This is a genomic window from Alteromonas pelagimontana (genome assembly GCF_002499975.2).
Lineage (GTDB): Bacteria > Pseudomonadota > Gammaproteobacteria > Enterobacterales > Alteromonadaceae > Alteromonas > Alteromonas pelagimontana.
This window is the reverse complement of the sequence record NZ_CP052766.1, coordinates 1,326,444-1,384,114: the sequence shown is the minus strand read 5'-3', so window position 1 is coordinate 1,384,114 and position 57,671 is coordinate 1,326,444. Positions and strand designations below refer to the sequence as shown.

Annotated in this window: 48 protein-coding genes (2 of these 48 cut by a window edge); 30 read left to right on the top strand and 18 right to left on the bottom strand. The window is 46.7% G+C overall.

The annotated features are described in order from the left end of the window. Window positions 1-370: the 3' end of a bifunctional proline dehydrogenase/L-glutamate gamma-semialdehyde dehydrogenase PutA gene (gene putA / locus CA267_RS06250; protein WP_075608282.1), read on the top strand. Its footprint begins 3,434 nt before the window's first position; 370 of the gene's 3,804 nt are visible here — the last part of the coding sequence; its start codon lies off the left edge, out of view; its stop codon occupies window positions 368-370. Between the two features lie 101 nt (window positions 371-471). Here putA and CA267_RS06245 read toward each other — a convergent pair whose 3' ends face one another. Continuing rightward, window positions 472-1,077, bottom strand: coding sequence for a TIGR04211 family SH3 domain-containing protein (locus CA267_RS06245; RefSeq protein WP_075608283.1), 606 nt, complete (start codon window positions 1,075-1,077; stop codon window positions 472-474). A 225-nt stretch (window positions 1,078-1,302) separates the two neighbouring features. On the opposite strand from CA267_RS06245, the gene CA267_RS06240 reads away from it, so the two are divergent. Further along, on the top strand, window positions 1,303-2,808 hold the full coding sequence (locus CA267_RS06240) for a CYTH domain-containing protein (RefSeq protein WP_075608284.1): 1,506 nt from the start codon (window positions 1,303-1,305) through the stop codon (window positions 2,806-2,808). Between the two features lie 69 nt (window positions 2,809-2,877). Here the strand turns inward: CA267_RS06240 and mutH are convergent, their stop codons facing one another. Continuing rightward, window positions 2,878-3,552: a DNA mismatch repair endonuclease MutH gene (gene mutH / locus CA267_RS06235; protein ID WP_075608285.1), complete on the bottom strand. Its 675-nt coding sequence runs from the start codon at window positions 3,550-3,552 to the stop codon at window positions 2,878-2,880. A gap of 106 nt (window positions 3,553-3,658) precedes the next feature. Here mutH and rppH point away from each other — a divergent pair, with 106 nt between their 5' ends. The 7 genes from rppH (at window position 3,659) to CA267_RS06200 (ending at window position 11,177) form a co-directional block, all read left to right on the top strand. Continuing rightward, window positions 3,659-4,192: an RNA pyrophosphohydrolase gene (rppH, locus tag CA267_RS06230; protein WP_075608286.1), complete on the top strand. Its 534-nt coding sequence runs from the start codon at window positions 3,659-3,661 to the stop codon at window positions 4,190-4,192. A gap of 33 nt (window positions 4,193-4,225) precedes the next feature. Then, window positions 4,226-6,517, top strand: a complete 2,292-nt coding sequence (gene ptsP, locus CA267_RS06225) for a phosphoenolpyruvate--protein phosphotransferase (protein ID WP_075609972.1) — start codon at window positions 4,226-4,228, stop codon at window positions 6,515-6,517. A 181-nt stretch (window positions 6,518-6,698) separates the two neighbouring features. Then, the gene (locus CA267_RS06220; RefSeq protein WP_075608287.1) at window positions 6,699-7,505 is read left to right on the top strand and encodes a sulfite exporter TauE/SafE family protein; all 807 of its coding nucleotides are present in this window, start codon (window positions 6,699-6,701) and stop codon (window positions 7,503-7,505) included. A gap of 3 nt (window positions 7,506-7,508) precedes the next feature. Next, complete coding sequence (gene lgt / locus CA267_RS06215; RefSeq protein WP_075608288.1) at window positions 7,509-8,315, top strand: prolipoprotein diacylglyceryl transferase; 807 nt, start codon at window positions 7,509-7,511, stop codon at window positions 8,313-8,315. A 13-nt stretch (window positions 8,316-8,328) separates the two neighbouring features. Further along, window positions 8,329-9,162 (top strand): thymidylate synthase, encoded by an 834-nt coding sequence (locus tag CA267_RS06210; protein ID WP_075608289.1) that lies wholly within the window; start codon window positions 8,329-8,331, stop codon window positions 9,160-9,162. An 18-nt stretch (window positions 9,163-9,180) separates the two neighbouring features. Beyond that, a complete protein-coding gene (locus CA267_RS06205; RefSeq protein ID WP_075608290.1) occupies window positions 9,181-10,200 on the top strand; it encodes a response regulator in 1,020 nt (339 codons plus the stop codon). Beyond that, entirely contained in the window at window positions 10,200-11,177 is a 978-nt protein-coding gene (locus CA267_RS06200; RefSeq protein WP_075608291.1) for a sensor domain-containing diguanylate cyclase, read from the top strand. The genes CA267_RS06205 and CA267_RS06200 overlap by 1 nt, the downstream gene beginning before the upstream one ends. A gap of 30 nt (window positions 11,178-11,207) precedes the next feature. Here the strand turns inward: CA267_RS06200 and CA267_RS06195 are convergent, their stop codons facing one another. The 5 genes from CA267_RS06195 to rapA form a co-directional block, all read right to left on the bottom strand. Continuing rightward, a complete protein-coding gene (locus tag CA267_RS06195) occupies window positions 11,208-12,551 on the bottom strand; it encodes an AmpG family muropeptide MFS transporter (protein WP_097349125.1) in 1,344 nt (447 codons plus the stop codon). Window positions 12,552-12,637: 86 nt separating this feature from the next. Then, entirely contained in the window at window positions 12,638-12,958 is a 321-nt protein-coding gene (locus CA267_RS06190) for a hypothetical protein (RefSeq protein WP_408609409.1), read from the bottom strand. A gap of 233 nt (window positions 12,959-13,191) precedes the next feature. Further along, the gene (locus CA267_RS06185; RefSeq protein WP_170669024.1) at window positions 13,192-14,049 is read right to left on the bottom strand and encodes a DUF3530 family protein; all 858 of its coding nucleotides are present in this window, start codon (window positions 14,047-14,049) and stop codon (window positions 13,192-13,194) included. Between the two features lie 123 nt (window positions 14,050-14,172). Then, entirely contained in the window at window positions 14,173-14,880 is a 708-nt protein-coding gene (locus CA267_RS06180) for a pseudouridine synthase (protein ID WP_075608295.1), read from the bottom strand. Beyond that, complete coding sequence (gene rapA / locus CA267_RS06175) at window positions 14,880-17,705, bottom strand: RNA polymerase-associated protein RapA (RefSeq protein WP_075608296.1); 2,826 nt, start codon at window positions 17,703-17,705, stop codon at window positions 14,880-14,882. The genes CA267_RS06180 and rapA overlap by 1 nt, the downstream gene beginning before the upstream one ends. A gap of 585 nt (window positions 17,706-18,290) precedes the next feature. On the opposite strand from rapA, the gene CA267_RS06170 reads away from it, so the two are divergent. Both CA267_RS06170 and tnpC read left to right on the top strand, forming a co-directional pair. Continuing rightward, window positions 18,291-19,604, top strand: coding sequence for a methyl-accepting chemotaxis protein (locus CA267_RS06170; RefSeq protein ID WP_075608297.1), 1,314 nt, complete (start codon window positions 18,291-18,293; stop codon window positions 19,602-19,604). 345 nt (window positions 19,605-19,949) lie between these two features. Next, window positions 19,950-21,353, top strand: coding sequence for an IS66 family transposase (tnpC, locus tag CA267_RS06165; protein ID WP_075608298.1), 1,404 nt, complete (start codon window positions 19,950-19,952; stop codon window positions 21,351-21,353). A 125-nt stretch (window positions 21,354-21,478) separates the two neighbouring features. On the opposite strand, the gene CA267_RS06160 is transcribed toward tnpC, so the two are convergent. Further along, the gene (locus CA267_RS06160) at window positions 21,479-22,006 is read right to left on the bottom strand and encodes a DUF6942 family protein (protein WP_075608299.1); all 528 of its coding nucleotides are present in this window, start codon (window positions 22,004-22,006) and stop codon (window positions 21,479-21,481) included. 735 nt (window positions 22,007-22,741) lie between these two features. Here CA267_RS06160 and CA267_RS06155 point away from each other — a divergent pair. After that, window positions 22,742-24,139 (top strand): PhoH family protein, encoded by a 1,398-nt coding sequence (locus CA267_RS06155; protein ID WP_075608300.1) that lies wholly within the window; start codon window positions 22,742-22,744, stop codon window positions 24,137-24,139. Window positions 24,140-24,217: 78 nt separating this feature from the next. Here the strand turns inward: CA267_RS06155 and CA267_RS06150 are convergent, their stop codons facing one another. The 3 genes from CA267_RS06150 to CA267_RS06140 form a co-directional block, all read right to left on the bottom strand. Continuing rightward, a complete protein-coding gene (locus CA267_RS06150) occupies window positions 24,218-25,165 on the bottom strand; it encodes a hypothetical protein (RefSeq protein ID WP_075608301.1) in 948 nt (315 codons plus the stop codon). A gap of 65 nt (window positions 25,166-25,230) precedes the next feature. Then, window positions 25,231-26,646, bottom strand: coding sequence for a siroheme synthase CysG (gene cysG / locus CA267_RS06145; protein WP_075608302.1), 1,416 nt, complete (start codon window positions 26,644-26,646; stop codon window positions 25,231-25,233). A gap of 114 nt (window positions 26,647-26,760) precedes the next feature. Continuing rightward, window positions 26,761-28,476: a DEAD/DEAH box helicase gene (locus CA267_RS06140; RefSeq protein ID WP_075608303.1), complete on the bottom strand. Its 1,716-nt coding sequence runs from the start codon at window positions 28,474-28,476 to the stop codon at window positions 26,761-26,763. Window positions 28,477-28,772: 296 nt separating this feature from the next. On the opposite strand from CA267_RS06140, the gene prsT reads away from it, so the two are divergent. Continuing rightward, complete coding sequence (gene prsT, locus CA267_RS06135; protein WP_075608304.1) at window positions 28,773-31,535, top strand: XrtA/PEP-CTERM system TPR-repeat protein PrsT; 2,763 nt, start codon at window positions 28,773-28,775, stop codon at window positions 31,533-31,535. Window positions 31,536-31,643: 108 nt separating this feature from the next. Here the strand turns inward: prsT and CA267_RS06130 are convergent, their stop codons facing one another. Continuing rightward, the gene (locus CA267_RS06130; protein WP_075608305.1) at window positions 31,644-32,453 is read right to left on the bottom strand and encodes an ion transporter; all 810 of its coding nucleotides are present in this window, start codon (window positions 32,451-32,453) and stop codon (window positions 31,644-31,646) included. A 115-nt stretch (window positions 32,454-32,568) separates the two neighbouring features. On the opposite strand from CA267_RS06130, the gene CA267_RS06125 reads away from it, so the two are divergent. Further along, entirely contained in the window at window positions 32,569-32,730 is a 162-nt protein-coding gene (locus CA267_RS06125; RefSeq protein ID WP_170669023.1) for a hypothetical protein, read from the top strand. A 337-nt stretch (window positions 32,731-33,067) separates the two neighbouring features. Here the strand turns inward: CA267_RS06125 and tolC are convergent, their stop codons facing one another. Beyond that, window positions 33,068-34,441: an outer membrane channel protein TolC gene (gene tolC, locus CA267_RS06120; protein WP_075608306.1), complete on the bottom strand. Its 1,374-nt coding sequence runs from the start codon at window positions 34,439-34,441 to the stop codon at window positions 33,068-33,070. A 264-nt stretch (window positions 34,442-34,705) separates the two neighbouring features. On the opposite strand from tolC, the gene nudF reads away from it, so the two are divergent. From nudF to CA267_RS06075, 9 genes are all read left to right on the top strand, one after another. Beyond that, window positions 34,706-35,335 (top strand): ADP-ribose diphosphatase, encoded by a 630-nt coding sequence (gene nudF, locus CA267_RS06115; protein WP_075608307.1) that lies wholly within the window; start codon window positions 34,706-34,708, stop codon window positions 35,333-35,335. A gap of 34 nt (window positions 35,336-35,369) precedes the next feature. Then, on the top strand, window positions 35,370-35,765 hold the full coding sequence (locus CA267_RS06110; RefSeq protein WP_075608308.1) for a DUF1249 domain-containing protein: 396 nt from the start codon (window positions 35,370-35,372) through the stop codon (window positions 35,763-35,765). Then, complete coding sequence (locus tag CA267_RS06105; RefSeq protein ID WP_075608309.1) at window positions 35,765-36,502, top strand: metallophosphoesterase family protein; 738 nt, start codon at window positions 35,765-35,767, stop codon at window positions 36,500-36,502. The genes CA267_RS06110 and CA267_RS06105 overlap by 1 nt, the downstream gene beginning before the upstream one ends. Next, window positions 36,499-37,101: a YqiA/YcfP family alpha/beta fold hydrolase gene (locus tag CA267_RS06100; protein WP_075608310.1), complete on the top strand. Its 603-nt coding sequence runs from the start codon at window positions 36,499-36,501 to the stop codon at window positions 37,099-37,101. The genes CA267_RS06105 and CA267_RS06100 overlap by 4 nt, the downstream gene beginning before the upstream one ends. 162 nt (window positions 37,102-37,263) lie before the next feature. Further along, a complete protein-coding gene (parE, locus tag CA267_RS06095; protein ID WP_075608311.1) occupies window positions 37,264-39,159 on the top strand; it encodes a DNA topoisomerase IV subunit B in 1,896 nt (631 codons plus the stop codon). A gap of 276 nt (window positions 39,160-39,435) precedes the next feature. Then, window positions 39,436-43,965 carry an EAL domain-containing protein gene (locus tag CA267_RS06090; protein ID WP_075608312.1) on the top strand — a complete coding sequence of 1,510 codons (4,530 nt, stop codon included), beginning with the start codon at window positions 39,436-39,438 and terminating at the stop codon, window positions 43,963-43,965. Window positions 43,966-43,992: 27 nt separating this feature from the next. Beyond that, complete coding sequence (locus CA267_RS06085) at window positions 43,993-45,480, top strand: GAF domain-containing protein (protein ID WP_075608313.1); 1,488 nt, start codon at window positions 43,993-43,995, stop codon at window positions 45,478-45,480. Window positions 45,481-45,720: 240 nt separating this feature from the next. After that, window positions 45,721-46,398: an HAD family hydrolase gene (locus CA267_RS06080; protein WP_075608314.1), complete on the top strand. Its 678-nt coding sequence runs from the start codon at window positions 45,721-45,723 to the stop codon at window positions 46,396-46,398. Between the two features lie 113 nt (window positions 46,399-46,511). Beyond that, window positions 46,512-47,792 (top strand): hypothetical protein, encoded by a 1,281-nt coding sequence (locus tag CA267_RS06075; protein WP_075608315.1) that lies wholly within the window; start codon window positions 46,512-46,514, stop codon window positions 47,790-47,792. Window positions 47,793-47,842: 50 nt separating this feature from the next. Here the strand turns inward: CA267_RS06075 and CA267_RS06070 are convergent, their stop codons facing one another. Continuing rightward, a complete protein-coding gene (locus tag CA267_RS06070) occupies window positions 47,843-48,157 on the bottom strand; it encodes a hypothetical protein (RefSeq protein WP_075608316.1) in 315 nt (104 codons plus the stop codon). Window positions 48,158-48,264: 107 nt separating this feature from the next. Here CA267_RS06070 and CA267_RS06065 point away from each other — a divergent pair, with 107 nt between their 5' ends. Continuing rightward, window positions 48,265-48,459, top strand: coding sequence for a hypothetical protein (locus tag CA267_RS06065; protein WP_075608317.1), 195 nt, complete (start codon window positions 48,265-48,267; stop codon window positions 48,457-48,459). On the opposite strand, the gene epmB is transcribed toward CA267_RS06065, so the two are convergent. Beyond that, a complete protein-coding gene (epmB, locus tag CA267_RS06060; RefSeq protein ID WP_075609973.1) occupies window positions 48,460-49,485 on the bottom strand; it encodes an EF-P beta-lysylation protein EpmB in 1,026 nt (341 codons plus the stop codon). It lies immediately after the preceding gene. 36 nt (window positions 49,486-49,521) lie between these two features. Here epmB and efp point away from each other — a divergent pair, with 36 nt between their 5' ends. From efp to CA267_RS06040, 4 genes are all read left to right on the top strand, one after another. Next, window positions 49,522-50,091 carry an elongation factor P gene (efp, locus tag CA267_RS06055; RefSeq protein WP_075608318.1) on the top strand — a complete coding sequence of 190 codons (570 nt, stop codon included), beginning with the start codon at window positions 49,522-49,524 and terminating at the stop codon, window positions 50,089-50,091. 275 nt (window positions 50,092-50,366) lie between these two features. After that, entirely contained in the window at window positions 50,367-51,338 is a 972-nt protein-coding gene (gene epmA, locus CA267_RS06050; RefSeq protein WP_075608319.1) for an elongation factor P--(R)-beta-lysine ligase, read from the top strand. Window positions 51,339-51,494: 156 nt separating this feature from the next. Then, window positions 51,495-53,858 (top strand): TonB-dependent receptor, encoded by a 2,364-nt coding sequence (locus CA267_RS06045; RefSeq protein ID WP_075608320.1) that lies wholly within the window; start codon window positions 51,495-51,497, stop codon window positions 53,856-53,858. A 325-nt stretch (window positions 53,859-54,183) separates the two neighbouring features. Further along, window positions 54,184-54,702 carry a GNAT family N-acetyltransferase gene (locus CA267_RS06040; protein ID WP_075608321.1) on the top strand — a complete coding sequence of 173 codons (519 nt, stop codon included), beginning with the start codon at window positions 54,184-54,186 and terminating at the stop codon, window positions 54,700-54,702. Between the two features lie 44 nt (window positions 54,703-54,746). On the opposite strand, the gene CA267_RS06035 is transcribed toward CA267_RS06040, so the two are convergent. Both CA267_RS06035 and CA267_RS06030 read right to left on the bottom strand, forming a co-directional pair. Then, window positions 54,747-55,343: a peptidylprolyl isomerase gene (locus tag CA267_RS06035; protein WP_075608322.1), complete on the bottom strand. Its 597-nt coding sequence runs from the start codon at window positions 55,341-55,343 to the stop codon at window positions 54,747-54,749. Window positions 55,344-55,353: 10 nt separating this feature from the next. Continuing rightward, on the bottom strand, window positions 55,354-56,520 hold the full coding sequence (locus CA267_RS06030; protein ID WP_075608323.1) for a methyltransferase: 1,167 nt from the start codon (window positions 56,518-56,520) through the stop codon (window positions 55,354-55,356). A gap of 30 nt (window positions 56,521-56,550) precedes the next feature. Between CA267_RS06030 and CA267_RS06025 the strand changes: the two genes are divergently transcribed. Both CA267_RS06025 and CA267_RS06020 read left to right on the top strand, forming a co-directional pair. Next, entirely contained in the window at window positions 56,551-57,189 is a 639-nt protein-coding gene (locus CA267_RS06025; protein WP_075608324.1) for an alpha-ketoglutarate-dependent dioxygenase AlkB family protein, read from the top strand. Window position 57,190: 1 nt separating this feature from the next. Further along, window positions 57,191-57,511 (top strand): BolA family protein, encoded by a 321-nt coding sequence (locus CA267_RS06020; RefSeq protein ID WP_075608325.1) that lies wholly within the window; start codon window positions 57,191-57,193, stop codon window positions 57,509-57,511. Window positions 57,512-57,548: 37 nt separating this feature from the next. Here CA267_RS06020 and CA267_RS06015 read toward each other — a convergent pair whose 3' ends face one another. After that, window positions 57,549-57,671 carry the 3' portion of an AEC family transporter gene (locus tag CA267_RS06015; protein WP_075608326.1) on the bottom strand. The gene runs 810 nt beyond the window's last position, so the window shows 123 of its 933 coding nt (coding positions 811-933); its start codon lies off the right edge, out of view — the gene reads right to left on this strand; it ends in the stop codon at window positions 57,549-57,551.

Sequence of the window (57,671 nt, the reverse complement as noted above, 5' to 3'; positions counted from 1 at the left end):
GGCAACAGGTAACGTTGTGGTATCAGTAGTCTCAGAAGAGTTCTTCGAAGAAGCGCTGGAGTTTCAGAAGAAATTTGAATCTACTGGGGCGCCAAAAGGGGTGTTTCAGGTAGCGCGGTTGCAACACCTGGACTCGTTATTAATGGATAAAAATCTGGCGGGGGTAGTGGTGGATTCCAGCACTGAACGTACCGCGCAAATCGCTGCGATGTTGTCATCCCGTGAAGGTGGGTCTATTTTGCCGGTAATTACCGCAGAATATAATGACAACCTAATCCAACGATTAATGACCGAGAAGACCATTAGCATCGATACCACTGCATCGGGCGGAAACACATCATTAATGACGCTTGTCGAAGAAGACGAATAAGGGGTTTTGCTGCAATAAAAAAGGGCGTGATAATTACGCCCTTTTTTTATTCCTACTAATACTCTATGTTTGAACTGAGCAAAGATTACTGCGGAACAGTCTTACATCCACGTATCTTCGCGGCGTCTCTTCTTCGGTAGGAAGGTTAAAATAACACCTAACAGAACGCCTCCGCCAGCGACAATACCGCCCCACGTAAACCATTTTATCATTTCGTCTTTACTTTCTGCTTCCAACTGCGCCGTCAACGTGTTGACTTCCTTTGTCTGGTTCTCCGTTTGCGTAGTAAGCTTCGCCAACTGCTGACGCGCGTCGTTTAGCTGTTGTTTGATTTTACTGTTTTCCGACTGTAAACCCTGCAAGCTGGCCTGGCTGTCTGCAAGTTGTTGGCTAATAATGGGTAATTGCTCAGCACGGGAAATCTGGTTGCTGACAAATTTGGTTTCCACCCACCCGGTGCGTCCTTCAACTTTTTCTCTTATCTCGCTAAATTCTGTTTCGCGGTTGTGCTGTATAATGGTGATGGGGGTGCCGGCTTCGACCGACCCCAGGATCCGATAGTTTCTACCGGGGCCCGCATGCAGGAAAACAAACAGATCATCTCTAATATAATGAGATGAAGAGGCTTGAAGTTCGACAGAATCCTGCAAGCCAAAAACCTGTGAAGAAAACGCGATCAGGGCGATCGAGAACCACTTACGAAGCATAAAATATCCGTTTACTAAATTAGAACCACCACCGATGGTAGGGGCTGACTACGTTAAAGGCAAGTCTATGACTTGTCTACATATCTGGGTTATACGACCACTCTACCGCAAAATCAGTTCAGTGGTTATCTGTATTTTCTCTCTCAAGCCAAGGGACAGATTGCCAATCTCTTCTGACAGAGGTAAGGTGACGCTCATCTTTTGCAAGGCCAGCACTCTCTTAATATGGCAGAAATAGAAATAAAGTTTGTCACTCGTCACAATGCGCTGGCGCTTTTCCTCGACACTGTGGTACCTGTACTTAGCGACATGGGCATGGATGTTTCCAAAGCTCACGAAAAACAGCTACAGAACGATTACTACGATACCTCCAATCATGATTTTCAGCACCAAAAAATGGGATTCCGGGTTCGAGGCAATAACGGACGCTTCGAGCAAACGCTGAAAACCCACGGAAGAGTCAGTGGTGGACTGCATGAGCGGGCAGAATACAACATTCCGCTTAAAGATGCTCAACCTGATTTGCGACTTTTTGATAAAGACGTCTGGCCGCCAGAATGGGACGCAGATGTAATAAATACAAAATTAGCGCGCCAGTTTTCTACCCATTTTACCCGCACCGCGTTTGAGGTAGGTTGTCATGGTTCTGTAATTGAACTGGTGTTTGACGAGGGCGAAGTTAAAACCGGCAAGGCTCGAGCACCGATTCAAGAAATTGAACTTGAATTACTGGAAGGGCAGGTTAGTGAGCTCTTTCTGCTGGCAACGGTACTTAACGAGAAGCTGGAGCTTCGTTTAAGCGATGTTTCAAAAGCCGCGCAAGGATATCAGTTATTACATGGTGTGAACCCGCAGGTGAAGCCGCTGCCTGCCTTTTTACAGTTACATGAAGAGGAAACAACAGAAAACGCATTTGCGAAATCTGCGCAATGCGCGCTTGCGCACTGGCAACATCATGAGCATTTGTATCTTGAAACTGGCTCTGTAAAATTGTTGTCTGAAGTAGCAGATAGTCTTCGTCTGTTGCTGCAAAGCGTGTCGTTATACCTACCTGTTTTACAGTGTCCGGAAATGCTTGAACTGCATAAGCAGGTGATGAAATTCATGCAAGTGTGGTTATGGCAGGAAGACTTGCAAAGTTTAAGGTATCTGTTATCCAAGAAAAGCTTGTTCAATAAATGCTTAAGTAAATATCCGTCGTTGCTTAGTTACCTGCAGGGAAGAAAAGCCGGATTAATTCACGCCCACGCTCCAGATGCTCTTTTTTATGATAAAGCGTCTACGCAAATAAAAATTATGGTATCTGAGATACTGTATTCCCGGCCCTGGCGTGAGCACGCGAAAGGTTATGACATGCCAGTTACTGAGCATGCAAAAGGATGGCTGTCGCAAGATTGGCAAGCGGTGCAACAAAGTCTGCCTCGCGCCCAGGCGATGGGACCTGCAAATTACATTGCCATTGAAAATATGTTGCGCCAGACAATGTGGAACGGCTTTTTATTGGCGGATTTGTTTCCGGCGGAGCGTGATCAATTTCGGGCGCCATGGCTGGATATTCTCACGGGAATCGAAGAGCTAAAAGCGCTGTTAGTCCTTAAGCAAACCCTTCGGGAGTCAGAACTGGAGAGCCAGGAAGAGCTAATGCAGTGGGTGGAGGACAAAACCAACAACCTGCTAAATGTAATGGAACGAACCCGACAGGTGGGTATGCAAAGCGATGTTTACTGGTAATCGACCGCTCAATAAGGATAGCTTCAGCGAGCATGGCTTGCGATGCACGTGAAATGGACATTTACCGGATTAATCAAAAGCATTTAGCAGAATATTATGGGTGAAGGCTTTACGTAAATAAAAGCCGCGAGGGCGCGTACGAATACGTTGCCCTTCCGGCCCCAGAGCATCTGTAAGTACACTGCCATTGGCTGCTTTCGGCCGCATCTGCAGCATGTCGCCATGTTTTGCCGTGATATTTTCCACCTTTCCCAGCAGTACCATTTCTGTCAGTTCTTCCCAATCTTCCCGCAGTTGCGCATCCTCCTGAGCAGAGGGTTGCCATAATACTGCTGTGGCAACACGACGCTCTGCCAGCGGAATACGCCGGTCTCCTTCTAAAGGAACCCATAATACCTGCTGTAGCTTGTTGCGAACGCTAGATGTTTCCCAGGTGATCCCCGGAGACATTAACAAGGGTGCGTAGCAAACGTATGTGGTTTCAAGCGGCTTTCCGCAAGCGTCTATGGGTACAGTTTTTAGCTCAATTGCCAGTTCAGGAAAGTCCTGCTGCGGTTTAGAACCTGCACTTGCACCCAGCCAAAGTTCAAGTAACTGCCCCGGCCAGCCCTTGTGCCGCTGTAAATTAGCCGGAATATTTATGTTCGCCATTTTGGCCAGCTCACCTAGTGAAAGCCCTGCTATGGCGTGGCTTCTAGCGAGTAAATCATCAGTATTTATAGGCGGTGAAGCAGGTACTTTCACGGCGTTCCTCAGGCAATCAGCAGCTAATAATGATTAATACTTTGAAAGGGCTATAGTTTATGGAAGAATGCAAGAATAGAAAAGTTTATCGTGCCCAGGAGTCTAAGTGATAGATGCCGATGGATTCCGTGCGAATGTGGGCATAGTGATTTGCAACAAAATGGGTCAGATATTTTGGGCAAGGCGTTATGGCCAACATTCATGGCAGTTTCCACAAGGCGGAATTGATGAGGGGGAAACTGCAGAACAAGCTATGTACCGGGAGCTGCACGAAGAGGTAGGGTTAAGTCCTAAAGACGTGACATTGTTAAGCGTCACCCGTAACTGGATGCGCTACAAACTGCCTAAACGGCTGATTCGTCAAGGCAGTAATCCGGTATGTATAGGACAAAAACAGAAATGGTTTTTGTTGCAACTTGATTGCCAGGAAAAAGATGTAGATGTACTGAAAACTGGTCATCCCGAATTTGACGACTGGCGCTGGGTGAGTTATTGGTATCCTGTGCGTAATGTGGTGTCTTTTAAGCGTGATGTATATCGCAAAGTGATGAAAGAATTTAGTGGAGTTGTGATGCCTGCTGTGTCAAAAAATACACAAAGCCCGCCTCATAAACGCCACCGTAAACGTCGTAAGGGTTAAAACAGGGGAAGTCAATTGTCCAATAAGGGAAATATACTCACTACGCTTAAGCGTATAGTGCAGGAAATGAATCAAATCCCGGAACTGGACAAAGCCCTGTTACGCCTGGCCTCCCGCGTAAAGCAAACCATGCAGGTAGATTCCTGCTCCATTTATCTTGCTGACTATGAGCAGCAGGAGTTTGTTCTAAAAGCCACCGATGGTTTGCATCCAGATGCTGTTGAACGGGTGCGCATCGGTTTTTCCGAAGGCCTTATCGGCCTGGTAGGTCAGCGAGAAGAACCGCTGAATATAGAAAACGCCCATCAACATCCTCGCTTCAAGCATTATCCTGAAGTGCAGGAAGAAAACTATAATGCCTTCCTTGGCACACCAATAATCCATCAGCGCAAAGTGCTTGGTGTTATCACCATGCAACAAAGTGAGATGCGCCGCTTCAGTGAAGACGAAGAAGCCTTCCTGGTTACGTTAGCCGCGCAGATGGCGCTGGAAATTACCAATGCTGAAATGCGCGGCGCGCTGAGTAATGCCACTGCCATTCGCGCTCTGCCCCGGCAAAAAAATGTCAGGGGGATTGCCGGCTCCCCCGGTTTGGCAATTGGAAAAGGGTTTGCCACTGATGCCAAAATTGATCTGCGCAGCTGGGTGGTCAATCGCTGCGATGATGTATCCCTTGAGGTTCAAAGTTATCGTAAAGGCGTAGAAGTTACCCGTACTCAGGTTGATGATTTATCACAACGCCTGGATGATGAAATTCCTGACGACGTGAAATCTATTTTTCAGCTTTACCACCAGTTGCTTGATGCAAACAGCCTGGGGCGAGAAGTGGAAGGAAAGATAAAAGAGGGTTGGGACGCCGCCTCCTCATTGAAGATGGTGGTTGAAGACTATGCCGCTCGATTTCTGAGTATGGAAGACCCATACATGCAGGAACGGGCAATAGACATCATTGATTTGTCTAACCGAATTCTTACCAATATTTTAATTGAAGCGAAAGGCCACACAATTAAGGCCAAAATGGCCACGCAGGACAGTATTCTGGTTGCCGAAGAAGTGTCGGCAACTATGCTCGCCGAGTTCCCTCGTCAGTATCTGAAAGGCATTATTTCGATTCGAGGCTCGAATAATTCCCATGCGGCCATTCTTGCCAGAGCTATGGGTGTACCGGCAGTAATGGGTTGCCAAAATATCTCTCCGGCCTTGCTGGAAGGGAAGAACCTGCTGTTAGACGGCTACTCTGGTGAAGTTATTATTGCGCCGGAGCCGAACATACTCAGTGAGTTTACCCAGTTAATTGAAGAAGAAGCGACGCTGTCGAAGCGGATCGAAGCCCAGGCTGGTCAACCCTGCAAGACAGAAGATGGATGCCGAATCCAGCTTTACATCAATGCTGGCTTATCGGCTGAAGTGGAGCTGAATGCCAACATTCATAACGCGGGGATAGGGCTGTACCGAACTGAAATTCCATTTATGCTGCGGGAACGTTTTCCCTCCGAACAGGAGCAAGTGCAACTTTATCGGCAGATTCTTGAATCATCGCCCGAACAGCCTATCACCATGCGTACTTTGGATGTGGGTGGCGATAAGCCATTGCCCTATTTTCCGATAAATGAAGAAAATCCTTTTCTCGGCTGGCGAGGGATTCGTTTAACACTGGATCATCCGGAAATTTTTCTGGTACAAGTGCGGGCAATGCTGCGGGCAAGTCTCGGGATGAACAATCTGCAGATTATGTTGCCCATGATTTCTTCTGTTAGCGAAGTGCAGGAAGCGAAGCGGCTTATCGAGCAGGCTTTTTACGAGATCAGCGACGAAATCAAATCTCAGAATATCCAATTGCATCGACCAAAACTGGGAATCATGCTTGAAGTCCCTTCGGTGTTATATCAGCTGCCTCAGCTAGCCAGGCACGTGGACTTTTTCTCCGTAGGAAGTAATGATCTAACCCAGTACCTGCTGGCTGTCGACCGCAACAACACACGAGTTGCCAGCTTGTACAATAGCTATCATCCTGCCGTGCTAAGTGCACTTTATGATATCGTCAGGCAATCGGATCATAATCAAGTACCCGTCACTATATGCGGTGAAATAGCCGGAGAACCTGGCGGCGCAATCCTGCTGATGGGAATGGGATATCGCCGACTCAGTATGAACGCCTACAATCTGCGAAAAATTAACTGGGTGATTCGTAATGTAAGCCTGGAAGAAAGTAAGGAACTGTTATCCTGCGCACTCACCGCCAATACGCATGAAGATGTTTATATTCTTATCAATAATTACCTGGAACAAAAAGGGCTTGGCGGCCTTATTCGGGCTGGCTCTTAACCGCTACGAATAACTTTTCACACAAAAATGCAGGCAAGACTGCAATTCCTGTGATAGTTGATCAAAGAATTCTGCGATATTTTTTGTTAACCTACGTCCGCGGTTTTAAGGTAGCAAGTGAAGCGGAAATACTCGTGGGTAGGATGCTTAACCTAACGCAGTAAAACTTTATGAGCATTATATGGATCCCGTATACATTATTATTGTCTGCTGTGCGGCTATCGGCCTTGTTGCTGGTCTCTTGGCGGGTATGCTGGGAATCGGGGGCGGCCTGATTATCGTTCCTGCACTGTCTTTTTTGATGGTGCATTTCCTTAACTTAAGTACAAACTTAGTAATGCCTATGGCAGTGGCAACATCGCTTTCGACAATTGTTCTCACAAGTCTTTCCTCTGCCCGCGCGCATCATGCGCTTGGAAACATTAATCGGCATATTGTAGTGTGGTGCGGAGTTGGCGTTGCTGTAGGAGCAACATTAGGAGCGCAGATAGCCAGCACAATCTCTGGCCATACGTTGAAAAATATTTTTTCCGTGTTGGTAATAGTCATTGCTGCACAGATGGTATTGGGAAAACGCCAACCCTCAGCGCACAAGGCGACCCGTGGTATATTGGTAACCGTTGCAAGCCTGACGGGTGCGATCAGTGCATTGATGGGAATCGGCGGTGGTGCGCTGCTGGTACCTGCTTTAGTCTGGTTTCAAGTAAACATCAGACAAGCGATTGGCTGCGCTGCTTTAAGTGGTTTGGTCATTGCTTTGTTTGGAACAGCCAGCTTTGTGTATGCCGGACGAGTAGCGCCCGGTTTGCCAGTGGGTGCGGTAGGTTATGTTTATTTACCTGCAACCTTTGGTATTGTTGCTACTTCAATATTTACCGCGAACCTCGGCGCCAAGTTGGGTCAGAGGATGAATACAGACATATTAAAGAAGATACTGGCTGGCCTATTAGTGTTAGTCAGTATTCGAATGATTTTAGGAATAGAGTAAACCATGGCAGAAAGCAGTTTTCTGGTTTTTCCAAATATTGATCCCATTATTTTTAGTGTGGGGCCGCTAAGTGTACGTTGGTACGGCATGATGTACCTCGTAGGCTTTGTAGCTGCATATTTGTTAGCGCACAAGCGACTGGAACAAACCGATTGGACCAAAGAACAACTTAGCGATCTTCTTTTCTGGGGGTTCGTAGGCGTTATTCTAGGCGGGCGCATCGGTTATGTTTTGTTCTACCAGTTTGAAATGTTTCTTGAGAACCCTCTCTATCTCTTTAAGATTTGGGCTGGTGGTATGTCATTTCACGGTGGACTGCTGGGGGTACTGGCGGCGTTATTCTGGCAATCTCGAAGAATGAAAGCAACGTTTCTGCAAGTTGGTGACTTTGTCGCGCCGTTAGTTCCTATTGGCTTAGGAGCTGGACGTATTGGCAACTTTTTGAACGGCGAATTATGGGGAAGACAGACAGATGTGCCGTGGGCGATTATTTTCCCGGAAGCTGGTAACATTCCGCGACATCCTTCTCAGTTATATGAATTTGCCTTGGAAGGTGTGCTACTGTTTATAATATTATGGTTATATTCTGCAAGGCCTCGGCCTGTGGGAGCAGTAAGCGGGCTGTTTCTTCTTGGCTATGGCGCATTTCGCTTTATTGTAGAATACTTTCGTGAGCCGGATGCGCATCTGGGCTTGTACAAGATTGGCTTAAGCCAAGGGCAATTGCTGTGTGTACCTATGATTTTACTGGGTGTGTGGTTAATGTACAGAGCCTATACCCGCACATCTGCACAGGTGTCTCCTAATTAACTAAAAGAAAAAAATGAAAGAATATTTGCAGCTTATGCGTCACGTCCGCGAACAAGGCGTGAGAAAAGAGGACCGTACCGGCACCGGGACAATTAGCGTGTTTGGCTATCAAATGCGCTTTAATTTGGCTGAAGGTTTTCCGCTGGTAACGACAAAAAAGTGCCACTTAAAGTCCATCATTCATGAGTTGCTTTGGTTTCTCAAAGGAGAAACCAATATTCGGTATTTGCAAGACAACGGCGTGTCAATTTGGGACGGGTGGGCTACGCCTGAAGGCGAGTTGGGACCAGTATACGGACACCAGTGGCGTAGCTGGGATGGTGGGGATGGTTCCACCATTGACCAGATTAGCGATGTTATTCACCAGATAAAGACTACCCCTGATTCCCGCCGGTTAATTGTAAGTGCCTGGAATCCAGCGGTGCTTCCCGATACCCGTTATTCTCCTAAAGAAAATGCGGCGATGGGGAAACAGGCGTTACCTCCCTGCCACACTATGTTCCAATTTTACGTGCTGGAGGGCAAGCTGTCCTGTCAATTGTACCAGCGAAGTGGTGATGTTTTTCTTGGCGTTCCTTTCAATATTGCCAGTTATGCTTTATTGACATTGATGGTAGCGCAAGTTTGCGATCTTCAGCCTGGTGAGTTTATTCATACGCTTGGGGATGCCCATCTGTATGTAAATCACCTGGCTCAGGCCGAAACGCAACTCGCGAGAAAGCCGTACCCTAAGCCTAAAATGATCATTAATCCTAACGTGAAAGATATTTTCAATTTTACCTTTGAAGATTTTGAGTTACAGAATTATCAGGCCCACCCTCATATTAAGGCACCAGTGGCAATTTAAGATTTACCGCGAGGTTACATGACGACACCAGTCTTGATATGTGATGATTCCGGATTTGCTCGTAAGCAGATGGCTCGGGCAATTCCAGATGGCTGGGATGTTGATATTGCCTTTGCTGAAAACGGACAGGAAGCCATTGATCTGATTCGTAAGGGCAAAGGCGACGTCATGTTTCTTGATCTTAATATGCCGGTAATGGACGGGTATAAAACCATGGAGGTAATTCGTGAAGACGATTTGTCTTGTATGGTAATTGTGGTTTCCGGAGATGTGCAGCCTGAAGCCCGTCAGCGAATGATAAATTTAGGTGCACTGGATTTTATTCGCAAGCCTATAGATAACCAAAAGCTGATGTCGCTTTTAAAGCAGTACGGTCTTTATAGCGGTGACAGTATTGCCATCGAACGTAAGAGCGTTAGCAGTCTCAGCCCGCAATATGACAAGAATTATCAGCTTGATGCCTATCGCGAGCTGGTCAATGTTGCCATGGGGCGTGCCGGTGAAAATCTTGCCAAGCTGCTAGGTGAATTTATTGATTTGCCTATTCCCAACGTTAATGTCATTGAGAGCAACGAGCTGCATATGGCAGTTGCGGAAATTAATCGCAATGAACGGGTGTCGGCAGTGTCAAAAGGATTTGTGAGTGCTGGCATAAAAGGTGAAGCACTGGTTATATTCAATGACACCAATACCGACAATATGGTGAAGCTGCTAAACTATGATTCCGCAGGATACGATGAGCATCTGCAATTAGAAGCGCTGATGGATGTTTCGAATATTCTTATTGGCGCTTGTCTTAATGCTCTTTCGGCTCAATTGAACGTGAGCTTCAGCCATAGTCAGCCCATATTATTGGGCCAACACCGCGGGCTTGATGTGTTGCTAAGCGATAATTTGTCGCGTTGGAAAAAAATTATGGCAGTGGAAATTGCCTACGCCATCAAAAGTCGTGACATCAGTTTCGACCTGCTGTTGCTGTTCCCCGATGAGGCAATGGATAAGATTTACACCCGGCTGGTCGAGGATGAGGGGGACTAATGATATCTTCTGATCTTCTTCAAATACACTGGCAAAACGATTTGTTAAGCTCCATTGAGGTGGGTATTGTTGTACTGAATTCGTCGTTTGAAGTTGAGGTGTGGAACCAGTTTATGGAGAACCACTCAGACCTCCTCCCCAGCCAGATTTGCGGCACTTCGCTGTTTTCACACTTTCCTGAAATCGACAAAAAATGGTTGCAGGCTAAAGCTGAGCCAGTTTTCAATCTAAAAACTCCAGTGTTTCTGATTTGGGAGCAGCGTCCGTACTTATTTAAGTTTGGCAGCAACCGGCCAATAACCTCTGATTCAGCCCACATGTTTCAAAACGTCACCATGTTTCCTTTGACTTCTCCTAATGGAGACATCGAACGATTGTGTATGCTGGTTTACGACGTAACGGATCAGGCACTAAGTAAGCTGCGGGTTGAGCGTTTGAATGAAGAAATGAAGGTGTTAAGTAGAGTAGATGGCCTTACCGGATTGTATAACAGGCGTTATTGGCAAGAACGTTTCGATCATATTTTCAAACTGGCGCAACGCAATGAAAAGCCAACCTCAGCGATGATGCTGGACATCGATCATTTCAAAAAGGTGAACGATACTTATGGCCACCAAGCGGGGGATAAAGTTATTCAGGCGCTGGCTGCGGTTATTCAGAAGAACATCCGCGAAACGGATTTAGCTGGACGATATGGTGGTGAAGAATTCGCCATTGTGCTGACAGATACCGGCGCGAAGAACGCAGTTAAAGTGGCAGAGCGCATTAGAAAGTCAGCTCTTAACACAATAGTAGAGCATGAGGGCGAGCAGATTACGTTCACCGTGAGCATAGGCTTAGCTGAATATTCTGCTAATCATGCTAACTCGCTGGAATGGCTTGAAGACGCCGATGAAGCGCTTTATGGTGCCAAAACAGCCGGTCGAAACCAAGTGGTGACAAAAAATCAGGCTTGGCTGCCAAATGCTTCTGATTAGACCTCTCAACTCGCGCCGCAGTTAAAAGCGCTAGTAGCTTCGTTTCTCGGCGCGAATAATGTCTTGTTTAATGGTCCGAAGAAATAACAGGCTTGGTATTACCATAACGGCGGTAAGAATAAAAAACGCGCTCCAGTTTCCGCCCAGATAATCCACAATGACCCCGGAACCCGAAGCCAAAAGATTACGTCCGGCCACGCTTAACGATGCCATCAGCGCATATTGAGTAGCACTAAACGCGCGATTACACAGCAATGAAATAAACGCTACCATGGCTACCGAGCTCCATGCTGCCGTGAATCCATCGACAATGACAGTGGCGGCAAAAAGCATTTTATCTGGTCCCGTCTGCGCCATCCACGCAAACATCAGGTTACTACTCGCCATAGCAATACCTGCAATCATTAACCCCCGGTAAATGCCATAGCGTATATTTACTAATCCGCCGATAATGGAGAAAACAATGGTCACCCACCAGTTTAAAAGCTTCGATAGCGAGCCGATGTCGCTATTTGAAAAGCCGACTTCTTTGTAAAATACAATACTCATACGGCCCAAAAACGCCTCGCCCAGCTTAAACAGGAAAATAAACAGCAGGACCGAAAGCGCCAGCCTTACACCATTACGCTGAAAAAACTCTCGAAACGGCTCAGCAACGGTGACAACCATCCAACTCATGACATTTGCGCCAAATCCGGCTTTGCCTTTGTTACCGCTGATCGCTTGGGCAAAACGTTTTTCTGCCGCACCCTGTACCACCGTGCGGTCGATAAGCGGCTCCTTCGCCCAAATGGTTGCTGCCATCAGCACAAGCATAAAGCCGCCGAGCAGAAAATATATCTGCGGCCAGTACCAGTTGGAGGAATCGGCGAGGAAAAAGGGGATTGCGCCCAAACCACCATAACCGGTCCACCAACCTGCAGTTGCCAGCGAGGAAGCAGCAGACAATTTATCTTTTTCTTCTTCCCTGATGATATCTATACGATAGGCATCGATAGCAATATCCTGAGTGGCAGAAAACACAGCGAGAATCAGCCCTGTTAGTGCCATGTAAAACAATTGCGTTTGGACATTTAGCGTGGCCATATAGAGGCAACACAAGCCAATGCCAGCTTGCATGGTAATAATCCAGCCTCGTCTTTGGCCTAGCCATGGAAGGCGCACCCTATCCAGCAGCGGAGACCACAGGAAGTTGACGGCGTAAACAGAAAATATAGAACCAAATAAGCCGATAGCCGAACGGCTCAGCCCTTCATCTTTTAGCCAGGCTGACATAACAGAACCAATCATCAACCAGGGAAAGCCGCTGGCCACACCGAACAGGAAGACGCTGATTAATCGTTTATCTTTATATACGCGCAGGGCTTGGAACAAAATGGTTAACTGTCACGGTGGGGAATAGCGTCATTGGATCATATAACCCCAGGCAAACGCAAGCCTTTCGTCAGCTATTCAGACGTTTAGGGCCGAATGCCAATGCAGTCGAAAGGGCAAATGCCTTTCCCTTCCAGAAAGGAGATGCAGTTTGTCAGCTCTTCGACAAGAAAGGTATCAGAACGAAGCTTCTCTTCCGGCCAATAATGTAATTGATGCAGCAAGTGCCAGAAAACGCGTTCCTGCTGAGTGTAAGGCAGGGTCAGGTTATATTCCACCTGGCTCCATTCCTCCAGCGTATCCCAGAAGAATATTTCTATTTCCCTGAACGCCAACTTCTCGTCCCAGAACGCGTGCAAGTAATAGCATAATTGTTTTGATTTCGTGTCTATGAACGATGTGACCATCACCAAGTACTGCCAACAATGTTGTTATTATGATCCTAGTATAGCGCTTACTAACCTAATTTCCTCCTAAACCAGAGTAACGAAAATAGATCAATGAAATCTTTAGAAAAAAAGTGAGTCGAAAGAAACTTGAATGAACGGTCAGTTTTTTGTTTCCCTTCATGTAAGCTGCAGAAAAGGGAAAAGCGGGCAAATTATCGCGCTGAGTGAGCAAACATCATTGCGGACTTGCATTACCATCCCAGATAAGTGATCCAGCCATAGATCTCTTTTCCTATCCCATTCACGAAGGGATTCTCATAGGTATAAGGTTGAAACGATGGCACAGGCTGTACCTTCATTTGCCGCTGCCGATAATGCAGTTTCAGGGCGACAATGGCGGCCTGTCTTCTGGTTGTGACCGTTTGTTTTTGCCATCGATTGCTGTCAGGCAAGCTGATATCCAGGACAGGAAAATTAGTGTCGGCAATTTCGTGCACCAATGCTTTATTAGCGTCCTCCTGAGGCCAGAAGGGGGCAATAACTACCATACTGTCCGGCATGGGAATTTTTTCTGCTGCACCTAAGCTGACGAGTTGAGCTGCTGTCATACCTTGACTGATGACTAAACGAAACCCTTTTTTATCTTCAACCTTATTATAAAGTGCGTTCATCAGTAAGGTTAAACGGGTTTGCGAATCAGTGAAATTCAGCTGCGCAGGCAAGCTGTCACTTCTGGGATGAATGCTGGTATCAGGTAAATCAGCCGGGGCAGTGCCAGTAGCCGGATTTACCGGGCTATCATCAAGAAGCGTGGGCGAAATAAGCGTATCCCACCCCCATAGGTTTAGCTGGGTTGCCAAGGTTTTGGCATCTTGCAACGACAGGCCGTAATAGCCACCGTCAACTACAATCAGAGCAACGCCGCGAGACAAAGGTATTGCCGCCGGCTTAATAAACACCGGCACGGCGGTATCGCCCACAAGCACTGTGGTGTACTCACTTTCACGGTACTGTAACTTAATATCTTCCACCCGTGAGTCGGCGAAGCAAATGGCACTCACCAGCATCAGGGCAACTACCATTACTAACTTAACCAAGAATCCGCCCATACCCTTTACCATAGTTGCTTTAAAAAACTGTCGGGCTTGTATCGGCAATTCAGATAAAAACTGAAGTTCTACTCATCCACCTTGAGGCTGATCACGCATCAAGGCGGATGAGTATTCTGCTGCTTAACAGTTGTTCTCGGGCAAGGGCAGAGGAGGCGGGGAGTAATCGCCAAAGGGCATGGGTGCTTCAAATCTAAGCCAATTGCCACTGGTGGGATGGGTGATAATAAGAGATTGCGCGTGCAGTTGGAGCCGTTCAGCTTTACCTTTAATGACTTCGTCAGCGTAAAGTCGATCACCAAGGATGACGTGCCCTATAGACAACATATGCACGCGCAACTGGTGTGACCGACCGGTAACCGGTAGCAGAGCAACCAGCGTTTCATCGTCTTTGCGTCTTACCACTTCATAGCGGGTAAGCGCCGGTTTGCCGTGTTCATGATCGACTTTCTGCTTTGGCCTGTTTGGCCAATCGCAAATCAGCGGAAGCGTAATTTCGCCGTAGTTATTCTGTACGTTCCCGTCGACCCGGGCAAAATACCGTTTGTGAGTATTTCGAGTCTCGAACTGGCGAGACAAGTGCCGATGACTGGCTTTATTTAACGCCATTATCATTACACCAGATGTTGCCATATCCAATCGATGAACCACAGTCGCAGTGGGAAAAACCCGCTGTACCCGCGCAATCAGAGAATCCCGGTGTATCGGCGCTTTACCCGGAACACTGAGCAAGCCGCCGGGCTTATTGGCTACCACAATATCGTCGTCCCTGTAAATGATGGTCAGGTACGGCGACAGCGGTGGGTTATACTCGAACTGCGGGTTCGCCATTATGGGTTGTTTACCACAATGCGCACGGCATCAAATTGGACATCGGCAGATTTTAGCGCCGCATCAAGCTCAACAACCTGATTTTCAACAAAGGCAATTTCGCTATCCCGCACCGCCGGATTTTGCTTTTGTAAATCTTTTAACCGCTGAATATCACCTGTTAACGTCTCATGCATAGCGGTTTTGGCAGTGTGTAAAATTTCCTGAGCTTGCTCCTGCGCTGCCACCTTCGCCTTTTCCAGATGCAGGGTTACCTGCTTTTGCAACGCCTGAATAAGCTGTTGGGCAATTTTACGTCCTGCCAGCCGGCTAACATCAAAATCATGGTCGACTTCAGTGCCTTGCGCATCTAAACAAATGCGGATAGGCGTGGAAGGAAGGAATCTGCCCAGTTGCAGAGCCTTTGGCGCATTAGCTTCTAGAACAAACACAGTTTCCAGCCAATAGGCGCCTTTGGGCAGGTTTTTATCTGCAATAAAGCCTACGCTGCTTTTGCCTAGCACATCGGTTAACACCATATCAATGGCGTTGTGAACCAATGGATGATCCCAACTTAAAAAATGTACATGTTCCAATGTGGTGGCTGCGCGGCGCCGATACGTGACTGTCATGCCTTCAGGATCGAGGCCGGGAAGCTGGTTTACCATTTGCTCAGTGGGCGTAAGAATAAAACAATCGTTACCTTTTTCTTCCTGATTTACACCAAGTGCATCGAGTAAACGCCCCATAAATCGAGACAAGTCCAGTGAACTGTCCAGCGCCACTATTTCCTCTAGCAGCGTTTCTACTTTACCTTCTCCAGAAGCATTGAGTTCAAGCAGCCGGTCACGCCCTTCTTCCAACCGTGCTTTTAATGTCCGATTGAGTGAATGACTTTGGTTAATCAAGTCGCTTAACGCGCTATCGTCATCCGGATTGAGGCAGGCGCCGATAAGTAATGGTTTTACTTCTTCAAACACTCCTGAGCCTGTTGGGCAGGTTTGCGTGAACGCTTCCAGCCCCTGATGATACCAGTCAAGCAGCACCGCCTGCGCACTTCCGACTAAAAAGGGAACGTGAATTTGAATATCTTTAGTTTGGCCAATACGATCCAGCCGCCCAATACGTTGCTCCAGCAAGTCAGGGGTTAGCGGCAAATCGAATAATATCAGGTGGTGGGCAAACTGAAAGTTGCGGCCTTCACTACCAATTTCACTACACAACAGTATTTGTGCGCCATCTTCCGGATCAGCAAAATAATGTGCCGCTTTGTCGCGTTCCACAATACTCATTCCTTCATGGAATACGCTGTGGCGAATACCAGTTCGCAGCCGGATGGCTTCACCGAGTTGCTGTGCAGTAACTGCGCTGGCGCAAATGAGCAGCGCTTTTTCCGGGCGAATAGAGGACAGAAATTCCAGTAGCCATTCTACTCTGGGATCTTCATCTATCCAGCTATTTACCAACGCGGGCTGACGCTCTGGATATAAAGCGTAGGTCAGGTCATTACCATGAATAGCGCTGTCATAGATGGCGGGTGCAGCTAACGGATAATCATGGAGTTCCCGAATCGGGAAGCCGGAAATCCCCGCCCGGCGGTTGCGGAACAATATTCTTCCGGTGCCATGACAGTCAATAAGCTGATGAACCAGAGCCTGTCGCACGTCAGGATCATCAATATCAGAGTAATGAGCAAGAATTTCTGGGGCAAGAGATTGCAATGTATCCTTTTGCTCCTGACTCAAACTGGCGTCTGTCAATAACGGTTCAACGGCATCGGCCAGCTCGCTGTATTTCGCTTCTTCTGCAAGAAAGGTTTGGTAATCATGAAACCGGGCAGGGTCAAGCAGCCGCAGCCGGGCAAAGTGGCTTTCATGGCCAAGTTGATCAGGGGTGGCGGTCAGCAGCAACACACCTGCGGTCACTTCGGCCAATTGTTCAACACGCTGATACTCTTCCGATGGACTCTCGGCTGACCATGAAAGATGGTGAGCTTCATCGACGACTAGCAAATCCCAGCCGGCGGCGGCAGCTTGTTGATGGCGCTGGGGATTATTACGCAGAAAATCGATACTACATAATACCAGCTGCTCATTTTCAAAAGGGTTGGTACCAGATTCATCCAACGCTTCGCAACGGCTTTCGTCGAAAATGGAAAACGCCAGATTCACCCGTCGTAACATTTCCACCAGCCACTGATGCACCAGTGAATCCGGCACGACAATCAGCACTCGCTGGGCGCGGTCTGTTTTTAGCTGTTGGTGAATGATAAGCGCGGCTTCTATGGTTTTTCCCAAGCCCACTTCATCTGCCAATAGCACGCGGGGCGCATGCCGTCTTCCAACTTCTGAAGCGATATGCAACTGATGTGGAATTAACTCAATTCGCGCGCCTGCCAGCCCAATAGTGGAAGAGCGTAGGTACGTATGTTGATGAGTAAGCGCGTTAAGCCGCAAGTCGAACCACTTTGGGTTATCAAACTGGAAACTAAACAATCGCTGCTCTGGCTGATTTAAACGAATATGATGATCAAGCATGGTTTCAGATAACCGAACATCTGCGCCGGTATCTTCGCGCTGACCGTGGTAAATCATTACCCCTTGGCTTTGTTGAATGTCGGAAACAGTTAACGACCAGCCATCCTGACTTTTAACGGTATCACCTTGGCTAAACAACAACCGAGTAAGGGGAGCATCATTTTTCGTATAAATCCGGCTTTCGCCGCTTGCGGGGTAGTATACTTCCACAGAGCGAAAGTCTATTTTGATAATGGCGCCCAATCCCAGTTCGGATTCGGTATTACTTAGCCAACGCTGGCCGACCGCAAAATCGTTTGCTGAAGTCATATTACGTCTTCTGTCATTCTTGGGGGCGATATTGTACTTGCCAAGCTGCGTGTAATAAAGCGCAGATCCAACTTAATCGCGCTGGTAAAGATTAGGGAAGTGTAGCAGAAGTGCAATGTAATACCGATCCGCATAAATAAGTGATCAGCTCAGAGAAAGCAGAACTTTTCAGTTCAAGGCGCATTATTGAAGGAATGCCTGGGCCTTTCGAAATAATGCAACGTAAGAAATGGGAAGTTCTGCTTTCTCCCTGCGGGCGCAGCTTTCCCGCTTCCTGAAAGCTGCATCAGTCGCACTTGCTTTGGAGCCACCAAAGCGGCGTACGCCTTCTTTGTCAGCAAGCGGGAAGACCTACGCTGAGTGAGTACTTATTTATGCAGATCGGTATAAGGAGCGGTATCGTTCAGTTACAGCTATAAGTGTATTTCGAACAGCAGTTTTCCTTCTGAAAGATGATGAACTCATAGGGGAGCGTTAGCCTTAAATAACCTGGTACTACAACCAAGGCTAAATTTAGCCTTCACCAGTTCAAGATCTGGTTTGTCTGGTCGATAACTTCCTACTATCTTCTGTTGGATTACTAAAATGTTTAATAGCCGCCTCAAAAAAGAAATTGAAGAGCAACGTGTGGAACTGGCGATGCTGCGGCAACTAGCGGACCAAATGAATCGCGGTATGCTATCTATAAGATTGGATGCCGACTTATGCATATCTGCGGTAAACCAGAAATTCGCAGATGCCTTGGGTTATCGTTCCGAGCAGCTACAGGGGCGGCCTTTGTCGGAGATCGTTCCTGCCTACGTGACTAAATTGCCTTGTTTCCGCGCCTTTAATAAGGCTGTCGCAGAGTTTGCGCCAGTTAGTGATGACTATCGCTATCTTCATGCCGATGGCACCCTGGTTTGGCTGAACGTACAGTGGCTTCCGATACCTGACACGAACGGCAAAATGTCATACGTACAAGGCTATGCGCGTGACATTACCAAAGCAGTAGAAAAGACAAAAGAGAGCGAGTCTTTTATTGATGCGCTGATCCGCTCTACGGCGGTTATTCAGTTTAATCTCGACGGCACTGTTATCACTGCAAACGAGCAGTTTCAGCGGGCCATGGGCTACCGGCTTGAGCAAATCATCGGCCAGCACCACCGCAAGTTCTGCACGTCTGACGACGCGGCCTCGCCTGAATACGCAGCGTTCTGGAAAAGGCTCAATAAGGGCGAGTACGTAGCGAACCGCTTTAAAAGGCTTGATAGTCGTGGCAACGAAGTATGGCTGGAAGCCACCTATAATCCGGTGTATGACGCTGAAGGCAAACTCTATAAAGTAGTAAAATTTGCCAGCGTGGTTACTGAACAGGTGGCACGGGAAACCCAGGTAAGGGAGGGCGCTGGCGTGGCTTATGATGTTTCTCAGCAAACGGATGAAAGTGCCAAGAAAGGCACCACTGTTGTAAAACAAACTGTTGAAACCATGCAGCAGATAGCCGCACAAATGCAGGCAGCGACTGACAGTATCGAAGCTCTGGGCAAGCAGTCTCTCCAGATAAATTCCATCGTACAAACCATTGGAGGCATTGCGGAGCAAACAAACCTGTTGGCACTAAACGCGGCTATTGAAGCAGCAAGAGCAGGCGAGCAAGGGCGCGGGTTTGCCGTAGTTGCCGATGAAGTGCGCCAATTAGCAGGACGCACCAGCACTGCCACTGAAGAGATTGTAAGAGTGGTCGAGAAGAATCAGCTACTTTCAGATGAAGTTATGCATCAGATGTTTAGCACTCGCGAGAAAGCTGAGCAAGGATTGGAGCTTTCGAACCAAGCCGGTGCCGTGATTTTGGAGATTCAGGAAGGCGCTAGACAGGTGGTAGACGCTGTAGGGCGCTTTGCGAACGAATTGCGGTAGCAACTGAACTGGTATATAACACCTGATCGATTGAAAATAATTGTCACTCGGCTATCTACTAAAGGTAAGCTGCAGTCACGGATATGATCCTGCTCATAAACGGCTTCGATTCAGTATCTTAGTTACTCTTTACGGCGGGTATAGTGGCTTAAGAGTAACCGCCTGGCGGCGCTGGCATTTTTGCAACCGGAATATATTAGATATGTTTTATCTTAAAGTTTGATGCTGGCAGGTAGTCATTTGTTCGTAACCGTTCACCACGGCCCCATTGACAGCAAGAGTATTTATTTTTCATGATCCAGGGGATCCTATTGACCGATCGCGCCAGCGTGTCAAAGTGGTGCTATGCCACGTAAAAAACAACAGCCCAAGCCGCCTACTGCTACGAACCTGGATGATGCCAATGCGATCATTCAAGTACTGTGGGACAGGCTCAATGATTTAGAAGACCGGCTTAATCAGAACAGCCGTAATTCTTCGCGTCCGCCATCATCCAATGGACCGGGTACCTCCACTCCTACGCGTAAATCAACAGGCAAATCTCGTGGGGCGCAGACTGGGCATAAAGGCAGCAAGCGTGTGATGAGTGACAGTGTCGACGAATCACGGGTGTATTATCCTGATGAACAGTGTCCGTGCGGGGGCCATGTGGTCATGAGTAAAAGGCCCTACCGTCGTCATCAGGTGTTTGAGATCCCGCAGCAAGCATATTCGGTTGTCGAGCATCAGCTTTATCAGGGATGTTGTTATCGATGCAGCAAGACAGTGAAGGCACCGTTACCGGAAACGGTAAATTCAGGTCAAATGGGCAATAACCTGCTGGCCTATGTTGTTGTTCAGGCCGGACAGTTTCATCAAAGTATCAGTAAAATCCAACAACAACTGATTCAGAATTTTGGTCTGCACTTCAGCCGTGGTGCGATATCCCAGGCCCAGGGCACGGTAAGCAGTGTGCTGACGCCGGCTTATGAGGACGTTAAAAATCGTACTCTAGCCAGTGATATTGTACATTGTGATGAAACGCGGCATCAGCGGGGACGTGAGCGTCGCTGGATGTGGCAGGTATGTACTCAGGATTACTCATGCTTCATGACACATTACTCCCGTGGAAACTGGGCCGCCAAAAAGCTACTTGGCGAGTCACCCACCAATATGGTGGTCACCGACCAATATGCGGGTTATCACTATATTGATGACAGCCATCGCCAACTCTGCTGGGCACACATTCTGCGGAACATGCAGGCACTAGCGGATAGCTGGGGAACGAATAAATTATGTGGCGCTAAGCTGGTGCGTCTTATCCATCTGCTATTTCGGTTACGCCACCGGTTTGATAAACAATGTCTAAGTGAATCAAGCTATCTGAGACGCATCATCACACTACAAGAGCATTGGCAACAAGCACTGCACGAGGCACAGCGATTATGCACCACCCGGCGCTATCGAAACCGTTGCGCATTGCTATTGAAACACGATGTGATGTGCTGGGCATTCGTTAACGACCACCGAATTCCTCTTACCAATAATGAAGCCGAGCGCTCCTTGCGAAGCTATGTACTGTGGCGAAAAGGCAGCTATGGTGTGTGGTCGCATCGAGGCGAGCAGTTCCGTCAACGCATTCTGAGCATCGTTGAAACCTGCCGCAAACAATCCTTAAACCCACTGCAATGGATTCGGTCCATTCTCAATGCGGTGCTGCAAAAGCAGCCCTATCCACTTCTCGCTGACATGAAAACTCCCTGTCAATAAGGCCTTGGTGAACGGTTACATTTGTTCTGCTAATTGACGAGAGTTAGATTTAAATTTTTATACAATCCTGGAGCTATTGTGCTGGGTTCGCCCAGAAGTTTCTAGAACTGAAGCTGAGATAAAAACTAGGGTTCAAGTAAACACGCACCAAATTCCTGCTTGATTAAATCTACCAGAAAAATAATTTTGTGATTTGATAGCTGCCGATAATCAAAATATGGACAGACAATAAGCCGATTAATTTTGTCTATTGCAAACTCTTTATTTAACCAAACTAATGAAGGCGGCAGCGAAAGAGTGTTGGCGTAGGTGCGGCCCATTATCATGTGCAATGCATTGGCATGGGTGAAATCTGGCGCACTAAATAACAAAGCGGTAGCGCTGGATTCTTGCAGGAGAGCGTTATCTCTGTACTGCTGCCAACTTTGATAAGAGTGGCCGTTAATGGCGCCGCAACTTAAGGCGTATAACAGTTTTGCGTAAACGTTAAACACCTTTCGCCAGCCATTGCCACAGGCTTGTCCAATATCATAAATCTCCCGCGTTTTTAGCGGACGGATAGACTGCGTTTGGCTTTCAATTTTGTAAGACGGACGATTACCAATATAGACTTTAAACAACGCATTGCTATCTCCAAACCCAGCGACACTCATACTGACTTCCTTGGCTCTTATATTTTATGGTAATGCGGCGTAGCGAGTATTTTCAAGAGCTGCTCCCTGGCTATTCTTACCGTTGATAACTAACGGTTCTAGTTCTTAGAGCTCGTTGACCTTGCTGCGCGAACCTTCTAGCCTGTCTCTGCGCTGATCACACATCAAGGCGGATTAGTATTACATGTGACCGAAGCAAAGAATAAGTACCCCCAACTCGGGATAAGCCGCGCCGCTCAAGAACGATCTTTTTGCGTCTGGCATCGTTGCGCTTTCTAATCATAGCCGGCTATGACGTACGAAATCCCGCCTTGCTATGCACAAAAATATCGTCATCGAGCCAATTTTAGCTTAAGTACAATCGACAGCAATATCTAAGATCCTGATTTAAAAGGGTGTTTAAAGTCTATACGACACGTCTTATCCAGAGTTGGGGTTAAGTAAAAGAGCAAAACAGCTTTTTTATAAAAAGCCTGCAATCGCTGTTAGATGTGGGTGCCTCGGGTAAAGCGACTAAAACCCATAAAAGATAATGCATGGATATTTTTCATTAAGGTGTTTCGAAAATAATTGTGAAAAATAAGTGATAAACTGCGAAAACTGGATTAAGGTGGAATTGTAAGTCGACGCGACACGGAGTGGGTCGTCCGGTTCGACGGTTTTTTACTCCTTCGCGAGACTCTTGATTGCACGTCGGTAGTTAGGCGGGCCTGGTTTTACTTACTGGAGCGAAGGATGCCAAGAAAAAAATCCACAGACACGAAAATCTACGTTCTTGATACCAATATCCTGCTGCACGAGCCTCTCGCATTTCTCTCCTTTAAAGAACACGATGTTGTTGTGCCGATGACGGTTCTGGAAGAACTGGATTACATCAAAGACAGCAAAAAAGATGTCGCCCGGGATGCTCGGGTGTCTATCCGTTCAATGGAAGATTTGCTTCACGATGCTACGCCGGAAGATATGTTGGCTGGTGTATCGTTAAAAGGCATGGGCGCGGGAGAAAACGCACCGTCAGGCGCATTATCCATTTTTGCCGATCTGAATATGGCCGAGTCGCAGCAGGTTTTTACCAGCAATGAAAATGATAATAGAATCATTAATGTTGCGTTGAATCTTCAAAAAACCTACGCCCCTCAGCAGGTAGTGCTGGTAACCAAAGATTTAAATATGCGCCTTAAAGCAAAAGGGGCGGGTTTAGCTCACGTTGAAGATTATCGTACCGATCAGCTTATCAGCGATATAAAGTATCTTTCCAAGGGCTATCACGAATTCGAAGGGAGCTTTTGGGAAAAGGTGAAGTCGGTGGAAAGCCGCACTGAAGGCCGCGATACCATTCACACTATTCCTCGGTCAGTGCTGCCGGAAGCTTTCATCAACGAGTACATGCTGGATAGCAGCCAACAATTTGCCGGTCTGGTGGAATCCATCACGTCTGATACCATCGATGTGCTGGATTTAGGCTATGAGCGATTAATGGGACGTCATGCGTGGGGAATATCGCCAAAAAATATCGGGCAGGCAATGGCGTTACATTCGTTGCTTGACCCGCATATTGATCTGGTTATCCTTACCGGTCCGGCGGGTAGCGGTAAAACGCTTTTGGCATTGGCCGCAGCGCTTGAGATGGTGGTCGAAAAGAATATGTATGACAAGATCATCGTTACCCGCAGTACGCCGGAAATTGCTGAATCCATCGGCTTTTTACCTGGCACGGAAGAAGAGAAGATGGCGCCCTGGCTGGCTGCCATTACTGATTCCCTGGAAGTGCTGCACAAGCATGACGAGAACGCAAAAAGTTCCATGAGTTACATCATGGAAAAAGCCAATATTCAGTTTAAATCGGTAAATTTCATGCGTGGCCGTAGTATCCAAAACGCTATTGTAATTCTGGACGAATCACAGAACCTCACCGCTTCTCAGTTAAAAACAATTATCACGCGCTGCGGAGAAGGAACGAAACTTATTTGTAGTGGTAACCTGGCTCAAATCGACAGTAACTATCTGTCGGCGGTAACATCCGGGTTAACATACCTGGTAGAGAAATTTAAGAACTTTTCTGGCAGTGCCACCATTAACCTAAACGGTGTGGTGCGCTCAAGACTGGCTGAGTTTGCAGAGCAGCAACTGTAGTTTACGTAACCTGCATTCAGATTACTTAGCTTGCCGTAACTTCATCGGATAGTGGCGTGTACCGCGCTACTATCCGCTTCACTGAATTTTTTCGATAGTGTAGCGTCCCGACGCCAGCTCCTGAAGTGTCGAAGTAGCGACCTCGCCGAAGCGAAATAAAGCAGGCCCTGTGGGCTCTATCAGCACAAAGCTTGTACCATCGACCTTAATGGTTTGCTCCCCGCTTTTGGAATTCAGTCCTATTCCCAACAAAGCATGATCTTTTAGCAACACTAAAATCATTGGGGTTGAAGGTAAAAATGCTTTTGCAATGGCCGCTGTCATTACCGATTTGCTGTCACAGTCTCCCTGATTCTGCGCTAACAAGGTGGCCGGAGGCGCGAAACCAGAGCCGTTACTGTCTGCTCGATCGTCCAATGCGTTGTACGGGATACTCTGCACCCATCCCAGTAAAAGATTAAAATATTCACGGGCATCAGACTGCTCCACCACTTGCTCGTAAAGGGCCTGTGAAAGCGGAATGAGCGCCTGAGTGTATTCATTGATATAACGGATATGATCAGGCTTAACTGCTTGTTGATTAAGCGGCGTGATATAGCGGGTGTAGTAATGCTTTTCCAGATAATCTGAAAATGCCTGTTCCCGGGCCTGGGCAAATTGTTGCTGGATGTGTTGAAGTTTTTCTTGGTGTCGTGATCGCACACTGACTTCTACCGAATCCCCCTGCTGACGTATTTTCACATGAGCGTCTTTGGGGTCCACAGTTTTAGCCGCTTTCGTCAGTTCTACTGCCACGTAACGCTGAGCGAGTGCCGGGCGGTAGTTTTTTTGTGCTCTTGGTGCTTTGTCCAGTATTTCACCATCCAGAGTAAAGGATACAGACCTTTCCTCGCCAGCAGCATCACGCCACCGATAGCTATACTCCGGACCCTGCGCGGTGGAACTACGTTCAAACGCCAACTGCGCAGCAGACGGCGCCGTGGAAAAAAATAGTATTCCGATTAGTAGCGGTATCTTAAAGTGCAAGCTTTGCCTTACTGACAAATAAAGTTTGCGTACGATTATGGAGTAAAAATAAGCAGGTGGAAAGCTTAACGATGTACAGCCTCTGGCGATTGTGGATTATCGCTGTACCAGTTCATTGACGAATGTAATGCCACCACACTGCCGACAATAATGAGCGTCGGAGGCGCAATAGTTGCTGTGGCCGGATTGGCAAGGATTGTTGTCAATGTTCCTGTAACCACTTTTTGTTCAGGCAGCGTGGCCTGCTGGACTAATGCGATAGGCGTATCGGCGCTTAAACCGTGTTCGACTAATTTTTCACAGATAATAGCTAATCCTGTCAATCCCATATAAAAAACGAGTGTTTGATTAGCATGGGCAAGGGCAGGCCAGTTTAAATCAATGGTATTATCTTTTAAGTGGCCGGTGGCAAATACCACCGACTGAGCGTGATCGCGGTGGGTGAGAGGGATACCCGCGTAAGTGCTGGCGCCGGTTGCGGCGGTAATGCCCGGGACAACCTGAAAACCAATACCTGCAGCAATCAGCGTTTGAATTTCTTCACCACCACGGCCGAAAATAAAGGGGTCGCCGCCTTTTAACCGCACCACGCGATTGCCTTCTTTCGCCTTTTGCACTATAAGATTGTTGATGTCGTTTTGCGGCAGTGTATGATGGCTTTTCACTTTGCCAACGTAGATTTTCTCTGCGTCTCGACGCACCAATTCCAGTATCTGTGGCGACACCAAACGGTCGTAAACCACCACGTCTGCTTTTTGCATTAGCCGCAACGCACGAAATGTCAGTAGATCAGGATCGCCCGGACCAGCGCCGACCAAATACACCTGGCCTTCAGGTTTCTGATTTATTTTGGCGGCGTCAAGAGCGGCTAAAAATTGCTGCTCAGCTTTTTGATTTTGGCCTTTTTCAATAAACTCGGCAATATCACCATCGAGAACATCTTCCCAAAAATACCGCCGGGCAATAACCCCTGAAAGGCTTTGCTTGACCTTTTCACGAAACTTTTCTGAGAAAGCACCAAGACGACTGATATTGGCGGGGATAACCGATTCCAGTTTTTGGCGAAGATAGCGCAGAAGTACCGGCGCAACACCGCCGCTGCTAAGGGCAATAACAATAGGAGAACGATCAATAATGGAGGGTGTAATAAACTGGCACAGCGGCGTATTGTCCACCACATTCACCATTACGCCCCGCTGTCGGGCAAGCTGCTGGATTTGCTGATTAAGAGAAGTATCGCTGGTGGCAACGAAAACCATCGCTTTGTCGTCGAGATCCTGCTCCTGAAACGGCCGTTGATGTAATGAAACCTGAGTATGGCCGGCGAGAGAATGTACTGTATTGCACACCTCAGGAGCCACTACTGTGACATGGGCCTCGCTTTTAAGCATTAACTCAAGTTTACGCGCTGCGACTTCTCCTGCACCAACGATCAGGCATTCTGTATTTTTTGTATCCAGAAAAATGGGAAAATAGCGCATGATAAAAGAAGCCTTTCAGCCAAAAATAAAGGCGTCATTGTGACGCCTTTATAGTGAACTCGAAAACACAAATTCAGCCTTTATATCTCTTTTAGTTATAAAAGCTGCAGTAGTTTAAGCATTTTTGTCTTTACGTTTTTTCGGCGGCGTATCAGACCATTCGCGTAAACCTAAACGTTGTCCGGCAACGCGAGTACCTTGCAGCAAGTCCTTGGTTTCTTTGGGCATGCCTTGAGGTAAATCAACGGTACTAAAGGTGTCATAGATTTCGATGGCACCAATATTCTTACTGCTGATATTAGCTTCGTTTGCTATCGCGCCAACAATATTGCCTGGTTTAGCGCCATGACTGTGGCCTACTTCAATACGAAAACGTTGCATGCCTGCTTCGGGTTTCGATTTACCTTTAGGTTTGCGTTGCTCACGACCACCACGTTCTGGACGAGGGCCGCGCTCGCGCTCTGGGCGATCGCTTCTGGGTGGCTTGCTGTTAAGATCCGGCCGGTCGCTTTCTTTTAACAGTAGCGGTTCATCACCTTGTGCTAATTTGATAAGCGCTGCCATTAATCGTTCTGGTGATGCTTCGGTTTCTTCACGTAGCGTTTCCACCAGTGGGATCAACGAATCTACCGTATCATCTTTAGTGGCTTCCAGCACTGCAGTTTTAAACCGAGACAGGCGAGTTTCATTCAACTGACTAATTGAAGGAATGGGCATTGCTTCAATAGGTTGGCGAGTGGTCTTCTCAATAGCGAACAACAGACGCTTTTCTCTGTGCGAGATAAACAAGATGGCGTCGCCGGTACGACCTGCACGACCTGTACGACCAATTCGGTGTACATAGGATTCAGAGTCATAAGGAATATCAAAGTTAATAACATGACTCACACGTTCAACATCCAGCCCGCGTGCGACGACATCAGTAGCCACTAAGATATCAATAGCGCCTTGTTTAAGCTTTTCAACGGTCCTTTCACGCGCATTCTGCGGAATGTCACCATTAAGTGGTTCAACGTCATAACCTCTTGCTGACAATTTATCAGCAAGTTCGACGGTGGCGGTCTTGGTGCGCACGAAAATGATCATGCCGTCAAAAGGTTCAACTTCCATAATCCGCGTCAGGGCTTCCAATTTATGGTGCCCAGCGACTTGGCAGTAACGCTGGCGAATTAAGTTGGCTGTACTGACTTTTGACGCAATTTTTACGTGCTTGGGATCTTTTAGATACCGCTGGGTAATCTTCTTAATCGGCCCTGGCATGGTGGCAGAGAACAATGCCGTCTGACGTGTCTCAGGTGCATGGCTTAAGATCAGTTCCACATCATCAATAAAACCCATACGTAACATTTCGTCGGCTTCATCGAGAACAAGAAACTTTAATTCGTTTAATTTTAATGTACCGCGTTTAATATGGTCGATAACCCGTCCTGGCGTGCCCACTACAACCTGTACACCGCGCTTAAGCTGGCGTATCTGGTTGTCATAGGATTGCCCGCCGTAAATTGGCAGGACTTTCACTTTCTGTGAAAAACTGGCATAAACCTGAAAAGCTTCAGCTACCTGAATTGCAAGCTCGCGGGTGGGAGCCAAAACTAAAAGTTGTGGAATTTTGGCTTCTGGGTCAATTTTTGCCAGCATCGGTAACGCGAATGCCGCGGTTTTTCCGGTGCCGGTCTGGGCTTGTCCTAACAGGTCATGGCCCGCAAGTAAAAGCGGGATACTTTCTGCTTGAATAGGGGAAGGTTTCTCATAGCCAACTTTTTCAAGTGCTTGTAAGATAGGTTCTGGTAATCCGAGGTCTTTAAATGTCAGTTCGACAGTAGTGGTCATTCACGATCCTGATGCTTGAGGAGGGCACGGCGCGTTAGAGCCGGCAAATATTGCTAAAAACCTATTATATTCGATTAAGCTTGCAGTTACCATGTAATTGCATCAAAGCTTAGCGACAACAACATAATAATAAAGGGATTCGTAACCATAGACAGCTAGAAAAACGTCTTTCTCGATTGTACATTTAAACAATGATTACGTTTCCATACGTTTGAATTTTATACAATAAAGTGCAGTAATTATGCAAGGAATTTTTACTTAATAAGTGTCTCTGCGAAATAAAAAAGGTGTACCGGATGAAAATTAGAACAGTTAGAAAAAGCCTGCTTCCGCTGTCGTTAGTACTTTGTATTTCAGCAGGACTCACAGGATGTGGGCAATCAATGGAAGAGCACTTGTCTGCCGCGCGACAATATATTGATGCCAAAGATACCGATGCAGCCATTATCGAATATAAAAATGCGATTAAAGCGGCTCCGCAAGCGCCCGCGCTTCGTTTTGAGCTTGGCCGTGCTTATCTTTTAAAACATAACTATGATGCTGCAGAAAAGGAGCTTAATCGCGCTCTGGAGCTAGGGCATCCTGCTGCAGAAGTCATTCCTTTGCTATCTCAAGCGTACCAGCAAACCGGGGCCGATAATGCACTGGCGCAGCTGGATTATGGCGAGGAAGGAATGAGCGATGACCAAACCGCAGAAGTCGGCTTTTATAAATTACAGGCGCTTACTCAGCTTGGCGAAGAAAAAGAAGCACAAGCGTTAATTGACGAATTAGAAAACCTGAACACTGATTCAGTTTATAAAGATTTAATCCTTAGCTATCGTAGCTTACTGGCAAAAGATATCGCAAGTGCTCTTGCGCAAACTCAAGCACTTTATGAACAAGCGCCGACTAACAAAGATGTGATGTTGCAACTGGCGCGTTTATATTTGGCTGATAAGCAGAAACAGGAAGCAGTCGGGATATATCAGAATTACGTAAAAAACTACCCCAACGATCTTACCAGTAAGTTTGCCTTAATTTCGTTGCTGGTGGAAACCGGTAGCACCGCAGAAGCCGAACCTTTTGTAGACGAGCTGCTAAAACGTAATGCTGAACATCCGTTGTTGAATCAGTACAAAGGCATCATTGCTTCCTCAAAGGGAGATTATGAAAATGGACTGAAGTATCTGGAGAAAGCGATTCGCAATGGTCAGAATGCGCCCGTAGTGCGCATGGTAGCTGGATTTTCTGCTTACCAGATGCAGGATTACAAAGCGGCTAGTCAACATCTGTCGATGGTTGCTTCGAGTCTTCCTGACAACCATCCGGGCTTGCGAATGTTAGCTGACAGCTTACTGCGGTTAGGGCAAAGTGAAGATGCAACGGAAGTGCTAAATCGCGTAGACGGCGAATTACAGGCCGACGCAGCCTTGTTTTCCAAAGCGGGCTTCCAACTGCTTAAAGAAGGGAATGTTGCTGATGCCAGGAAGATGGTTGATAAAAGTAGTGAACTGAGTAACACCGCCGCGGACTTAGCTCGCTTGGGGGTTTTACAGCTTTCTCTCAATGACATTGACGGATTAGTCAATCTTGAAGCTGCCGCGGCAAAGGCACCGGAGTCTGTCGCTACTCAGCAAACGCTGCTGGCTGCTTACGTTTCTACCAATCAGGTTGAAAAAGCCAGGGAACTTGCTACTCAATGGCAGGAAACGCGTCCGCGAGATCCGATGCCGCATGTATATCTGGCTGAGTTAGCGCTAAAAAGTGGTGATAAGGCAACGGCGGAAGCAGAAATGAGCCGAGCAGAATCACTGGCGCCTGATAGCTCTGAAGTAAAAATAGCGAAAGCTAAACTGGCGGTAATAGATAAGGATTTGGAAGCGGCAGCCGCAATTCTAACCGCTATCTTAAAAGCAGAACCGGTGAATATTCAAGCCTTAACCATGCAATACGGAATTGCAAAAGAAAAGGGGGAAACCAGCGCTGTAGCCAAACAAATTGAAAAATTACTGGCTCGTTCACCAGGTAATGAAGATTTGCGCCTTTTGCTCTCGCGCATATATTTTACCAATGAAGATTTCCCCAAAGTACTGGAGACGCTAAAACCAATAAAAGAAGACGCCCAGACACCAATGCCTTACTGGAGCATCAAAGGGCAGGCGCTAATTCGAGATAATCAGGCACAAGCGGCGAACGTACATTTTGACAAGTGGCTGGCGCAGTATCCGCAAGATAAAACCGCTACCCTGGGGAAAATGCTGCTTAATGATGCTCAGGGGAATTACGATGACGGTCTTGCTCTGGCAAACCGTTTTTTGCAGATGCGCTCAGATAGTCAGGTGCAAATATTAAAAGCTTATTTCCTTGCTATGACGCGAGAGGTGGAAAAAAGCCGCGCCATCATTGAGCCATTACCGGAAAAAGTTAAAGCCCTTCCGTTTGTGCGTGGAATATCCGCCCGATTGAGCCTGCTTGAAGGAAAGGGTAAAGCGGCCATTCCGGATGCTATGGCGGCCTATCAGAAAACGCCCAATCCGCAAAATACCATTTTGGTAGTGGCAAGCTATGAAAGCGCAGGAAAAAACGATCAGTCGTATGCGTTTCTTCAAGAGCATGTCAGAAAATATCCTAATGATACTCAAACAATGATGTTGCTAGCCGAACGCATGATTCGACAGGACAAAGGCGGTGCTGCCAAGCTTTACGAAAAAATTCTTAAAGTTATGCCGGACAACTTTGTGGTACTCAATAATTTAGCCTATCTCTATCTTGAAGAGGGCGAGTTAGATAAGGCCCGGCAGTTGGCAAAGCGAGCGGTAGATCAAAAACCTAAAAATGCCGATGCAGTGGATACACTGGCGCAAGTGATGATAAAGCAAGGTGAAAAAGAAAAAGCGCTGGATCTTTATACTAAGCTTGGGGCGGAAGAGCTACGCACGGATGAGGTTTACTTAAATTATGTCGAATTGCTTATAGAGACTGGCAAACGGGAGCTTGCCAAAAGGCGCCTTGCTTCAAGAAAATTTGAACGTGAGGTGTCGAAAGAACGGGCAAAGATGCTGCAAAATAAACTTTAATACAGGGTTTAACAGAACCTCTCACTCGTCTGTATCCGCAGGCGAGTGAAAAGCATTTTTCTTATCGCTTCACTGGCTGCAAGGCCGTTGAAACCGTAGTTCTTAAAACTATTCTCGGCTGTTGCGCTGCGCTAGTTGTGTTTTCAGTGACTGAATTTCAGTCATAATATCTTGCAAGGTCGGTTCTGAATTTTCCGCCGCTTCTGCCTGTCGACTTTTGGCGTTTTCCTGCTCCATCACATTCACCACAATCCCAATTACCATATTTAAAAATGCAAACGCAGTGAAGAAAATGAAAGTGAGATAATACACCCAGCTTAACGGGTATACCTCCATCGTTTCATACATGACATCGGTCCAGTCTTCAAACGTCATAACCCGGAACAGTGTAAGTAATGAAATCGTGATGTCGCCCCACAGTTCAGGATTTATGGCTTCAAACAGGGTGCTGCCAATAGCGGCATAAATGTAGAATATGATGAACATCAGTAACATTACGTAGCCCAGTTGGGGCATTGCCTTGACCAGCGATATCAACAGCAGCCGCAGTTCGGGAATAATGGATATCATCCGCAGTACCCGGAAAACGCGTACCAACCTGGCTATTACAGCTAGGTCGGCATTGTCTGCAGGAATTAAGCTTATCATGACTATCAAGCTATCAAACCAGTTCCAGAAATTTGAGAAGAAGTAGCGCTTCCTCGGTTCTCCAAGAAACCGAATCGTCAGTTCTATTAGAAAAAAAGCGCTAATAAGCCAGTCGAGGACTAATGTAACCGACACAAATGTCGGTGGCATAGCGAAGGTTTTTGCTCCTACCAATAATGCAGAGATAACAATTACTGAGATAACGAACGTCTCAAAAAGCTTGTTCGAACGGATTTTCTCAAAGCGGGTTTGTAATTCAGAAGCTTGCATGGGTTTTTCACTTACTGAAGCAATATAATGTTGCTATTACTTTGGTTGTTGATATTTTAGCTAATTATTCATTACAATGTTGCGTTACTAACGCAGCAGCTAAAGAAGAAGCATCATGGATGACGATTTGGTTATTTTGCAAGGAAAATTAGGTGAAATATCGGATAAGCTGGAGAGTTTTGCGCTTGAACAATTTAGTGTCGACCAGTTAAAAGGTGATTTTCAACAGCTCATTGAATTACTGGATACTGTACGCAATAAACTAAGTAGCTCCTAAATATGGCTGGCGTTTATTTCATGCTTTACTGTTCGTGACGAGTGCGCGCTGATGCAACCGTTACTGACGGTTTCTACAAGCAAGAATCTGAGAGCAAGTGTCTTCATACTGAAATTAACTTGGTTTAATTGACTTGTGATCACGCAGTTAAAGCGACAGCAGGCATGCCATTGGGTTACTCATAAACCTGCCTTGTTCGTAATTACTCACTCCCGCCTTGGCTAACTTACCTGGATAACGATAATCTAACCTAAACTTGCTTGCCGTGCTCTAACCGATTTATGTTGAGCAGAGCCCGGACAGGTAAAGTAAAGGAGGGCAGAATGCCCTCCTTTGGTTATTGCGGTTGTTTTGACTCCTGCGGTTCCAGGCCCCGGTTAATGGTTACAATGTCTTCACTAGTCAAACTGCCGGCGGCTTGCTTTAAGTCCACCACGGCTTGAATAAAATCGTAACGGGCGCTAGCTAAATTACGTCTGGCATCGAACAAATTACGGGTGCTGTCCAACACATCAACAATTGTTCGTGTACCCACATCAAAACCCGCTTCAGTCGCTTGTAATGCGCTTTTTGCAGAAACTACGGCTTGTTCCAAGGCACGAATAGTAGAAATGGCTGCTTTTAAATCGTTAAAGGAACTACGTATAGACTGCACGGTCTGGCGATATGTCAGTTCTACATCCTGACTGACCGCGATGTACTGATACCGAGCCTGTTCGGTCTGAGACGATACTCGCAAACCCTGGAAAATGGGAACGCTAAGATTAACTCCTACACTGTAGTTATTTAAATACGGAGTAGTGTAATTGATATTATCGCTGGAAATATCATTCTTGGTGCGGCCAGCAGACGCACTTAAACCCAGTGACGGATAATGACCCGCTTGAGCGGCAGCAATATCTTCTTTCGCAATATCAAGGGCAAGACGATTCACCAGCAAAGACAGGTTGCTGTCTTCGGCTATGCTTAGCCAGTCTTCCACCTTCGCAGGTGTCGGTAACGAAGCTGAGAAGGAGTCAGTATCCAGTGTGAACAGTTTATCGTGGTACTTACCCGATATCACACGCAATCCTTCCAGAGCTACTTCTACCTGGTTTTCGGCTTGAATTTCCTGCGCCACGGTGGTGTCATAATTGGCTTGAGCCTCATGTACATCTGTAATCGCTGTCAAGCCCACTTCAAAACGCTGCTTGGTCTGTTCAAGCTGACGCTCGATAGCCCGCTTTTCTGCTCGAACAAATTCAAGGTTGTCCTTAGCCCGTAATACGTCAAAATAAGCCGTAACAGTACGAACAATCAGATTCTGCATCGCAGCAGCGAGTTGCGCATCGCTTTGCTCTGCTACTTTTTCAGCACGGTTAAGTCCGACCCAGTTGGCGTGATCATAAAGCGACATCGACATGTCGATACCATAGTCAATAGATTCTGTCTCTGAGTCTAACGTAATTAACGATAGGTTCTGTTCATCGCTACCGGCAAATTGTGTGCTTTCCCGGCTAGCAAACGTATACCCGACAGTACCCGCAATTTGCGGTAATAAATTGGCGCGACTAATGGGGATACCTGAGTAAGCAGCGTCCCGCTCAGCTTGTGCACGGTTAACCACAGGATCACTTGAGAGAGCTTGTTGGTAAACTTGCAGTAGGTCGTCAGCTAGTGCGGAAGAGGTTATTCCCAATCCGATAATTAGCGAGAGTAGTGTTCGTTTCATTAAAGCGCCTTCCTGTTTAAAAATTTAGTCCCTCGGACTGCATATAGTTGTGAAGTGTATGAAAATCAATCGCAAACCGGTAGTCTATTGTCGTAACATAGCGTGTTTAACTGTAACAGAATATGTTACCTGTAATCAGACCGCCGGATATTCATTAACGCTGACGGGCAACGACTGATCCACATGGCAGGTAAGCATGTGTACATTCTTTGAGACTGACTGTAATATCCAGTATACTCTCTTTACATGCGCGAGTGAATGTAAATGAACAAGAAAATCCAGATGTTTACCTCAAACGATGTCGAAATCGAGTCCACTACACCGCTTTATAATGGTTTTTTTAAGATGGTCAAATACGATTTTCGGCATAAATTGTTTGGCGGTGGATGGAGTGAAAAAATAAGCCGCGAAGTTTTTGAGCGCGGACACGCGGTAGCGGTTTTGCCCTATGATCCCATAACCGGGGAGTTTGTTCTTATTGAACAATTTCGTATCGGTGCTTTAGCAACAAGCGACACGCCATGGCTTTTCGAGGTGATCGCTGGCATCATTGAAAAAGGTGAAGTCAAAGAAGCGGTTTGTCATAGGGAAGCGCAGGAAGAATCTGGCATTGAACTGGCTCATTTAACTAAAGCGTTAAGTTACCTGGCAAGTCCCGGCGGAACCACTGAACGTATACATATTTATGTAGCGGCGACCGACGCCACTAAAGCATCGGGAATCCATGGCCTGCATGAAGAAGCAGAAGATATTCGGGTGCATCGGGTTACCGAAAAGGATGCGAGGGAATGGCTGGAAAATGGCGGTATTGACAACGCTGCTACCATAATTGCGCTACAATGGTTCTTTATGCATAAACAAACTTTACTGGAAAACTGGCAGGTGAAAAATTAAGTTGTCCCGAAAATACGTTCCCCATTTACCAAGTATGCAAGCGGTGTGTGAAGTAAATTACAGCCGGTTTTTACGCATACTTCCCGATTGCGACACTGAAGATCTGAGTTATGATTTTTCGGTGGGGCCCCGGCTTAGCTATCGCATGACGATTGAAGAAACTGCGCGATATACCACTACTATATCCATTGAGCAGATTAACAAGCACACGCCGCCTTATTTAAAACCTTCAATGCGGGTGCGGTTGTATCACGATGCGAGAATGGCGGAAGTGATCAGTAGTCAGAATACCGGTGCCTTTGCGGCATCTTACGAGTACCCGAATAACAAAATGCGTCAGCGCAACGAAAAACAAATGGTGAACGTGTTTTTAGGCGAGTGGTTACAGTTTTGTCTGAAGCAACGCCCGCAGGTGACAACAGAAGCGTAATGCGGCTAATACAACTTACAGATTGTCATCTTCAGGCAGACAAATCCCAATGCCCTTTCAACGGTATAAATCCGTATGAAACCCTTTTGCAATGCATGGATATGGCGCTGGCTGAAACCCCGGACGCCATACTGTTTACCGGAGACATCAGCGGTGACGAAAGCGCGGAAAGTTATCAGCATTTTGTTGAGATAGTAGCCTCTCGTCTTCACCACATTCCGTGGCACGTCATTGCGGGGAACCATGATCAGTCAGAACACTTTACGCGCTATCTGGGTAAGCATTTACTGGTGGCGGGAAAGCCGTGGGAGCTGGGAGCCTGGAGAGTTCATGGGTTGGACACTCGCTGGCAAGGCACGAAAGGGAGAGTGCTGCCCGCAGCACTGATGGCCATTCACCACGCCATGGCGCGTGAGTCAAGCGCTTATCATATGCTGGCGCTACATCATCATATTCTGCCATCGAACAGCTGGATGGATACGCACTATTTAGCGAACGCTGAGCGAGTTTTAAGCTGGTTACGTGCCCATAAAGATATACAAATAGTAATTCATGGGCATGTGCATGCTGATATTAAAAGAACCCACGAAGGGCTTTCTATTCTTGGCGCGCCGTCGACCTGCTGGCAGTGGCAGATGACGGAAACCTTCGGCACCGATAATGTTCCCGCCGGTTATCGAACTATCGACCTTGCTGAGGATGGAAACTGGTCGACTACCATCAGGAGATTGACATGAGCGATGTACTCTATTTACACGGATTTCTCAGCTCTCCCCGCTCGATAAAGGCGGAACAAACAAAAGCTTACATTGCCGCAAATTGCCCTGCGTGCACGCTGCACATACCGCAGCTATCGAATTATCCAACGAAGGTGGTAGATCAGTTACTAACACTCATTGAGACAACACCCTCACTCACTGCTCAAGGGCTGAAAGTCATCGGCAGCAGTATGGGAGGGTTTCTCGCCTCTTGGCTGGTGGAAAAGTATGGTGGCAAAGCGGTGCTGGTTAATCCCGCAGTTAAACCTTATGAGCTGCTAATCGATTACCTGGGAGAGCATGTTAACCCTTACAACGGCGAAAAATTTGTGCTTTTAGACAGCGACATGGGGTTGTTGCAAAGCTTAGATTCTGCTCAGCTTGCTGATCCCACCGTGTACCGGGTAATGCTGCAAACGGGGGATACCACACTGGACTATCGACAAGCGCAACAGAAATATGCTTCCAGTACCTTGTTGGTGGAAGAAGGCGGCGACCATAGTTTTGTAGATTACGCTAAGCACTTGCCTGATATCGCTGCGTTTCTTGGTGTTTTACCTGATTCCAGCCCGGCATAATTAAGCATTGATGCACTCGCGGCAGGCTCCGTCTTTTAACAAAAGAGCAGGATTGCCCCTACGTGTCGCCCCTGCTAACATCACCAAGCGCATTCGCTTAGCCTGTAACCGGCTTTTAATGCGAATACTTTGTTTCCTTTTTAGGCCAGATTTACGCTAACTATGTCTACTCAATATAATTCCGATGCAATTGAAGTTCTCAATGGACTTGACCCGGTTAAACGACGCCCCGGCATGTACACCGACACCGTTCGGCCCAATCACCTCGGACAGGAAGTTATTGATAACAGTGTGGATGAAGCACTGGCGGGGCATGCAACAAATATTAAAGTGATATTGCATGAAGATCATTCATTGGAAGTCACGGATGATGGGCGTGGTATGCCAGTGGATATTCATCCTGAAGAGGGCATATCCGGTGTTGAACTGATCATGACCAAGTTACACGCTGGCGGTAAGTTTTCAAATAAAAACTACGCCTTTTCTGGCGGTTTGCATGGCGTGGGAATTTCAGTGGTGAATGCGTTGTCGACGCGGGTGGAAGTGACCATCCGCCGGGATAGTAATGTCTATCAAATCGTATTTGCCAATGGTGACAAAGTTGAAGACTTGCAGGTTATTGATAGCTGCGGCAAACGCAATACGGGCACGCGGGTAAGGTTTTGGCCTGATCCGAAGTATTTTGATTCTGCAAAGTTTTCCGCCTCGCGTCTTATCCATAATTTGCGTGCAAAAGCGGTATTGTGCCCGGGATTGCGCATTAGGTTCGACAATAAAATCACCCAGCAAACTGAGGAATGGTTCTATGAAGATGGCCTGCGCGATTATCTCTATCAGGCGGTAGAGCAATATGAAACCTTACCGCAGGATAATCCGTTTGTCGGTTCGTTTAGTGGTAATACCGAAGCCGCTGACTGGGCAGTAATGTGGCTGCCTGAAGGTGGTGAGATCATCACCGAAAGCTATGTGAATCTTATTCCTACCGCTCAGGGCGGAACTCACGTTAACGGTTTAAGGCAGGGGTTGCTTGAATCCATGCGCGAATTTTGCGAATTCCGCAATCTGTTGCCCCGGGGTGTCAAACTGACGCCAGATGACATTTGGGACCGCTGCGCTTACATTCTTTCTACCAAAATGCAGGATCCGCAGTTCGCAGGCCAGATTAAAGAGCGCTTATCTTCCCGGCAAGCGGCGGCATTCGTTTCCGGCGTAGTGAAAGATGCATTCAGTTTATGGCTGAATCAACATACCGATATTGCTGAAGCGCTGGCGGATATGTGTATCAACAATGCGCAGCGCCGATTGCGGCAAAATAAGAAAGTCGCCCGTAAAAAGGTAACGCAAGGCCCCGCGTTGCCAGGTAAGCTGACCGATTGTTCATCTCAGGACATCAATCGCTCAGAACTTTTTTTAGTGGAAGGAGATTCTGCGGGTGGCTCGGCGAAGCAAGCCCGGGATCGAGAGTTCCAGGCAATTATGCCGCTACGGGGGAAAATTCTGAATAGCTGGGAAGTAGATTCTTCGCAGGTATTAGGGTCGCAGGAAATTCACGATATTTCCGTTGCGCTGGGGATCGATCCAGATTCCACCGATTTAAGCGGATTGCGCTACGGTAAAATTTGTATTCTGGCCGACGCCGATTCCGATGGTTTGCACATTGCCACTTTGCTGTGCGCATTGTTCGTGAAGCACTTCCGGACGTTGGTCGACAGCGGCCATGTGTATGTAGCAATGCCACCGCTATTTCGTATTGATGTGGGCAAAGAAGTTTTCTATGCGCTGGATGAAGGTGAAAAGCAGGGCGTGTTAGACCGTATTGAAGCAGAAAACAAGCGCGGAAAAGTTAATGTTCAGCGCTTTAAAGGATTAGGAGAAATGAACCCAATCCAGCTGCGTGAGACAACAATGGATCCAAATACCCGCCGGCTCGTACAGCTTACCATTGATGATGCTGCTGACATGCTTGAGCTTATGGATATGCTACTTGCTAAAAAGCGCGCAGGCGATAGAAAAACCTGGTTGGAAAGCAAAGGAAATATGGCTGAAGTCATCGTGTAAAATTTATTGGTTTACTTACTTCGGGAAATAATACTAATCCGCAATGATGTGTGCTTTGAGCTGATCACATATTAACGAGAATTAGTATAACAAGCTAGCTTGCAAAATTGTGGGATAGAATGGCGGTGCCTTCCTATCATTCTATGGTAACGTCATTTTCCATGTCATGCTTTTACACATAAATTTCGTTCGGCACTAGGTTTCTAACAAGCGCTCTTATTTAGCGCTTTTTTATGGCGATTAATTTGCCGCTCTGAATTAGGAAGTAGGCGACACATGGATCACGATTCCATTAAAAATAACAACAATCCGAATACTAATCCTTTTGTAGTTGGTGTGGGTTCATCAGCGGGCGGAATTGAGGCGCTTATCAATCTGGTTTCGGAACTTCCCAAAGAAATTAACGCCAGCCTGGTTATTGCACAGCATCTATCGCCTAGTCATAAAAGTCAGATGACAGAAATCCTGGCGCGGGAAACCACTTATGATGTCAGTGAAATAAAAAACAACATCGAAGTTAAGAATAACCACATCTATGTCGGTCCGCCCGGGTTCCATATTGTTTACCGTGACAAACGGCTCTTTCTGGTAAAGTCGCCAGAAGAAGTGTCGCCAAAACCTTCTGTCAATGTACTGTTTGAGTCATTAGCTGATGAGTTAGGCGATCATGCTATCGGGGTGGTGTTATCCGGCACCGGAAGTGATGGCTCCCGCGGCTTAAAAGCTATTAAAGGCGTAGGTGGCTTTGCCATTGTGCAAAACCCTACCACAGCGAAATATGATGGCATGCCCACGTCTTCGCTAGACACTGTCGATGTAGACAAGGTGCTTGCGCCTCAGGAAATCGGGCGGGAAATCGCCACGCTCACCTATAAGGTGTCGAATACGTTTTTTCCTTCTTCTGAGGAGGAAAAAATTCAGTTAATGGAAGTGCTTTACGACAAAATTCGTGAAGAAACAAAAATAGATTTTAGCTTTTATAAACAATCCACCCTGCTTCGACGGGTCAATCGACGCCTTATCGCCACGCACAAAGAAACCCTGGCGGAATATGTAGAGTACATTCACAACAATACTGATGAAGTTGTTGCCTTGTCCAAAGAACTGCTGATTTCGGTGACCAATTTCTTTCGCGACAAAGAAGCTTTTAAAGCCCTTCGCGCCTTTGTGTCCGACATTGTGGAAGGTAAAAAGGAGGATGAAGTAGTAAGAGTATGGGTAGCGGGGTGTGCAACTGGAGAAGAAGCATATTCAATCGCCATTCTTTTTCTTGAAGAAATTGACAAACAAGGCAAAAAAGTAAGCTTACAGTTATTCGGCACCGATATTGACGAACGGGCGCTGACCATTGCTCGCAAAGGCTGCTATAGCCCGCATTCGGTCAACAGTGTCGATGCGGAGCTAGTGGAAAAGTATTTCCATTATAGCGACGAAGCCTATCAACCCAAAAAGCGCTTACGGGATAAGATCACCTTTTCTCGGCAGGATATCACCCGGGATCCCCCATTTTTACACCTGGATATGATTTCATTTCGCAATGTGCTGATCTACTTTAATAACGAATTGCAGCAGCGGGTTATGTCGTTGTTCCGTTACTCTTTGGTAGATGCAGGCATATTATTTTTAGGCAAATCAGAATCTATCGGCCTAAAAGATGATTTCTTTGCAGCGGTAGATAGACGCTGCCGAATTTTCAAAGTTAATAAAAGCTCTAAACGTCCGACAATTCCCAAAATGCTCAAAGGTGCGTTAACCTCGGAGAGAGCGCGTTCTTCAGCGGGAAGCAACTATGAACGTTTGTTTAGCGATGCAATAATACAACATTTTGGCCCCAGTATTTTAATCAACTCCCGCTTTAGCGTGTTGCATTCCAGAGGAAATTTACATCCTTTCATCAGCTTTCCTTCAGGGGTGCCGGATCTCAATCTTGCCAAGCTTATTACCCCCGAATTTGCAGCTGAATTGGTAAGCGCCATGAATAAAGCGCGCCGAAATGGTACCCAGACCTTAAGTCGCAGTCGCAGAATTGAGAAGGACAACAATAACTCCTGGCGGCTGGCGGTAATTCCTCTGGAAGAGCAGGAATCTGATCTTTTTCTGGTTAACTTTCAGCCCGCCAGCGACGAGCCTGTTCCGGTGCGCGAAAATGAATACGACACTGAGAACGCTGATGTTGCAGAGCTGATAGCCGCCCGCGAACAATTGCAAACTCTTACTGAAGAAATGGCGGCATCGGCAGAAGAAATGCAGGCGCTGAATGAAGAGATTCAGGCAGCCAATGAAGAACTTCAGGCCAACAATGAAGAGTTGGAAGCGACCAACGAAGAGCTTCAGGCTACCAACGAAGAGCTTATTAGCGTTAATGAAGAAAGCACGAATAAGTCCGCCGAGTTATCTTCTATTAATAGCGAACTGGAAAGCATGTATAACACCATGGATTTTCCAATTTTCGTGTTTGATATCAAACTCAGACTCACACGCACCAATGAGGCGGCCAATCGCAAGTACCATCTCAATACCGGCACTTATAAACGCGAAGTGAAGGAATTAAATCTGCCGGAATATTTTGTTGATATTGAACACCGACTTACCTCCACGCTTAACAGTGGAGGCAAAACCAATATCATTATCAAACCTTCCAATCGTGAAACCTATAACATTTTTATTACGCCGATTTTTAATCAGAAAGACGATATTACCGGGGTCATTCTGGTCATTATTGATAATTCCGAACTGGTAACGGCGCATGAACGGGTGGAAAAAAGTCAGGAGCAGTTGCTGGCAATAATGAACAACTCGTTATCGGTGGTAGCGCTTAAAGATAACGCTGGCCGCTATGAATTTGTGAATGCCCGGTTTGAAGCGCTTTTTGACGTTGATGCCAATTCGATTCTGGGCAAAACGGATCGCCATCTTTTCGAGGAGTCAGTGGCGAAGTCACTGCGAGAAAAAGACATTGATACCATGCGCTCCCTCGTGCCCATTCAGACAATAGACGAATTCGATACAGCGCGAGGGAAGGTGGTACTGGAAAGCGTAAGATTTCCAATTTTTGATGATGAAGGTAACATTCGGTCAATTTGTACTCAGGCAAATGATATTACCCGGGCCCGTCATGCTAATGAACAGTTGAAACTAGCGGGTAAGCTGTTCGATCGCGCTGGTGAGGCGATTCTGATCACGGATGAAGAAGGCGTAATTGTCACCTCAAATCAGGCGTTTTGCGAATTTACAGGTTACTCCATCAACGACATCATTGGTAAAACTCCGCGTATCTTGTCGTCTGGAAAGCATTCAGAAAGCTTTTACGAAAATATGTATCTTGTTCTTGAGCAACAAGGATATTGGCAGGGTGAGGTGCTTAATCGGCATAAGTCCGGTCATGAAATTCCTATGTGGCTCACCATCAATGTGGTCAAAGATGCCGATGGAAAGCACAAAAATTATGTCGCATCGTACAGCGATGTAAATGAAATCAAGAATGTGCAACGTAAAATTGAATTCCTCGCGACCCATGATGAACTGACTAAACTGCCCAATCGTAACGTGCTCACAGAGCGTTTGGAAATCATGATAGGTAATGCCCAACGGCAGGATACCTTATGTGGCGTGCTGTTTTTTGACCTGGATGACTTCAAGGCGATTAATGATACTTTAGGACACAATATCGGTGACTTGCTGCTTAAGCAGGTGACAAAACGGCTGCAAAAATGTATTCGCGACACTGACGTGTTGGCCAGGATGGGCGGTGATGAATTTGTCGCCGTCTTATGTGCCAACGAAGTCGTTGAAATTGATGAAGTGGCAAAGCGGATTATCAAAATGATAAATGCGCCTTTTGAAATTAATGAACACACGTTATTTGTTTCTGCCAGCGTAGGTATCAGTATCTTTCCGGAGGATGGGGAAGATAATTTCGTTCTGTTGAAAAATGCAGATACTGCTATGTACCGCGCCAAAGAACTGGGTAGAAATCAGTACCAATATTTTACGCAGCAAATGAAAGAAGATGCTGTCACAAAAATGGATATTGAAAAAGGTTTACGTACAGCGCTTAATGAAAATCATTTCGAAATTGAATTTCAGCCTCAAATTGAAACTGTTACCGGCACAATTATCGGCGCCGAAGCATTATTGCGTTGTAATCAAAAAGGGCTGAAGGATATTCCCGCAGGCACCTTCATTGATATTGCGGAAAAAGGACGTTTGATTGGCGAGGTTGGGTTACATGCAATGGAGCTTGTTTTTAAATACCTGCGCGAATGGTTAGATAAAGGCTTAGCTCTACCCACTATTTCTATCAATGTGTCCACCAAGCAACTGAGAAACAAAAAGTTTGTAACAGAAGTAAAAGACCTCTTAAGCCAGTATCGGATTACGCCTTCGCAAATCAAATTCGAAATTACTGAAAGTGCGTTGATGGAACGCATTGACAAAATTGCAGTACTATTGGACGAATTTGTGGAGCTGGGGATAGGTTTGAGTGTAGACGACTTCGGTGTAGGACAATCTTCATTATCTTATCTGCGCAAACTGCCGATTCAGGAAATCAAAATCGACCGTAGCTTCATCGACGGCGTGGTTGATGAGCCGGATGATCGCGCGATAGCCCGTACCATCATTAAAATGGGACAGGCCCTGGGTTTACGTGTGGTAGCGGAAGGTATTGAAACCGAAGAACAGTTTAACGTTCTTAAAGAAGTGGAATGCGAAATCGTGCAGGGTTTTTATTTTCACAAGCCGCTGCATCAGGAAGCTTTTTATACATTGATCAAAGAAAGCAATAGTAAAAGCAATCGATCTTAATCTGATTAGGATGACGGAGCGGGAGTTTTGAGAATAGAAGATTTACTCGCCAACTGCGAGAAAGAACAGCTTCACCTTACGGGAAAAATTCAAAACTTCGGCGCGCTTTTGCGAATCGACGACAAGACGTTAAACGTCACTCATGTTAGCGAAAACTGCGCGTTGTTTTGTGGTGAGTCTCCAGAGAGCCTTTTGGGTAAATCGGTGTCTGCAATATCCTGGCTACACGACGATGATTTCCAGGCGTTGCCGGAAAATGCGGGCAGTCGAACGTTGCTGTTGTACCGTGAGGCCAATGGAATACCTGTACATATTCGTCTGATTCGGGGGAAAGGGTTTTACATTGTAGAGGTAGAAGCTATGCCTGAGGAAAAGTCGCGGGCTTCGCTGTCTGAGCTGGAAGCCATGCTTTATCCTTCCAGCGGAGCAAGCTGGAACGACAGCGACTACTTTGACCGCCTGTTAAATACCTTGAGCAGCCTGATAAGCTACGAGCGCGCGATGCTCTATCGGTTTGAAGAGGATTGGGTAGGGGAAGTTGTGGCAGAACATACTGTCAACGCTGAAATCCTATATAAAAACTTGAAATTTCCTGCCTCCGATATTCCCGAAATCGCCCGTAAAATGTATTTTGAAAATCCATCTCGCCTGATAGCGGCCGTTGCTGCCGAACCTGTCACTGTGATAAGCCGAGAAAACGCCATTCCTGATCTTACCTGGTCTGACTTGCGCAGCGCGTCTCCCGTTCATCTGGAATACTTAAAAAATATGGGAGTCATGTCTTCTTATTCCATTGGGCTTATTATTTCGGGCAAGTTGTGGGGCATCGTGGCGTGTCACCATCCAAAACCTATTTATTTTGATGCTGAAACGCGCTCGAAAGCTGAAGCGTTAGTAAAACAATTTTGCTCTGTTTATAAAACTTACAAAGCGCGTCAGCGGGTGCGTCAATTAGGCGAGGCCGACAATAAAGTCCACGACATGCTGTTACTTTGCCTGGGAGAACGGGCTTCCAGTGTCGCATGCGCTAATCTGGCATTTTGGTTAAAGCAGAACTTTTACTGCACTACTGTTGCCATTGTCATCAATGGGCAGTGGTATCAGAATGGCGAGCTTATTGATGAGAGTACGTTAAACAAGCTTGATCGATATCTGTCGCGGGATGTTTCCAATCATATATTTCACACCCAAAATATGAGCAGCGAGCAGGATGACGAAGCATTGGCAACAGCTTCTACCCGAGGTGTTATGGCTATCCGTCTGAGTTATGAAAAGCAGGCACTACGTTGTTATATTCTGCGGCCGCCAGAAGCACAGCATACTTATTGGGCGGGGAATCCTAAAAAGGCTAGTCAGCAGGCATCTAACACAGGAGCCCTGTCGCCTCGCTCTTCCTTTGAAAAATGGACGCAAGTCAGGGGAAACGAATCGAGGCCATGGACAGTGGAAGATCAACTGCTGGTAAAAAAACTTCGAGCGGTGCTGTTAAAGAATATTAAAGCTTTTTCTGGTTAACATACGTAACAAGTTCTGCTTTCCAGTGGGTAAAAAGATTTGCTATATGAACTACTAAAACTTGAGCATTGTTTTCCATACTCTAAAACAAGTAAAGTATCGAATGTGAAAGGCGGAGCACGCTTCCTTCTTAAACAGAGCGTGCGCTGCAGAAATCTCCCGTTTCTACCGCCATCTTAACTGCGTAATCAAATATTGGTGTTGCGGTTTCATTTTATCCGCGTAACAGGAGGTTGACCTATGGCGAAAGAAAATGCCATTAATGTAAATACGAAAGCCGTACTTTTTGACCACGACGGTACTCTCATTGATTCTGAATCCACCCATTTTGATCTCTGGAGCCAGGTATTGAAAGAGTACGATTTAGCACTTTCCGAAGATTATTATTCTGACGCGCTGGCAGGGATACCCGTTAATCAGAATGCTGTTGATATTGTCGAACACTTTAATTTAAATGTTCCTCCGGCAAGATTGGCAGAAGCAAAACACGAGCTAACCCGGCAGTATCTTGAAAAGCAGGCCTTCCCGCTGATGCCGAACGCGAAAGACGCAATAATGCGCTGTCATAATGCTGGCTATAAATTGGCTATCGTTACTGGCGGCAGTCGTATATCGGTAGAGCGCACGTTATCCACCCATGGTTTTGACAAAATGGTAACGGTCACAGTAGCGGTGGAAGATGTAGAAAACAGTAAACCTGCCCCGGATTGTTATATCAAGGCCATGCAGGAACTGGGCATTGCGGCAGAGAATTGTGTCGCTGTTGAAGATACTGCACACGGTATGCAGTCCGCAGTGGAAGCCGGTATAAAATGCGTCGTTATTCCTACTCCGCATTCCAAACATCACGATTTTTCGATGGCAACAGCGAAATATACATCTTTAAAAGAATGGCTGGCAATCGAGATTTCAGATTAACACCGCTTGCACGGTACACAACGTAATTTCCGGTAAAGAAACCGGATTAAGATTGATTTCCCTGTCGGGATAGCAAAAAATAGCCGGATAAATAAAAAAGAAGGGTGTCGCGTTTGACTTTGTTGCGTGGTTTTCTTGCATTCATTGCAGTACTACTGATTGTTCTGGCTGGTCTTGTGCTGTTAATGATAGACACTGAGCCGCAAGTCCGTTCCAACGCTTCTGAGCAAATGAATGAAGCTGATACCGTTAAAAAACTGCTTACGCAGATTGAAGAAAGTATTCGCGACCGGCACGACGAACATACGATTACCGTTTCGGAAACACAATTCGATAGTCTGGTGGGTTTTGTTCAGCGGGCAAGTGCCAGCTTTCGCGGTAAAGTCAATGTTTCAGCGTCTAATACGCTTTTTGAGGCGAGCGTAGCGGTGCCGATATTCGGTCGCGATTGGTATTTGAATGTGGAATCCGTCGTGCTACCAGGGAATAAATTAGACATTGATTATGTCAGCATCGGCAGTTTAAAAATTCCCGGCAGTATGGCGGTTGGGCTGGTCGAGCTGGGTGTAAATTGGTGGACAAAAAGTGATATTGCTTCTTTGGCCCGTAAGCAAATCAATTCTGTGACAATGAGTGAGCAGGTGCTCGCCGTTCAACTTAAACCGATGGATGGCCTGCTAAAACAACTCAATGAAGTAAAAAATGGGTTGAGTGTGGATCAGGATGATGAATTACGTGATCTCACCGCCTATTATCTGCGCTACATATCCTGGCAGCAAATGGCGTTAAGTGAAGATCGCCAACGGTTGCTTGATTATCTTCGTGTGCTAATGACGCGGGTGCAACAGCGAAGCACGCCCGAAACCGCAGTGTTACATAATAAAGCCGCAATTTTTGGTCTGGCAATATTTGTTGGTCACCATCGTCTCGCCAATATTGTGGGCGACGTTCAGCCCAACGCAGATAAAGCATTAAAGCCTGCGGCACCGGCGCTGTTAAAAGATCGCGAAGACTTAGCCAAGCATTTTATTATTTCAGCGGCGTTGCAGTTGCATAGTGAACAGGCGCTAACCTTTGCTATCGGCGAGTTTAAAGAATTAATGGATCGCTCAATGGACGGCAGTGGTTACAGCTTCGTCGATCTTACGGCTGATATGGCCGGTGTGGAACTAGCTCGTGCTGCGAGTAATCCGGAATTTGCCCGGGAGCTTCAGCAGCAGCTAATAAATGCTGAAGATGAGTCGCTTATCATGCCCGACATCGATGGATTAGTAGAAGGGCTGAGTAAGGCGCAGTTTGAATTGCGGTTTGATAAAGTAGACAGCGAGGCATATTTGCAGGAAGTGGCGAAAATTCGTTCGCGTCTGCAGGAAATGCCTCTCTATCAGCATTGACCTTATTTTGCCATGATGTGGGCTCACTCCGCGCCCGAAGGGAGATAGTATCAGGCTTTGCCAACAGTAGCTTGAAATTGATGTAGCGTTGTCAGGATCTGCTCCAGCTTTTTCACCAATTCAGGTAATGCTACTTTGGCGTTGTCATCGTCCAGGGTCTTAAGGTCTTCCCAGTCGCTAACAATTTCTTGCACATAAGGACTAAAGCGTTTTGATTCGGTACGAAAACCGCTGTCTTTGGTAAAAATGGTCTTGAATTTACCCTGCTGCGCCTGTTGTAAGCGGTCCAATGCTTCGTCAGCATCAATAGCTTTGCGATATAATGTTTGTATGGTTTCCTGTAACTGTGCGTGAATAGCCTGCATATTTCCTCGAAAAAAACTAAAGATAGATAAAGTATGGTCGATAATTCGGTGAGGTGGGCAATTCTGCCCACTTTTTAACTGTGCGACAAGTAACATAGGAAACTGGTATGGATCTACAAGGTGCTAACGCCTCTGGAACGTCCGGTGCGACGCTTGAATTGGCTTCTCTGAAGCTGGCAAAAAGTCAGCAAAAGCAAGAGGGTCAGGCGACGCTTCAGCTGCTGGAATCGGCCGCTGACGTACCAAAATCTTCACCATCTCATAATCCTGCTGTAGGCGCCAACGTCGATACCTACGCGTGATTAAGGATGTAAACGTAAGTCGATAGGCGTTTTGCCAGGCTGTCCACCTATTTCTCTGACGAGTTTAGGAACCAGATATCCTGGCTGACGCTTTATCACTTGCGCCATCAGCGACCTTGCTTTGTCCTCTGTTACGTCAAAATGCGCTGCCCCCTGTACTTTGTCGAGTACGTGCAAATAGTAGGGCATTACGCCGGCTGCAAAAAGCGCTTCGTGCAGTGCTACCAGTGCATCTGCTTCATCGTTCACTCCTGCTAGCAACACCGCTTGATTTAATAATGTGACGCCTGCCTGCTGCAACTGCCTGAGTTTGCGCTTAAGCGGTTCGCTAATTTCATTGGCATGATTGGCGTGTATCACCATTACCGGTTGTAAACGGCTCTGGGTAAACCAGTCCATAAATGCGCTGTCCAACCGACTAGGAAGCACAACAGGCAAGCGGGTGTGAATACGCAGCCGCTTTACATGGGATATGTCGCTGATTTTTCCGGCAAGCCACCGCAAGTGTTCATCCTTGGCCATCAGTGGATCGCCGCCGGAAAATATCACCTCATCAATAGCAGGATCACTGGCAATATAATCAAGGGTTGGCTGCCACTGATCTTTACTGACGGCGTTGTCAGCATAGGGGAAATGACGCCGAAAGCAGTAGCGGCAATTTACTGCACAGCCACCACGAACAATCAGCAACACACGGCTATCGTACTTGTGCAGCAAGCCTTTGCCTGCGGTGTCATGTTCTTCTAACGGATCCTGAAAATACCCTGGCTGTACAATAAATTCGTCAGTCATTGGCATTATCTGACGCAGCAAGGGATCTTGCCAGTTACCCTTTTCCATTAAATCGACAAAATGACGCGGCACCCGCATGGGGAAAAGCTGTCTGGCTTTGCCATGTTTGGCATACGTTTGCTCGTCCAAATTCAGATACTTAAGCAAGGTAACCGGGTCAGTAAAGCTTTTTGCTAACTCTTTTTGCCAGTTATGCTCTACAGATACGGGTTTTTTAGGTATTATTTGCGCCACTTCTTTTTTCACACCTTTTGTTTTGGCAGAGGAATTATGGCTTTTTACAGCACAAACGAATTTAAAGGCGGCCTGAAGATCATGATGGACGGCGAGCCTTGTAACATTCTCGAAAACGAGTACGTAAAACCTGGCAAAGGGCAGGCATTTAACCGGGTTAAAATCCGTAAACTGATTTCTGGCAAAGTGCTGGAAAAAACCTTCCGCTCTGGCGAGACCGTTGAAGGCGCAGACGTGATGGATACCGAACTGGCCTATCTCTACACAGATGGCGAATTCTACCACTTTATGAACAATGAAACATTCGAACAGATAGCCGCTGACGAAAAAGCGGTTGGTGAGAATGTGAAGTGGCTGGTAGAAAACGACTTATGCACTATTACGTTGTGGAATGGTACGCCAATTACTGTTACTCCTCCTAATTTCGTAGAACTGGAAATTACTGAAACCGATCCGGGATTAAAAGGAGATACTGCAGGAACTGGCGGCAAACCCGCGACATTGAGCACAGGTGCGGTAGTACGCGTTCCTTTATTTGTGCAAACCGGTGAAGTTATTCGCGTGGACACACGCTCTGGCGAATACGCGTCCCGCGCGCAGAAGTAACCGAAATGACAAACGGTGGAACGGTTTCACCGTTTGTTTTATTAATTAACTAATCCCAATTGGGAATAGTCCGCGCCGCTCATACCGGTCTTTTTGCGCCTGGTATCGTTGCGCTTTGTAGCGACAACCCGCTATGACATACGAAATCCCGCTTTGCACAAAAATCTCGTCAACGAGCCAACATCAGTTTAATAAGAATCAATAATCCTATTTTAACGCAGTGACTATATTTAATGTTTACACAACACTTCTTTTCCCGGGTTTGGGTTAGCTAAATGTTTTCTGACTGGCACCCTACAGCCCCTCAATCACATCGCCACGCCCGTGCGCAATTACTTAAAACATTGCGACAGTTTTTTGAAGATAGGAACGTACTGGAAGTCGACACGCCGCTGCTTTCCCACGGTACGGTAACCGATGTTCATTTAAGCGCTTTTTCCTGCGACTTTCGTCATAGTCACACCGGGCAGGCGGAACGGTTGTATCTGCAAACGTCTCCTGAATATGCGATGAAACGGTTGCTTTGTGCGCAAAGCGGCGCAATTTATCAGATTTGCAAAGCGTTTCGCCATGAAGGGGCAGGGCGCTGGCATAATCCCGAATTTACTATGCTGGAATGGTATCGACCAAACTTCAACCATCATGCGTTAATGAAAGAAGTGGATGAACTGTTACAGATAACGCTTGCCACTGAGCCTGCCGATACCTTCACTTACCAACACTTGTTTGATGTCGTGGTTAATCTGGACCCCTTAGTTGCCACTGAGCACGAACTTGAGCAGGCAATGGTGAAGTTTGGAATTGATGTGACTGACACCGCAGCTTTAGGACGTGATGATAAGTTACAGCTTTTGTTTAGCGGGGTTATTGAACCTGCAATCGGCTCGGAACGTCCGTGCTTTGTTCATGGTTTTCCGGCAAGCCAGGCAGCCTTGGCCCGCCTTAATCCCCAGGACCCGCGCATTGCCGACAGGTTTGAAGTGTATTTTAAAGGGGCAGAACTGGCTAACGGTTTTTATGAACTGGCAAATGCGGATGAACAGCGTAAACGTTTTGAAAACGATAACAGGCTACGGCTCGCCTTGGGTTTAGATAGTTTACCCGTCGATGAACATTTTTTACATGCGCTGGAACATGGGCTGCCAGATTGCGCTGGCGTCGCATTAGGTATCGACCGATTACTCATGTTAAAAACTGGCGCCACCCACATTCAGGAAGTACTTAACTTCCCCATCAGCCGCGCCTGACTACAGCTATCTTCACTCAGTTTAACAATAAAGATTTGTGTGGTTCGACAGAATTGGCACTTCTTACGACCAATCGCCACTAAGGTGATTGTCGGAGCGATAAAAATGTTATAACGTAACAGTACAATGTTACTTTATAACATGGACAAAAGGCCGATGTTTAAATATTCCTTAATTACTCTTACCATTTTCTCGCTATTTTCAGGCGCTGCTGCTGCAGCTACTATTTCCGGTAAAGTCACTGACGATGACGGCAATCCCATTGCGGGAGCTGAAGTAAAAATTGAAGGCTCGCGGCGGGTGGCGCTGACAGATGAAAACGGAATGTACCGTTTCAACGATATTAATCAAGCCGACGTTCATATGCATGTTGCATCCAATCGCTACTTGCATGGCGATAAGGAGCTGGGCAGTGTGACGGGGGATAAAACAGTAAATTTTAATCTCACACGCTCCTCAGTCGAAAACATTACTGTTACCGCTACGGCCATGCAGTCGTCTGTATTAGAGTCGGTAACACCTGTGTCAGTCATTACTGCAGAAGAGCTAAGAAAAAATCAGGCGCCGACGCTTGGCGAAACCCTTAGCAGCACTCCGGGTGTACACAGCACTTATTTTGGGCCGGTCTCCAGCAGCCCTATAATCCGCGGCAACGCTGGCCCAAGGGTCAAAATTGTGCAAAATGGGCTGGATGTTTCTGATGTATCTCGCGTGGGCCCGGATCACAACGTGGCAGCAAGTTCTTCAAGCGCCACGCAAATAGAAGTACTTCGTGGACCTGCAACATTGCAGTATGGTAGTGGAGCCATCGGTGGAGTGGTAAACGTAGTAGACAAACGCATTCCCCAAACCATGCCTTTAGCAATGGAAGGAGAAGCTGAAGTGCGTTATTCCACTGCCGATAATGGCAAGTTCGGAAAAGTGGATATTACCCATGGTGTCGGTGATTTTGCCTATCATTTCGATGGCTATAAGCGTAAAACCGAAAACGTTGATATACCTGGCTATGCATCTATAGCGCCTGACGGCGATGAACCTTACGGCGTGCTACAAAACAGCGCAATGGATACCACAGATTTCACTGCTGGGTTAAGCTACATTCAGGATGAGGGCTACATTGGTTTTGCAGTTGAGAAGCTGGATAATCTTTACGGCGTGCCAGGGCATTCCCATGAACATCATCATGACGAAGAAGAGGAAGAGCTAACCGCTGAGGCTGAAGCAGGCACCCGTCTTGATGTAGATATGACTCGTTATCAGACAATGGGCGAATGGCATTCCCCAGTTAAAGGAATTACCAACGTTAAGTTTGCCGCTGCCTATACCGATTACAGCCACGCTGAACTTGAAGAAGGGGAAATTGGCACCGTCTTCAACAATGAAGGCACCAATGTGCGCATTTCGGCTGATCACGCTGATATTAATGGCTGGCATGGCGTCGTCGGTATAGAGGCTACCAACAGCGATTACGAAGCCATTGGTGAAGAAGCATTTACACCGGCAACTGAAACCACAAGCTACGCGTTATATTTGATTGAGCAAAAGAAAATAGACAACATCACGTTAGAATTAGGCGGTCGGGTAGAGCGCACTGAGTTTGATGTGCAGGACATCGCTTTAGAATTTGAAGTGGATGAACAGGATCATGAGCACGAGGAAGAGCTGCATACCTATAGTTTTGCAGGCTATGACTTTACCAGTACGTCGATGTCGGCAGGTATAAACTGGGAGTATCTTCGCGGGCAGTCTATGGCTGTCACTTTATCGCGTAGTGAACGCGCGCCAAGCCAGCAGGAATTATTTTCCGGTGGCCAGCATTTGGCGACGCAAACTTACGAACTGGGACTGGTTTACGATTTAGATGCCGATGGACACATCGAAGAAGGCCTAAAATCGGTAGAAAAAGAAGTGAGTACCAACTTGGATCTAACCTTCCGTAAATTTACCGGCGACTGGGGCTACACCGTGTCGTTCTTCTATAATCAGGCCGATGACTATATTTATCAGAATGCTACCGGACTGACTGCACTTGGTGCAGAACATGAAGAAGGTGAGCACGCTGAAGAAGAAGGGTTACCGGTATTTTATTTTCAACAGGCCGATGCTGACATATACGGCATGGAAGCAGAAGCCTATGTAGACTTCTCTTCTTCATGGCGATTGGAAGTTTACGGCGACATGATACGTGCCAAGCTGAACAATGAAGATTTACCCCGTATTCCGCCTATGCGAATAGGTACAACGCTTAGCTACGTGGGTCAGCAGCTAAGCGGCGAGGTTGGTGTTCAATGGAATGACGAACAGGACGAAATCGCGCCCTATGAAACATTCACTGACAGCTACACCTTATTAAACGCCAATATACAGTATGAGACTCCGACTAACGGCTTAAACTGGATCTTGTTTGCCAACGCCGATAACCTGACTGACGAAGAGGCGCGCTTACATACCTCTTTCCTCAAAGACAAAGCACCGTTACCGGGGCGCAACTTCACTATAGGTGTGCGCACGGTTTTCTAAGCTAAAATTGCTGGTTCAACTTCTGTTTCCGCTGCGGATTGCGGATGAAGTTGAACTGGCTTCCTTGTTATACTGCCTGTTAGGTTTTTGCAACAAACAGGCAGGAGGCAAGTTTGATATCCATCCGGCAATACAAAGGTCGGCAAGCTAGTGCTGATGCGGTTCAGAGCCACGCGGGTAAACAATACGGCATAGCTTTGCTTCATACATCCTGCTACCAAGCTTTTTTCTGTGCTATTACTTGTAGCCGGTACCAATTTTCCTGCGCTGTTGAGGTAAATACACTAACGCTTGCGCCTTCTGACAACTCAGTGGCAGATACCTCATGGAGCTCGTAACTTCCCGTTTGCGGCTTAGATTGCCGCGCCATCAGGACGCTGCCTGGCTTTACACGTTAAATCAGGACCCTCTATGGCTGCGTTTTATCGGTAACCGCGGTGTGCATTCCTTACTAGACGCGCAACGATACGTTGATCATTGCTGCGGCCATTTTGATAACTGGGGTTATGGTTTATTGAGCGTTGAGCTACGCATGACGGGGCAACCCATTGGCATGTGTGGTTTGATCAATAGGCAGCTGTTTCGCTGCCCGGATCTTGGTTTTGCCTATTTACCCTCAGGTCGAGGAAGAGGTTACGCTCACGAAGCTGCTTCTGCCGTCATTAAGTATGCTCATTCTGCCCTTCAGTTTGATTTTTTGACGGCTATGACCCATTTGGAAAACTTTGATTCACAAAAATTGCTGCTTAAATTAGGCTACAAACGTCAGGGCAAACTGTTTTTAAAGGGCGTACCGGCACAGAAATTCTACTGGCTGAATTTACTCCGTAACGATATCGCTTAATCTTTCTAATCCAGGGAATAACTACGCTTCACCAAATTTCGCGCTTACACAGGGGGTAAAATGGTGGCCTTTTTCAGCACAATAGGTTCAATTGGAAAATTCGGCTCGCCCAGTGCAACCTGATACTCTGTCTCGACTTCCATCATTTTATCGACAATTTCTGAACCTTCTACAATCATACCAAAGACAGCGTAGCCCCAATTTTTTCCCGGATCCAGACTTGGATTGTCGTTGACGTTAAAGAAAAACTGACGGGTGGCGGAGTGAGGTTCATTCTGGCGCGCCATAGCAATGGTATATAATTCGTTTTTCATTCCATTACCTGATTCATTAAATATTTCAGGGTAGCTGGGTTTCTCTTCAAGATCAGTATTATAGCCGCCGCCTTGAACCACAAAACCTGGAACGGTACGATGGAAAACAGTATCGTCGTAGCCGTGTTTGTCTACGTAGCGCAAAAAGTTGTTCGTCGTCAGCGGTGCCCGGCGGCGATCCAGCTCAACCACGATATCACCCATTGTGGTTTCCATTTTCACTCTGGGGTAGTAATTATCCGGTTGGATCTGCGAGCCATCATCTTTGTCTTTGGCAGTGACAGTTGAGGTGATCAGCACCAGCGCGAGTAACAGAGTTCGTAACATAGATTCTTCCTTAACGTTTTGCTGCACTTAAAATAACGAATTTTTTATCACTTGCAAGCACCTTCACACCACCATACAAGCGCTTCAGTTTATTGTGATAATCCAGGTGTCGATTAGCCACAACAATTAAGTGTCCGCCACTCGCCAGCATTGCTTTTGCATCCGAAAACATTTGCCATGCAATATGATCGGTAATGACGTTTTGCTGGTGGAACGGAGGGTTACACACTACCTTTGTGACTGCAGAATGGCGCGGATGTTCCAATAAGCTTTCCAGGCAGTTACTGGCGATAAACTCACACTGGTTATATTGCGCCGGAAAGTTGTGCAACACGTTTTCTTTTGCCGATTCCAGCGCCATATAAGATTCATCGACAAAGGTAACATGCGCTTGTGGCGCTATTGACAGCGCATTCAATCCCAGCGCGCCGTTGCCGCAACCTAAATCAATAATTGAATCCTGATTATCCACCTGCATATGCTCAATCATCAAACGCGCACCAATATCCAGCGATTGTCTGGAAAAGACATTGGCGTGATTACTTACTTGCACTATTTGGCCTGTCTTACAACGCATGTCCCACTTAGACGGATAAGGTGAGGTAACAGGTTGAGAAAGCGCTGCGGCGTCAATGTCACAAAACAGCAAGCGAGATTTTTTTTTGGCTAATGATGTGTTGGTGGGGCCAAGATATTTTTCAAACAGCTGTTGTACCGAGCGCGTAATACTTTTAATTTTTGCTGCGGCAATTATTCTGGTAGAGGATTTGACCACCGAGCGTAATGCAATTAGCTGTTGTTCCAGTAGCGCCAACGTGCGGGGAATTTTAATCAATATGACATCAGGGTCAGCTGGCAAAGGCGCAAGGCTGGTAAGTAGATGAACGCCGCTATCCTTAAGTTCATTTGCTTCGAGGTTTTGCTTTAGCGAGCGATGGGCGATTAAAGAATCGGACACCCAATAGGGGGCGTGGTGAGCGAACCAGCAGCCAAGCGCGCCGAAGTCATCATTGAATATGATATATTTGCCTATATCTGGATGTGTAGTATCGGCGGATAAATGCTCAATAAGCAATTCGTCGGCACTATCCCAGGCCTGAAGACTTTTATGCTGATGTTCAACGGGATAGCGAATTAGCGTAAGACGCCGATTCAGCAAAGAAAATTCTGTATTCATAATATTTTTTTGTGACCAAGTGGAGCATGCATGCAGTTAAATCTTTTTTTGCCGCAGGCAGATACAGCGTCGCAACCCACGTTTCTACCGCTTCCCGATGCTGAGGTTGCATATTATTCTAACTGGATAAAAGCGAGCGAAGCTGATCAGTTGCGGCAGCAATTGGAAGCCGAGCTACCTTGGCGACAGGATACCATTAAATTGTTCGGCAAAGCGGTAAAAATTCCGCGTTTGCAGTCCTGGCACGGCGAAGAAAGCTGCGTTTATACTTACTCTGGGCTTACGATGCGTCCTCACCCATGGCACCCGGTATTGTTGATGCTTAAAAAGCGCTGCAGCAAAGTCACGCATACGCCATTTAACAGTGCGTTGGCAAATTGGTATCGGCACGGTCAAGACAGCATGGGAATGCATGCCGACGATGAGCCTGAGCTGGGTACAGAACCGACCATTGCTTCGGTAAGCCTGGGCCACGCCCGGCCATTTATTTTTAAACATCGCTATAGCGGCGAGAAATACGTAAAGTTGCTGGAGCATGGCAGTTTGTTAATTATGGCTGGTAAAACTCAACAGTATTACACACACGGTATCGCTAAGACGGCCAAACCGATAGATGGTAGAATTAACCTGACTTTTCGTTACATCAACTCCCGCGAGGCAGAGAAATAAAATGCAAGTAAAAGCCTTTATCGAACAACAGCTCAATGACAATCTTTCACCTGATTTTCTGGAAGTGCAGGACGAGAGTCATATGCACAATGTGCCGCCCGGTGCACAAAGTCATTTTAAAGTTACAATTGTCAGCAACGATTTTGCCTCAGACCGCTTAATAGGTCGTCACCGAAAAGTGAATGCGCTGCTTGCAGAGGCATTAGCAGGACCGGTGCATGCTCTTGCTTTACATACCTTTACGCCCGCAGAGTGGGAAAAAAGAGGCGGCGGTGTTGCCGCATCACCGAACTGTTTAGGGGGCAGCAAAAGCGCTCCGTAAGCTACTTGTACTAAGCCACAACAAGGTGGATTAATAATTAAAGTAAATTTAGTGAAGATAACGCGCCAAACGCCAGTGCAGTCACAGGTAAAGATAGCAGCGTTGTTACTGCAATGATACTTGCCGCCAAGCGATAATCACCGCCCAGGTTGCGCGCCAT

Bases quoted from the DNA above. Each gene is read 5' to 3' on its own strand.
- CA267_RS06245 (WP_075608283.1), bottom strand. From the start codon at position 1,077: ATGCTTCGTAAGTGGTTCTCGATCGCCCTGATCGCGTTTTCTTCACAG.
- CA267_RS06240 (WP_075608284.1), top strand. From the start codon at position 1,303: ATGGCAGAAATAGAAATAAAGTTTGTCACTCGTCACAATGCGCTGGCG.
- CA267_RS06220 (WP_075608287.1), top strand. From the start codon at position 6,699: ATGGATCCCGTATACATTATTATTGTCTGCTGTGCGGCTATCGGCCTT.
- lgt (WP_075608288.1), top strand. From the start codon at position 7,509: ATGGCAGAAAGCAGTTTTCTGGTTTTTCCAAATATTGATCCCATTATT.
- CA267_RS06210 (WP_075608289.1), top strand. From the start codon at position 8,329: ATGAAAGAATATTTGCAGCTTATGCGTCACGTCCGCGAACAAGGCGTG.
- CA267_RS06205 (WP_075608290.1), top strand. From the start codon at position 9,181: ATGACGACACCAGTCTTGATATGTGATGATTCCGGATTTGCTCGTAAG.
- CA267_RS06200 (WP_075608291.1), top strand. From the start codon at position 10,200: ATGATATCTTCTGATCTTCTTCAAATACACTGGCAAAACGATTTGTTA.
- CA267_RS06190 (WP_408609409.1), bottom strand. From the start codon at position 12,958: ATGGTCACATCGTTCATAGACACGAAATCAAAACAATTATGCTATTAC.
- CA267_RS06185 (WP_170669024.1), bottom strand. From the start codon at position 14,049: ATGGGCGGATTCTTGGTTAAGTTAGTAATGGTAGTTGCCCTGATGCTG.
- CA267_RS06180 (WP_075608295.1), bottom strand. From the start codon at position 14,880: ATGGCGAACCCGCAGTTCGAGTATAACCCACCGCTGTCGCCGTACCTG.
- rapA (WP_075608296.1), bottom strand. From the start codon at position 17,705: ATGACTTCAGCAAACGATTTTGCGGTCGGCCAGCGTTGGCTAAGTAAT.
- CA267_RS06170 (WP_075608297.1), top strand. From the start codon at position 18,291: ATGTTTAATAGCCGCCTCAAAAAAGAAATTGAAGAGCAACGTGTGGAA.
- tnpC (WP_075608298.1), top strand. From the start codon at position 19,950: ATGCCACGTAAAAAACAACAGCCCAAGCCGCCTACTGCTACGAACCTG.
- CA267_RS06160 (WP_075608299.1), bottom strand. From the start codon at position 22,006: ATGAGTGTCGCTGGGTTTGGAGATAGCAATGCGTTGTTTAAAGTCTAT.
- CA267_RS06155 (WP_075608300.1), top strand. From the start codon at position 22,742: ATGCCAAGAAAAAAATCCACAGACACGAAAATCTACGTTCTTGATACC.
- cysG (WP_075608302.1), bottom strand. From the start codon at position 26,646: ATGCGCTATTTTCCCATTTTTCTGGATACAAAAAATACAGAATGCCTG.
- CA267_RS06140 (WP_075608303.1), bottom strand. From the start codon at position 28,476: ATGACCACTACTGTCGAACTGACATTTAAAGACCTCGGATTACCAGAA.
- prsT (WP_075608304.1), top strand. From the start codon at position 28,773: ATGAAAATTAGAACAGTTAGAAAAAGCCTGCTTCCGCTGTCGTTAGTA.
- CA267_RS06130 (WP_075608305.1), bottom strand. From the start codon at position 32,453: ATGCAAGCTTCTGAATTACAAACCCGCTTTGAGAAAATCCGTTCGAAC.
- CA267_RS06125 (WP_170669023.1), top strand. From the start codon at position 32,569: ATGGATGACGATTTGGTTATTTTGCAAGGAAAATTAGGTGAAATATCG.
- tolC (WP_075608306.1), bottom strand. From the start codon at position 34,441: ATGAAACGAACACTACTCTCGCTAATTATCGGATTGGGAATAACCTCT.
- nudF (WP_075608307.1), top strand. From the start codon at position 34,706: ATGAACAAGAAAATCCAGATGTTTACCTCAAACGATGTCGAAATCGAG.
- CA267_RS06110 (WP_075608308.1), top strand. From the start codon at position 35,370: ATGCAAGCGGTGTGTGAAGTAAATTACAGCCGGTTTTTACGCATACTT.
- CA267_RS06105 (WP_075608309.1), top strand. From the start codon at position 35,765: ATGCGGCTAATACAACTTACAGATTGTCATCTTCAGGCAGACAAATCC.
- CA267_RS06100 (WP_075608310.1), top strand. From the start codon at position 36,499: ATGAGCGATGTACTCTATTTACACGGATTTCTCAGCTCTCCCCGCTCG.
- parE (WP_075608311.1), top strand. From the start codon at position 37,264: ATGTCTACTCAATATAATTCCGATGCAATTGAAGTTCTCAATGGACTT.
- CA267_RS06090 (WP_075608312.1), top strand. From the start codon at position 39,436: ATGGATCACGATTCCATTAAAAATAACAACAATCCGAATACTAATCCT.
- CA267_RS06080 (WP_075608314.1), top strand. From the start codon at position 45,721: ATGGCGAAAGAAAATGCCATTAATGTAAATACGAAAGCCGTACTTTTT.
- CA267_RS06070 (WP_075608316.1), bottom strand. From the start codon at position 48,157: ATGCAGGCTATTCACGCACAGTTACAGGAAACCATACAAACATTATAT.
- CA267_RS06065 (WP_075608317.1), top strand. From the start codon at position 48,265: ATGGATCTACAAGGTGCTAACGCCTCTGGAACGTCCGGTGCGACGCTT.
- efp (WP_075608318.1), top strand. From the start codon at position 49,522: ATGGCTTTTTACAGCACAAACGAATTTAAAGGCGGCCTGAAGATCATG.
- epmA (WP_075608319.1), top strand. From the start codon at position 50,367: ATGTTTTCTGACTGGCACCCTACAGCCCCTCAATCACATCGCCACGCC.
- CA267_RS06045 (WP_075608320.1), top strand. From the start codon at position 51,495: ATGTTTAAATATTCCTTAATTACTCTTACCATTTTCTCGCTATTTTCA.
- CA267_RS06040 (WP_075608321.1), top strand. From the start codon at position 54,184: ATGGAGCTCGTAACTTCCCGTTTGCGGCTTAGATTGCCGCGCCATCAG.
- CA267_RS06035 (WP_075608322.1), bottom strand. From the start codon at position 55,343: ATGTTACGAACTCTGTTACTCGCGCTGGTGCTGATCACCTCAACTGTC.
- CA267_RS06030 (WP_075608323.1), bottom strand. From the start codon at position 56,520: ATGAATACAGAATTTTCTTTGCTGAATCGGCGTCTTACGCTAATTCGC.
- CA267_RS06025 (WP_075608324.1), top strand. From the start codon at position 56,551: ATGCAGTTAAATCTTTTTTTGCCGCAGGCAGATACAGCGTCGCAACCC.
- CA267_RS06020 (WP_075608325.1), top strand. From the start codon at position 57,191: ATGCAAGTAAAAGCCTTTATCGAACAACAGCTCAATGACAATCTTTCA.